The 57,671-nt window shown below is 74.3% G+C and carries 45 protein-coding genes (1 of these 45 running past the window's edge); 24 read left to right on the top strand and 21 right to left on the bottom strand.

All coding sequences use genetic code 11. The features are described 5' to 3' along the window. Positions 1–525 carry the 5' end (the start) of an arabinosyltransferase domain-containing protein gene (locus HH311_RS09830; RefSeq protein ID WP_169183474.1) on the bottom strand. Its footprint begins 3,066 nt before the window's first position, so 525 of the gene's 3,591 nt are visible here — the first part of the coding sequence; it begins with the start codon at positions 523–525; its stop codon lies beyond the left edge, outside the window. A gap of 100 nt (positions 526–625) precedes the next feature. Here HH311_RS09830 and HH311_RS09825 point away from each other — a divergent pair, with 100 nt between their 5' ends. From HH311_RS09825 to HH311_RS09800, 6 genes are all read left to right on the top strand, one after another. Beyond that, positions 626–2,449, top strand: a complete 1,824-nt coding sequence (locus HH311_RS09825) for a hypothetical protein (protein WP_169183473.1) — start codon at positions 626–628, stop codon at positions 2,447–2,449. Between the two features lie 156 nt (positions 2,450–2,605). Further along, positions 2,606–3,670, top strand: a complete 1,065-nt coding sequence (locus HH311_RS09820) for a glycosyltransferase family 4 protein (protein ID WP_312030049.1) — start codon at positions 2,606–2,608, stop codon at positions 3,668–3,670. Between the two features lie 29 nt (positions 3,671–3,699). Continuing rightward, on the top strand, positions 3,700–4,425 hold the full coding sequence (locus tag HH311_RS09815; RefSeq protein WP_169183472.1) for a bifunctional 2-polyprenyl-6-hydroxyphenol methylase/3-demethylubiquinol 3-O-methyltransferase UbiG: 726 nt from the start codon (positions 3,700–3,702) through the stop codon (positions 4,423–4,425). A gap of 78 nt (positions 4,426–4,503) precedes the next feature. Next, positions 4,504–5,115: a methyltransferase domain-containing protein gene (locus tag HH311_RS09810; protein ID WP_169183471.1), complete on the top strand. Its 612-nt coding sequence runs from the start codon at positions 4,504–4,506 to the stop codon at positions 5,113–5,115. Further along, on the top strand, positions 5,112–5,891 hold the full coding sequence (locus tag HH311_RS09805; protein WP_169183470.1) for a glycosyltransferase family 2 protein: 780 nt from the start codon (positions 5,112–5,114) through the stop codon (positions 5,889–5,891). Before HH311_RS09810 ends, HH311_RS09805 begins: the two co-directional genes overlap by 4 nt. A gap of 1 nt (position 5,892) precedes the next feature. Then, complete coding sequence (locus tag HH311_RS09800; protein WP_169183469.1) at positions 5,893–6,327, top strand: DUF2304 domain-containing protein; 435 nt, start codon at positions 5,893–5,895, stop codon at positions 6,325–6,327. Here the strand turns inward: HH311_RS09800 and HH311_RS33205 are convergent. Together HH311_RS33205 and HH311_RS33200 are read right to left on the bottom strand one after the other, a co-directional pair. Continuing rightward, complete coding sequence (locus HH311_RS33205; RefSeq protein WP_169183468.1) at positions 6,256–7,275, bottom strand: glycosyltransferase family 2 protein; 1,020 nt, start codon at positions 7,273–7,275, stop codon at positions 6,256–6,258. The genes HH311_RS09800 and HH311_RS33205 overlap by 72 nt on opposite strands. After that, positions 7,272–8,525: a hypothetical protein gene (locus HH311_RS33200; RefSeq protein ID WP_169183467.1), complete on the bottom strand. Its 1,254-nt coding sequence runs from the start codon at positions 8,523–8,525 to the stop codon at positions 7,272–7,274. The genes HH311_RS33205 and HH311_RS33200 overlap by 4 nt, the downstream gene beginning before the upstream one ends. A gap of 166 nt (positions 8,526–8,691) precedes the next feature. On the opposite strand from HH311_RS33200, the gene HH311_RS09785 reads away from it, so the two are divergent. Further along, entirely contained in the window at positions 8,692–10,713 is a 2,022-nt protein-coding gene (locus HH311_RS09785; protein WP_169183466.1) for a DUF6541 family protein, read from the top strand. Between the two features lie 67 nt (positions 10,714–10,780). Then, positions 10,781–12,688, top strand: coding sequence for an arabinofuranosyltransferase (locus tag HH311_RS09780; protein ID WP_169183465.1), 1,908 nt, complete (start codon positions 10,781–10,783; stop codon positions 12,686–12,688). 4 nt (positions 12,689–12,692) lie between these two features. Here the strand turns inward: HH311_RS09780 and HH311_RS09775 are convergent, their stop codons facing one another. Both HH311_RS09775 and HH311_RS09770 read right to left on the bottom strand, forming a co-directional pair. After that, a complete protein-coding gene (locus tag HH311_RS09775) occupies positions 12,693–14,162 on the bottom strand; it encodes a hypothetical protein (protein WP_169183464.1) in 1,470 nt (489 codons plus the stop codon). 130 nt (positions 14,163–14,292) lie between these two features. Further along, positions 14,293–16,170, bottom strand: coding sequence for a glycosyltransferase (locus HH311_RS09770; protein ID WP_312030048.1), 1,878 nt, complete (start codon positions 16,168–16,170; stop codon positions 14,293–14,295). Positions 16,171–16,339: 169 nt separating this feature from the next. Between HH311_RS09770 and HH311_RS09765 the strand changes: the two genes are divergently transcribed. Genes HH311_RS09765 through HH311_RS09745 form a run of 5 tightly spaced genes read left to right on the top strand, consistent with a single transcriptional unit; the run spans position 16,340 to position 20,568 of the window. Then, a complete protein-coding gene (locus tag HH311_RS09765; RefSeq protein WP_169183462.1) occupies positions 16,340–17,851 on the top strand; it encodes a class I SAM-dependent methyltransferase in 1,512 nt (503 codons plus the stop codon). Then, positions 17,833–18,201 carry a DUF6752 domain-containing protein gene (locus HH311_RS09760; protein ID WP_169183461.1) on the top strand — a complete coding sequence of 123 codons (369 nt, stop codon included), beginning with the start codon at positions 17,833–17,835 and terminating at the stop codon, positions 18,199–18,201. Before HH311_RS09765 ends, HH311_RS09760 begins: the two co-directional genes overlap by 19 nt. Positions 18,202–18,249: 48 nt before the next feature. Further along, the gene (locus tag HH311_RS09755; RefSeq protein WP_169183460.1) at positions 18,250–18,990 is read left to right on the top strand and encodes an NTP transferase domain-containing protein; all 741 of its coding nucleotides are present in this window, start codon (positions 18,250–18,252) and stop codon (positions 18,988–18,990) included. Then, entirely contained in the window at positions 18,978–20,042 is a 1,065-nt protein-coding gene (locus HH311_RS09750; protein WP_211190055.1) for an iron-containing alcohol dehydrogenase family protein, read from the top strand. Before HH311_RS09755 ends, HH311_RS09750 begins: the two co-directional genes overlap by 13 nt. Before the next feature lie 49 nt (positions 20,043–20,091). Further along, positions 20,092–20,568 (top strand): hypothetical protein, encoded by a 477-nt coding sequence (locus HH311_RS09745; protein WP_169183459.1) that lies wholly within the window; start codon positions 20,092–20,094, stop codon positions 20,566–20,568. Here the strand turns inward: HH311_RS09745 and HH311_RS09740 are convergent. Next, positions 20,516–21,142, bottom strand: a complete 627-nt coding sequence (locus HH311_RS09740) for a hypothetical protein (RefSeq protein ID WP_169183458.1) — start codon at positions 21,140–21,142, stop codon at positions 20,516–20,518. The two genes, HH311_RS09745 and HH311_RS09740, sit on opposite strands and share 53 nt — an antisense overlap. Positions 21,143–21,276: 134 nt before the next feature. Here HH311_RS09740 and HH311_RS09735 point away from each other — a divergent pair, with 134 nt between their 5' ends. Next, positions 21,277–22,698 (top strand): heparin lyase I family protein, encoded by a 1,422-nt coding sequence (locus HH311_RS09735; RefSeq protein ID WP_312030047.1) that lies wholly within the window; start codon positions 21,277–21,279, stop codon positions 22,696–22,698. A gap of 203 nt (positions 22,699–22,901) precedes the next feature. Here HH311_RS09735 and HH311_RS09730 read toward each other — a convergent pair whose 3' ends face one another. Next, positions 22,902–23,930 carry a peptidoglycan-binding protein gene (locus HH311_RS09730; RefSeq protein ID WP_169183457.1) on the bottom strand — a complete coding sequence of 343 codons (1,029 nt, stop codon included), beginning with the start codon at positions 23,928–23,930 and terminating at the stop codon, positions 22,902–22,904. Positions 23,931–24,208: 278 nt separating this feature from the next. On the opposite strand from HH311_RS09730, the gene HH311_RS09725 reads away from it, so the two are divergent. Further along, positions 24,209–25,183 carry a helix-turn-helix transcriptional regulator gene (locus HH311_RS09725; protein ID WP_169183456.1) on the top strand — a complete coding sequence of 325 codons (975 nt, stop codon included), beginning with the start codon at positions 24,209–24,211 and terminating at the stop codon, positions 25,181–25,183. A gap of 81 nt (positions 25,184–25,264) precedes the next feature. Here the strand turns inward: HH311_RS09725 and HH311_RS09720 are convergent, their stop codons facing one another. Next, positions 25,265–25,714: an SRPBCC family protein gene (locus HH311_RS09720; protein WP_169183455.1), complete on the bottom strand. Its 450-nt coding sequence runs from the start codon at positions 25,712–25,714 to the stop codon at positions 25,265–25,267. A gap of 43 nt (positions 25,715–25,757) precedes the next feature. On the opposite strand from HH311_RS09720, the gene glf reads away from it, so the two are divergent. Both glf and HH311_RS09710 read left to right on the top strand, forming a co-directional pair. Beyond that, entirely contained in the window at positions 25,758–26,951 is a 1,194-nt protein-coding gene (gene glf / locus HH311_RS09715) for a UDP-galactopyranose mutase (protein ID WP_169183454.1), read from the top strand. 4 nt (positions 26,952–26,955) lie between these two features. After that, positions 26,956–28,095 carry an alpha/beta hydrolase family protein gene (locus HH311_RS09710; RefSeq protein ID WP_169183453.1) on the top strand — a complete coding sequence of 380 codons (1,140 nt, stop codon included), beginning with the start codon at positions 26,956–26,958 and terminating at the stop codon, positions 28,093–28,095. 96 nt (positions 28,096–28,191) lie between these two features. On the opposite strand, the gene HH311_RS09705 is transcribed toward HH311_RS09710, so the two are convergent. Then, on the bottom strand, positions 28,192–29,676 hold the full coding sequence (locus tag HH311_RS09705) for a hypothetical protein (RefSeq protein WP_169183452.1): 1,485 nt from the start codon (positions 29,674–29,676) through the stop codon (positions 28,192–28,194). 163 nt (positions 29,677–29,839) lie between these two features. Here HH311_RS09705 and HH311_RS09700 point away from each other — a divergent pair, with 163 nt between their 5' ends. Continuing rightward, positions 29,840–31,849 (top strand): glycosyltransferase, encoded by a 2,010-nt coding sequence (locus HH311_RS09700; RefSeq protein ID WP_211190054.1) that lies wholly within the window; start codon positions 29,840–29,842, stop codon positions 31,847–31,849. A 33-nt stretch (positions 31,850–31,882) separates the two neighbouring features. Here HH311_RS09700 and HH311_RS09695 read toward each other — a convergent pair whose 3' ends face one another. Beyond that, positions 31,883–32,317 carry a hypothetical protein gene (locus HH311_RS09695; RefSeq protein WP_169183451.1) on the bottom strand — a complete coding sequence of 145 codons (435 nt, stop codon included), beginning with the start codon at positions 32,315–32,317 and terminating at the stop codon, positions 31,883–31,885. Between the two features lie 139 nt (positions 32,318–32,456). On the opposite strand from HH311_RS09695, the gene HH311_RS09690 reads away from it, so the two are divergent. Continuing rightward, the gene (locus tag HH311_RS09690; protein WP_169183450.1) at positions 32,457–33,161 is read left to right on the top strand and encodes a hypothetical protein; all 705 of its coding nucleotides are present in this window, start codon (positions 32,457–32,459) and stop codon (positions 33,159–33,161) included. Between the two features lie 78 nt (positions 33,162–33,239). Here HH311_RS09690 and HH311_RS09685 read toward each other — a convergent pair whose 3' ends face one another. Beyond that, positions 33,240–34,589 (bottom strand): MFS transporter, encoded by a 1,350-nt coding sequence (locus HH311_RS09685; protein ID WP_312030046.1) that lies wholly within the window; start codon positions 34,587–34,589, stop codon positions 33,240–33,242. Positions 34,590–34,942: 353 nt separating this feature from the next. Here HH311_RS09685 and HH311_RS09680 point away from each other — a divergent pair, with 353 nt between their 5' ends. Beyond that, positions 34,943–35,260: a hypothetical protein gene (locus HH311_RS09680; RefSeq protein ID WP_169183449.1), complete on the top strand. Its 318-nt coding sequence runs from the start codon at positions 34,943–34,945 to the stop codon at positions 35,258–35,260. 163 nt (positions 35,261–35,423) lie between these two features. Next, entirely contained in the window at positions 35,424–35,861 is a 438-nt protein-coding gene (gene mscL / locus HH311_RS09675) for a large conductance mechanosensitive channel protein MscL (RefSeq protein ID WP_169183448.1), read from the top strand. Positions 35,862–35,932: 71 nt separating this feature from the next. Here mscL and HH311_RS09670 read toward each other — a convergent pair whose 3' ends face one another. After that, positions 35,933–38,152: a hypothetical protein gene (locus HH311_RS09670; protein WP_169183447.1), complete on the bottom strand. Its 2,220-nt coding sequence runs from the start codon at positions 38,150–38,152 to the stop codon at positions 35,933–35,935. 376 nt (positions 38,153–38,528) lie between these two features. On the opposite strand from HH311_RS09670, the gene HH311_RS09665 reads away from it, so the two are divergent. After that, positions 38,529–39,953: an acyltransferase gene (locus HH311_RS09665; RefSeq protein WP_169183446.1), complete on the top strand. Its 1,425-nt coding sequence runs from the start codon at positions 38,529–38,531 to the stop codon at positions 39,951–39,953. A gap of 32 nt (positions 39,954–39,985) precedes the next feature. Here HH311_RS09665 and HH311_RS09660 read toward each other — a convergent pair whose 3' ends face one another. The 4 genes from HH311_RS09660 to HH311_RS09645 form a co-directional block, all read right to left on the bottom strand. Next, positions 39,986–40,741 carry a decaprenylphospho-beta-D-erythro-pentofuranosid-2-ulose 2-reductase gene (locus HH311_RS09660; RefSeq protein WP_169183445.1) on the bottom strand — a complete coding sequence of 252 codons (756 nt, stop codon included), beginning with the start codon at positions 40,739–40,741 and terminating at the stop codon, positions 39,986–39,988. A 62-nt stretch (positions 40,742–40,803) separates the two neighbouring features. Further along, complete coding sequence (locus HH311_RS09655) at positions 40,804–42,174, bottom strand: FAD-binding oxidoreductase (RefSeq protein WP_169183444.1); 1,371 nt, start codon at positions 42,172–42,174, stop codon at positions 40,804–40,806. Positions 42,175–42,290: 116 nt separating this feature from the next. Next, entirely contained in the window at positions 42,291–45,407 is a 3,117-nt protein-coding gene (locus HH311_RS09650) for an arabinosyltransferase domain-containing protein (RefSeq protein WP_169183443.1), read from the bottom strand. Next, positions 45,391–48,567 (bottom strand): arabinosyltransferase domain-containing protein, encoded by a 3,177-nt coding sequence (locus tag HH311_RS09645; RefSeq protein ID WP_169183442.1) that lies wholly within the window; start codon positions 48,565–48,567, stop codon positions 45,391–45,393. Before HH311_RS09645 ends, HH311_RS09650 begins: the two co-directional genes overlap by 17 nt. Positions 48,568–48,658: 91 nt before the next feature. On the opposite strand from HH311_RS09645, the gene HH311_RS09640 reads away from it, so the two are divergent. Then, positions 48,659–49,165, top strand: coding sequence for a GtrA family protein (locus HH311_RS09640; protein WP_312030045.1), 507 nt, complete (start codon positions 48,659–48,661; stop codon positions 49,163–49,165). A gap of 329 nt (positions 49,166–49,494) precedes the next feature. Here the strand turns inward: HH311_RS09640 and HH311_RS09635 are convergent, their stop codons facing one another. The 5 genes from HH311_RS09635 to HH311_RS09615 form a co-directional block, all read right to left on the bottom strand. Continuing rightward, the gene (locus HH311_RS09635) at positions 49,495–52,926 is read right to left on the bottom strand and encodes an arabinosyltransferase domain-containing protein (RefSeq protein WP_169183440.1); all 3,432 of its coding nucleotides are present in this window, start codon (positions 52,924–52,926) and stop codon (positions 49,495–49,497) included. A 73-nt stretch (positions 52,927–52,999) separates the two neighbouring features. After that, positions 53,000–53,914, bottom strand: coding sequence for a glycosyltransferase (locus tag HH311_RS09630; protein ID WP_169183439.1), 915 nt, complete (start codon positions 53,912–53,914; stop codon positions 53,000–53,002). Further along, positions 53,911–54,762 (bottom strand): ABC transporter ATP-binding protein, encoded by an 852-nt coding sequence (locus tag HH311_RS09625; protein WP_169183438.1) that lies wholly within the window; start codon positions 54,760–54,762, stop codon positions 53,911–53,913. The genes HH311_RS09630 and HH311_RS09625 overlap by 4 nt, the downstream gene beginning before the upstream one ends. 25 nt (positions 54,763–54,787) lie before the next feature. Then, positions 54,788–55,744, bottom strand: a complete 957-nt coding sequence (locus tag HH311_RS09620; RefSeq protein WP_169183437.1) for an ABC transporter permease — start codon at positions 55,742–55,744, stop codon at positions 54,788–54,790. Between the two features lie 24 nt (positions 55,745–55,768). After that, positions 55,769–56,338: a bacterial proteasome activator family protein gene (locus tag HH311_RS09615; protein ID WP_248292384.1), complete on the bottom strand. Its 570-nt coding sequence runs from the start codon at positions 56,336–56,338 to the stop codon at positions 55,769–55,771. Between the two features lie 104 nt (positions 56,339–56,442). Between HH311_RS09615 and HH311_RS09610 the strand changes: the two genes are divergently transcribed. Further along, positions 56,443–57,660, top strand: coding sequence for a cysteine desulfurase-like protein (locus HH311_RS09610; RefSeq protein WP_169183436.1), 1,218 nt, complete (start codon positions 56,443–56,445; stop codon positions 57,658–57,660). Positions 57,661–57,671 lie beyond the last annotated feature (11 nt).

Raw genomic sequence — 57,671 nt, 5'->3', positions numbered from 1 at the left:
GCTGAACCGCGCCGAGAACGACTCCGGCTGGTAGGCGGTCAGCATCAGCATCGTCGGCTGCGGCCGGGTGGCGTCCTGCGGCCACCGGATCTCCGGGTGGTTCTGCACCACCGGCGCGAACGGCAGCAGCACCCCGCACGCGACGGCGACCAGCGCGGACGCCACCGCGACCACCCGGGCGACGAGCAGGCCGTCGAGGCCCCAGTCGTCGGGGCCCCAGTGGTCCGGGACGTCGTCGTCGGGGGTGAAGACGTCCTCGGCGGGGGCCGGGGCGTGGCCGTTCCCGGCGTCCGGCCGGGCGGTCACGGGCTCGGTGCCCGCGTCGAGCCCGGTGTCGGTGCCGGTGCCGGTGTCGGCCTCGGCGTCGGTCTCGGTGGCGCTGCTCGCCCGGACGGGCACGAGGCGCCGCGGGCCCAGCCGCCCGGACCGCATCGGCACCAGGCGGCGCAGCAGCAGGCCGGCCGTGGTGGTGGCGCCGGGATCGGGGTCGGACGCGTCGACACCGTCCTCGGTGCCTCCGCCCACGCCGTTGCTCCCGTCTCGCGTCCGTGCCTGCGGGGGCGACGCTAACAACCGGGCGGCTCCGGCTCGGTGAAGCCGTGCCCGCGTCGTACATTCTCGGGCGGTGACGACCTCGACGACCTCCCGGCCGCCCGCGGTCGGTGACCCGACGCCGCCGCGCCCCCGGCGCGGCGCCCGCGTCGCGGCCGAGCTCGGGATCGTCGTCGCCTACCTCGCCGCGTCCGCGCTGCTGTACCACCGGGTCCTCGCCGACCTGGCCGGGCGCGCGACCGGCTGGGTGTCCTCGGACTCGTCGTTGTTCGCGTGGTGGCTGGGCTGGATCCCGTACGCGCTCGGCCACGGCCTGGACCCGCTGACCTCCACCTGGCAGGACGCGCCCGACGGCGTCAACGGCATGTGGAACACCGGCGTGCCGGTGCTCGGGGTGCTGCTCGCGCCGGTCACGGCGACCGCCGGACCGGTCGTCGCCGACAACGTCGCGATGATCCTCGGCCCGGTCGTCTCCGCGTACGCCGCGCACCGGGCGCTGCGCACCCTCGTCGGCCCGCGGTGGATCAGCGCGCTCTCCGGATTGGTGTACGGCTTCTCGCCGTTCGTGGTCGCCCACGCCTGGGTGGGCCACGTGAACCTCGTGTGGTCGGTGTTCCCGCCGGTGGTGCTGTGGGCGGCGGTGCGGGTGTTCGCCGGGCGGGGTCCCGACGGGGGCCGCGCGCGGCCCTGGCGCGACGGCGCGCTGCTGGGGCTGGCGGCGGCGCTGCAGGTCGGGCTCTACACCCAGACGGTCGCGCTCGGGGCGGTGGCGCTCGTCGTCGTCGCCATCGTGCTGGCGGTCTCGGCGCCGCGCGCGGCGTGGCGGCGGATGCCGGACGTGGCCCGCTCAGTGGCCGCGGCGGCCGTCGTCGTCGCCGTGCTCTGCGCCTGGCCCGCGTGGGTGCTGCTGCGCGGGCCCAGCCGGCCGCGGGGCCCGATCCGCGACGCGCTGACCATGGGTGCCGACGCCGCCAACCTCGTCGTGCCCTCGCCGCTCACCGCGATCCGGCCGGGCACCGGCGCGCTGGCCGCGCACCTGCGGGCCTACCCGGGCGAGCAGGGCTCCTACCTGGGCGTGGCGATGCTGCTGGTGTTCCTCGCCGCGGTGGTGCTCGTGCGCTCGCGGCCGGTCGTGACCGCGGCGGTCGTCACGGTCCTGCTCGGGGTGCTCTCGCTGGGTACTTCCGTCGCCGTGCTCGGGCGCGACACCGGGGTGGCGCTGCCGTGGCGGGTGCTGGTGGACCTGCCGCTGGTCGGGCAGGCCGAGGCCGGCCGACTGGCGCCGTTCGTGGCGCTCGGGGTGGTCACGGTGTGGGCGCTGGCGCTCGAGCACCTCACCCGGGGCGGGGTCGGCCGCTGGCGGTCGGTGGCGCGGGGGGTCGTCGTCGTGCTCGTCCTCGCGGCGGCGGTGACCTGGGTGCCGGTCGACGACCAGCGCACGACCGACCCCGGGGCGCCGGCCTTCTTCACCGCCGGTGCGCCGGGCCTCGGCCCGCCGGCGGCGGACGGGGGGCCGCCGATCGTCGAGATGGTGCCGCGACCGTCGCAGGCCTGGCTGGGCGGCGGCGACCCGCTGCGCTGGCAGGCCCTCGCCGGGTACTCGTTCCGGCAGACCGGCGGCTACTTCATCGGCGGCAGCCCCACCACCCCGGTGCTCTACGAAGGGGAGATCGGCGCGTTCCAGCGAGGCGTCGCCGACGGCGGGCGCGGGGACGTGGCGGCCGCGCGGGCCGACCTCGCGGCGCGGCACGTGTCGGCGATCGTGGTGGTGCCCTCGGCGGTGGCGGATCCGGACGCCGTGCTCGCCTGGGCACGGACCGTCGGTGGTGGGGCGGCCCATGAGGCGGACGGTGCGTGGATCGTGCCCTTCTGTCCGATGAACCGTTGCGGGGCGTGACTCGATCGATCCCGTCAGGCGATACCGTGGTGCCCCGGATGAGCTCGGCCGGCGACGGTCGTCCACACGACGAGCACGGGAGGCACGGCCATCGCGCGCAGGGACCCGACCGTCCGGAACGATCTGGTCATCGTCCTGACCTACTACTCGCCCTACGTGTCCGGTCTGACGAACGTCGCCCGGGACGTGGCCGAGGGGCTCGCCGCCCGGGGGTGGCGGGTGTGCGTGGTCGCGAGCAAGCACGATCCGTCGCTGCCGACCCACGACGTCGTCAACGGGGTGCGGGTCGTGCGGGCGCCGGTATTGGCGAAGGTGGGCAAGGGCACCGTCGGGGTCAACCTGACACGGATGGCGCTGCGCGAGATGCGCCGCTCCCGGGTGGCGAACCTGCACCTGCCGCTCATCGAGGCCGGCCTGCTCACCCGGCTCGCGCCGATCCCCGTCGTCTCGACCTACCACTGCGACGTGAGCCTCCCGCCCGGCGTCGTCAACGTCGCCCAGCGGGAGGCCGTCGACCGGTCCAGCCGGGCCGGCCTGCGGAGCTCGGTGGCGACCGTCGTGTCCACCGAGGACTACGCCCGCCGTAGCCGGCTCTGGCCGGTGATCGCCCCGAACATGGTCGCCATCCCGCCGCCGTGCATCCCGGTGGGCGCGGGCGAGCCGACCTACCGCCGCGGCCGCGGCTTCCACGTCGGCTTCCTGGGGCGGATCGTCGAGGAGAAGGGCGTCGAGCACCTCGTCGACGCCTTCCTGGCCCTGGACGACCCGGACGCGCGGCTGCTCATCGGCGGCGAGCACGCGTCGGTGGCGGGAGGCAGCGTGGTGGACCGGGTGCGCACCCACGCGGGCGACGACGACCGCATCGACCTGCTCGGCTTCGTGCCCGACCAGCGGCTCGCGGAGTTCTACGCCTCGATCGACGCGTTCGCGCTCCCGTCGGTGAACGCGTTCGAGGCGTTCGGGATCGTCCAGGTCGTCGGGATGCTCGCGGGGGTCCCGGCGCTGGTGAGCGATCTCCCCGGCGTCCGGCTGCCGGTCCAGCGGACGGGGTTCGGGACGGTCGTGCCGGCCGCCGACGTGACCGCGCTGCGCGACGGGCTCGCCCGCCTGCGGGACGATCCGCCCGACCCCGCCGCCGGTCGCGCCGCCGCGACCGAGGCGTTCAGTGTCGAGTCCGTGCTCGACGACTACGAGGCGGTCTTCACCAAGGCCGCCGGCTGACGGACCGCGACCCCCGGGAGAATCGCCCCGTGACGACCGAACGCGACATCGACGACGTCTCCCGCACCTGGACGAAGCTGGGCGGGGAAGACCCGATGTGGGCGGTGCTCACCGACCGCGGGAAGAGCCGCCGCCGCTGGGGCCCCGAGGAGTTCCTGGCCACCGGGGTGACCGAGATCGAGGCCGTCCTGGCGCGCCTGGCGGAGCTCGGTCTCGACGTCGGGCGCGGGCGGGCCCTCGACTTCGGCTGCGGCGCCGGCCGGCTCTCGCACGGGCTGGCCGTGGCGGGCTTCGGCGAGGTCCTCGGCTGCGACATCTCCCCGACGATGCTCGCCAAGGCCCGCGAGATCGTCCCCGACGCGGCCTGCCGGTTCGTCCAGGTCACCGGCTCCGACCTCGCCGCAATCGAGACCGGCTCGGTCGACCTCGTGTACTCGTGCCGGGTGCTGCAGCACATGCCGCCGGCGCTCGCGCACGGGTACGTCCGCGAGTTCCGGCGGGTGGCGCGGCCGGGCGGCGTCGTGGTCTTCCAGATGCCGACCCGCCCGTCCTCGACGGTGGCGGGCCGGGTGCTCGGGGGGCTGCCCGTCCCGGTGGCCCGCGTCCTGCGGCGGGGCATGGAGATGCACGGCACGCCCGAGCCCGAGGTGCGCCGGCTCGTGGAGTCCCTCGGCGCGCGCGTGGTCGCCGCCGACCCGGACACCAGCGCCGGACCCCGGTGGGACAGCAGGCTCTACGTCACGACCGGCGCCTGACCTGGGCGGACGTCCGTTCGGGTGACCCCGTCGGGGTGCCGCGTCGGCGCGCGCAACGGCTCTCACTACCCTCACAGGGTGGCCTTGGGCACAGGCGGTACCGAGAGTCGCACCTACACGGCCCGGCTGGTGCGGCTCGAACGCGCGGGCTGGAAGCGCGCGCTCGACGTGCAGGCGCCCTACCGGTGGAACCTGCGCCGACTGCTCGGTGACCGCCGCGTGCTCGACGTCGGGTGCGGGATCGGGCGCAACCTCGTCTCGCTCTCGGCGGACAGTCTCGGGGTCGACCACAACCCCACCTCCGTCGAGGCCTGCCGCGCGCGGGGCCTGCAGGCCCTCACGGTGGACGAGCTGGAGGGCCGTGCCGACGAGCTGCACGGCGCCTTCGACGGCCTGCTCGCCGCGCACCTGCTCGAGCACCTGACGCCGGGCACCGGCGCCGAGGTGCTGCGCCCGTACCTGCGCTTCCTGCGACCGGGCGCGCGCCTCGTGCTGATCTGCCCCCAACGACGCGGCTTCCGGTCGGACGCCACCCACACCGAGTTCCTCGACGACGCGGCGCTCGCCGGGGTCGTCACCGCCCTGGGCGCGCGGCTCGACGCCCAGCGCTCGTTCCCCTTCCCGCGCCCCCTGGGGCGGGTGTTCACCTACAACGAGTTCGTCACCGTCGCGACCCTGGAGGACGTATGACGGCGACCGCTCCCGCCGCTCCTCCGACCCGGCAGCCGCACGCGCCGGTGCTCGTCGTCCTCCCGGCCCTCAACGAGGCCGAGTCGATCGGGCGGGTCGTCGCCGAGGTGCGCCACCACCAGCCCGGGGCCGACCTGCTCGTCGTCGACGACGGGTCGGTCGACCGCACCGCCGACGTCGCCCGCTCCGCCGGTGCCCGCGTGATGTCGCTGCCCTTCAACCTCGGGGTGGGCGGGGCGATGCGGGCCGCCTACCGGTTCGCCTTCGAGGAGGGCTACGACTGCGTCGTCCAGGTCGACGCGGACGGCCAGCACGACCCGTCGGACATCGCCCGCCTGCGCACGGCCCTCGCCGACGCCGACATCGTCGTCGGCGCGCGGTTCGCGGGCGTCGGCGACTACGTGGTGCGGGGTCCCCGCCGGTGGGCGATGCGGCTGCTCGCCGCGACGCTCTCGCGCCTGGTGGGCACCCCGCTGACCGACCCGACGTCGGGCTTCCGCATGGTCAACGGCCGGGCGCTGTCGCTCTTCGCCTTCGACTTCCCGGAGGAGTACCTCGGCGACACGGTGGAGGCGCTCGTCCTCGCCAGCCGCGCCCGGCTGCGGATCGCCCAGGTGCCGGTGGCGATGCGCGAGCGGACCACGGGGGCACCGAGCCAGAACGCCTTCCGGTCCTCCGCGTACCTGGTGCGGGTCGTGACGGCGATCGTGCTGGCGGTCGCGCGCCGCGCCCCGATCGCCCGGCCCGGATCGACGGTCGAGGCCACGGCGACCTGAGATGGCCCGGCTCACGATCGTCACGGTCGTCGTGGCGATCCTCGCCTTCGTCCTCGTCTTCGAGCTGCTGCGACGGCGGCGCCTCCGTCAGAAGTACGCGTTCCTCTGGGTGCTCGTCGCCGGCGTGACGGTGCTCCTGTCGGTCTTCCCCGAGGCCCTCGCGCACGCCTCGGCGCTGCTCGGCATCGCGGTGCCGAGCAACCTGCTCTTCCTCGTCTCTCTCCTGATCCTCTTCGGCGTCTCGCTGCAGCTCTCGATCGAGGTCGGGGTGCTCGAGGAGCAGACGCGCCGGCTCGCCGAGGAGATCGGCGCCCTGCGGCTGCGGCTCGAGGAGGTGGAGTGGCGCAGCCGGCTCGACCCGACGTCAGACCAGGCGGCGGACGAGGCGCCAGTACCCACCGAGGACGACGTTGACGGCCCGCGCCGCTGCGGCTGACCCCACGACGTGGGGCGCGAGCTCCGGCGTCAGGACCGTCAGCCACTCCCGCTCGGGCACCGTCCGCTCGGCGGCGAGCAGGCGGCGGCGACGCCGGAGGTGGTCCCGGTGGCCCAGGACCCAGCGCCAGCCCCGGACCTTCTCCCGGCCCCAGCCCTGGACGGTCGCCAGCACCAGCAGCGCGGCCTCGAGGGCCAGGAAGAAGGGGGCGAGCAGCACCAGCGCCCGCGGGCTCCACAGCGTCGCGACCATCAGGAGCCGGTTCCGCTCGAGGAGGTACATCTTGCGGGGGTTGCGGGAGAACTCGTAGTGGTGCAGGGCGACGGCGGTCGGCACGCACCGGGCGGCCAGGCCGAGCCGCCGGCAGCGCAGGCTGAGCTCGGTGTCCTCGAGGTAGGCGAAGTACTCCTCGTCGAAGCCCTCCACCCGGTCCCACACCTCGCGGCGGAGCAGGAGGCAGGCGCCGCTGGCGGACGCGACGTCGTAGGGCGCGCGCCGCGTCTCGGGCTCCTCGATGCCCCCGGCCCAGCAGGTGCCGAGGACGTGGACCGGGTTGCCGCCGCTGTTCAGGATCCCCGGCCGGTCGGCGAACCGGATGCTCGCCATCACCGGACCGACCGCGGGGTCGCGCGCGACGGCCGCGAGCGCGGCCAGGGTCTCCGGCTCGACGAGGCAGTCCGAGTTCACCAGCGCCAGGTACTCGCCGCGGACGTGACGGGCGCCGAGGTTGCAGCCCCCGGCGAATCCGGTGTTCGTCCCCGGCCGCAGGACCTCCAGGTCGTCCCGCTTCGCCACCGGCTCGAGGTCGGCGGCCCGGCAGCCGTTGTCCACGACGACCAGGTCCACCTCCACGCCGTGCGAGGCGAGGACGGAGTCCACGCACTCGGCGAGCCAGGGCTCGTCGCCGTAGGCGAGCACGACCACCCCGAGCGTCGGTCGTGCGGTCACGGGGCGTCCCCGTGGCGTAGCGCCACGACCTGGATCCCCAGTACGACGACGGCGGCGAGGAGCTGCCCGAGCGCGGCCCCCAGGACCGCGTCGGGCAGGACGAGGGCCGGGACGACGAGCACGACGGTGCCGACCGCCCACGACGCCGCCACGAGCACCGTGCGTCCCGCGGCGAGCAGGCGGGTCTGTGTGGCCTGGGCGACGAGGCCGACCGCGACCGACAGCGCCAGCGCCGCCAGGATGCCGCGGGCCGGTGTCTCGCTCACCGCGAAGAAGACCCGGATCACCGGCGGGGCGACGAGGACGCTCCCGACGACCCACACCACGACCGCCGCCGCGCACACCGCCACCAGCCGCGTCGTCGCCCGGCCGCGGCGCGTGCCCGGCTCCGCGGCCGCGAGCCGGGGGAGGACGAGGGCCTGCACCGCGGGGAACGCCATGACCGGCGCGCGCAGCAGCACCGCGGAGGCCGCGAACGCCGCCGCCAGGACACCGTCGGCGGTGCGTCCGGTGGCGACCACGGGCCCCAGGTTCCACACGGCCTGCGAGAACAGATAGAGCGACGAGCCGGCCGCGAGCGTCGCGAGACCGACCCGCGCCACCGACCCCGTCCCCGGGTCCGGGCGCAACAGCCGACGCACCGAGGTCCGGGCGCGCCGGGTCACGACGGCCGTCAGCGCACCGGCCAGCGGCGCGGCCGCGAGCACCGCGGTCCAGGCGGGCAGAGCGTTCACGCGGGCCACGAGCAGTCCCGCGGCACCGAGCAGGTAGACCGCCGACTCCACCGCGAGGGTCGTGGCGAACAGCCCGTACCGCTGGTCCCCGGCGAGCGGCCCTCGCACGAGCGAGGACACGGCGAGCGTGAGCGCGGCGACCAGCAGCAGGACCAGCTCGAGCCAGCCGCCGACCACGTGGGCCACCCACGGGCCGGAGACGACCAGCGCGGCGCAGACGACGGCGAGCAGGACGAGTCCACCGCGCGCGACCGAGCGGACGGGGCCCGCGATGCTCTCGCCGCGCGCCCGGCTGCGGGGCACGGTGCGGGTGAGCTCCAGCTCGAGGACCGCGAACGTGCCGCGGCCGACCGTGTTGGCGAGCAGGTAGAAGGACGTGAGCGCGGCGAAGGCGGCACCGTCGAGCACGTGCCCGGAGGCCATGAGGAGCAGGTAGGCCGTGCCCGCCACGAGCACGAGGGAGACGGGGACGGCGGCCTGGGCGCCGAGGGAGCGGCGACGCACGGGGACGGTCACGTCGTTGCCCCCTCCCCGGCCGGTCCGGTCCTCGCCGGACGTGACGGCGACGATAGCGCCGGTCGCGGTCGGCTCCCTCGACGACATCCTCCGGTCGGCGGAGGTGTCCTCCGCGGCGTGGTCCCCGGTCCTCGCTAGCCTCGCAAGCCGGGGGGAGGGAGGCGCCGTGGTCCCCGAGACGCTCGCTGTGGTCGTCGCGCTGCTGGTCGTCCTGGTCCCGGGCAGCGCCGCACTGGTCGCGCTGGGGGTCGGGCGCCCCCTCTGGGTGGCGGTCCTCGCGGCGCCCTCGTCGGTCGCGGTCGCCTCCGTCACCGGGGTGGTCACCGGCGTCGTCGGTGCACGGTTCGGTGTGGTGGCGCTGGGTGTCGCCTCGTTCCTCCTGGCCGCGGTCGGGGTGCTGCGCCTGGTCCTGCGCACCCGCGGGCGCGTCCGCGAGGTCCGGCCGCGTCGCACGCGGCGGGCCGGGGCTGCCGTCCTCGGGGTCGCGACCGTCGCCGTCGCCGTCGTGGTGAGCGTCCTGACCTGGCTCGGCGGATTCGGCTGGTCCCTGCGGACCTACCCGCAGGAGCACGACATGATCTTCCACCTCGCGCTGTCCTCGTACATCGCGCGGACCGGCGTGGGAGCGCCCTGGGAGCTGGCCCCGACCGACGTGCTGACCGGCGGGGGAGTGCTGTTCTACCCGGCGGGGCTGCACCTCCTCGCCGCGGTGGTCACCCAGCTGACCGGCAGCGTCGTCGTCGCCGTCAACGCCCTCGCGCTGGTGCTCGTCGGCGTGGGCTTCCCCCTCGCCCTCGCCGTCCTGACCGCAGCCCTCGGCCGGGCCGCCGGCTACGCCCGCGACAGCGCGGCCGGTGCGGGCGGGGTCGCCGCCGTGCTCGCGGCGACGATGTACCGGCCGGGCGTCCAGCTCGCCCACGACGGCGGCATCCTCCCCAACGCCGTGGCGTTCACGCTGGCCGCGCTCGTGCTGGCCGCCCTGGTCTCGTGGCGGCGGGTACCGCGGGCGGTCCTGCTGGGGGCCGGCGTCGCCGCGGCGGGTGCCGCGGCCGTCCACCCGAGCGCGCTGGTGACGATCGGCGTCACCGCGGTCGTCTACCTGGCGGTCGACGTGCTGCGCCACGGGCGGCGGGATCTGGCCCGGTTCGTCCGGGCGTTCTGGCCGGCCGCGGTCCTCGGCGTGGTCGTCGCCCTGCCGACGCTCCTCGCGGGCTCCTCCGCGGTCGCCGCGACCACCGCCTTCGTCACCGCCACGCCCAACCGCCCCGTCGCCCTCGCCGTCGGCAAGGCGCTCACGTTCGCCTATGGGGGGTACCTCGACCCCGACAGCGCCCGGTCCCAGGTCGCGGCCGCCGCGCTGGTCCTGGGGGGCGTCCTCGTGCTCGTGGTGGCCCGGCGCTGCGGTGCGCTGCTCGTCGCCGCGGCGGTCTGGCTCCTGGTCGTCGTCTCCTACTTCGTCGGCCCCGGCAAGGGGCCCGCCGGGATCGTCACGGGGTTCTTCTACAACTCCGAGCCGCGGGTGTGGTCGCACCTGACGCTGCTCGGGGTGCCGGCGGGGGCGCTCGGGCTCGCGCTCGCCGCGCGGTGGATCGCCCGGCGGGTGCCCGGTCGCACGCCCGCCCTCGTGCCCTGGGTGACGTCCGGCCTGTTGCTGCTCCTGGTGGCCCTCTACGCGGTCGGGCCGGGCTACGGGTACGCACGGATCGACGAGAACGCCGTCGCGTCCCGGTTCACGACACCGGACTTCACCCGCGTGGACGCCGACGACGAGGCCGCGGCGGCCTGGCTCGCGGGCCAGGTCCGGCCCGGCCAGCGCATCCTCAACTCGGCCAACGACGGCTCCACGATCCTCTACACCGAGTACGGCCTGCCGATCGTGAACCTCGCGACCCTCGGGAGCGCGAGCGCGCCGTACACCTACCAGCTGCTGGGCGGGTTCCGGGACTACCCGAGGGACCCCGTCGTCCGCCGCGACCTGCGCGACCTCGACGTCGACTGGCTCTACGTCGACTCCCGGGCCCCGGCGATCGGCGTGGGCGGGGCACCGTTCGGCTGGCCGCAGGCGGACCGGCTCACCGTGCCGCGCGGCTTCGAGGACCTCGACGGACTCCCCGGGCTCACGGCCGCGTTCCGCGCCGGCACGGTCACGGTCTACCGCCTCGACCCCGCGGTCGTCGCGCGCCTCTGAGGGTGCACCGGGCGCCCCGCGCTACCCTCGGTCACCCGCGAGCGCCGAAGGAGTACCTGGTCGCCCGATGTCCACGACCGGACTGCGCAGGACCACCATCCCGGCGGCGCCCGCCGTCCAGGCCCTCCGCCGGGCTCCGGGATGGTGGACCACCGTGGGCGGGCTCCTGGTCGCCCTGGGGTGCTCCCTCGCCGCGCAGGTCGCGATCAGCCGGCTGCGGATCCCGTTCCCGACCTTCGCCGCGACGGCGATCGCGGCGACGCTCAGCGCGGTCGTCGTGGCCGCCCTGGTCGGCATCGCGGCGTCCGGCCGCCGGGCGGGAGCCGCCGCGGCCACCCTCGCCGTCCCCGGCCTGTTGGCGCTGCTGGTCACGCTGTGGCCGGGCCTGCTGCTGCAGGGCACGCACTACTACCTCGGCGGCATCTCGATCGACCAGAGCTTCCGCACGCAGGCGCTGGCCCGCTACGCGGCGACGTCGGCGCTGACGGACATGAACTACCTCGACCTGCCGTCGTACTATCCGGCCGGCTGGTTCTGGCTGGGCGGGCGCGCGGCGGCCGTGGTGGGTGTCCCAGCGTGGGAGTTCTACAAGATCTGGGCGATCCTCACCCTCGCCGTCGCCGCGTGGGCGGCCTTCGCCGCGTGGCGACTCGTCGTGTCTCCGGCCCGGGCGGTGCTCGTCGCGACGGCCACCGCCATCGTCGGCCTCGGGGTCTCGTCGGCCGAGCCGTACGCCTGGCTGCTCATCGCGCCCATGCCGGCGGTGGCGGTGATCGCCTGGGGAGCGATCCGGGCGGACGCGCACCGGCGTCGCGGCCTTGCCCTCGTCGCGACCGGTGTCTACCTCGGCGTCGCCGCGGTGACGTACTCGCTGCACGCCGGGTTCTTCGGGGTCTTCGTCGTCCTGACGGCCCTGGTCCCGACGCTCGGGCGCCCGGCGCGCCACGTGCTCCCGCGGATCGGGCGCGCCGCCGTCGTCGTCGTGATCGGCCTGCTGCTCGCGCTCGTCGTGTGGGCGCCCTTCGCCCTCGCGGCCCTCGGGCGGGGACTGCCACGCAGCGACGCGCAGCGCTACCTGCCCTACGACGGCAGCGTGTGGACCTTCCCCATGCTCCAGCCGTCGTCGATCGGCGCGATGTGCCTCGTCGGGACGCTCGGGATCGTGCTCGCCTGGCACAGCCACGCGCGCCTGTCGCGGCCGCTCGCCGTGCTCGTGCTCCTCGTCTACGCCTGGTTCGCCCTCACGCTGCCCGCGCTGCTGGTGGGACAGACGACGCTCGCGTTCCGGCTCACGCCGCTCGTGGAGCTCGTGCTGGTGGTCGCGGGAGTCCTGACGGCCGCGGAGGCCGTGCTCGTCGCCGGGGCGCGGTGGCGGGCGGTGCGCTGGCGCGCCCTCGGCGGGGTGCTGGGCGTCGTCGTGCTCGCCGCCTGCGCGCAGGGAGCGCTCTCGGCGAACGACGTCGCCGTCCAGGAGGCGTACTCCGACCCGTACCCGAGCACGGGCGCCCCGGCCGTCGGTGCGTTCGACCCCGCCCGCGTCGACTCGTGGGCGCCGCAGCTCGTGGCCGCGGTCGACCAGCTCTCGGGTCGCCCCGCGGACGCGACGGTGGTGCAGGGCGGGCCGACGCAGTTCTACGTGGAACAGCCGTTCCACGGCTTCCAGCAGTCGACGCCGCACTACGCGAACCCGCTCGCGCAGTACGAGCAGCGCAACGCCGCGTTGCGGCAGTGGGCCGGTGCGACCGACCCCGCCGACCTGCTCCGGCGCCTCGACGCCTCGCCGTGGCCGGCGCCGCGGGCGTTCCTGTTCGGGCGGGGACCCGACGGGACGTTGACGACGACGATCGTCCACGACGTGTTCCCCCGGTACCCGAACGTCGCGACCGAGACCGTGGCGTTCCCGTCCCGGTTGTTCGACTCGCCGGCCTTCGCGCGCCGGGACGTCGGGCCGTGGACGGTCGTCGTGCGCCGATGACCTCCTAGGGGACGGGCTCGACGAACACCCGGCGGGAGTCGGTCGGGTTGCGCGGGTCGGCGGGGTCGGGCCACGACCCGTCGAGACGGAAACCGGGTCCGTTCGGCCCGGGGGTGTCGAGACCGGACGTCACCCGCCACGTCGCCCGGACCGGGGCGCGGCGCTCGAGGTGCCGGTAGTTCCAGGTCAGGAGGGTGCGGGCGGGGCCCGGCACGGTCGCCAGGACGCGGTCGAGCGCGGCGGGGAGGTAGCCGCGGTCGGACAGGCCGTCGACCACCGCGCAGCGGCAGAAGTACGCGAGCGTCCCCACCTCCCCCGGGCTCTGCACCACTGCCCCCTCGGGGAGGGTCGCCGCGAGTGCGCGGTACTGGGCCTCGCTCGCCCAGTTGATCGAGACCGGGGCGCGGTCACGGACCACGCCGTGCTCGACGAGGAAGCCCGCCGACACCGCGACGACGGCGATGCTCGACGGCACCAGGAGCCACCACCGGAGCCCGCCCCCAGCGAGTGCCCGTGCGGTGGCCAGACACCCCAGCATCGCCAGCGCGCCGACCGCCGGTCCGTAGTACCAGTGGTAGATCCAGGTGCCCAGGACCGAGAGCGCCACCACGTGCAGCGTTGCGCCTCCCGCCCAGAGCCGGGCGGCCGGGTGCCGCCACCAGAACGGCAGGGCGAGGACGCCGACGAGCGCCGGGAGGAGCGAGAGCGCGATCGCGGCGGGCTCGTGGGAGTAGTGCACGAGCAGCCCCTGCGCGAACCCGGCGCCGCCGTACTTGAACACCCACGTGTCCGGGATCAGCGATCCGAGGTGCCACCAGGCGAACGCGGCCCAGGGCAGGTACGTGACGACGGCCGCGACCGCGGCACGAGGCAGTCCACGCCCGCACGACACGAGCAGGAGCAGGGCCACGACCCCGAGGTCCGGTCGGCAGAGCACCAGCAGCCCGGCGAGACACCCACAGGCCACCATCCGCCGCTCGGTCAGGGCGGTCGCGGCGAGCGCGAGGAGCGCGAGGGCCACGTAGGTCTCGAGCCCGATCGTGGAGACGAGCAGCGGTGAGGTGCCGAGGACGGCGACGGCGAGATAGGGCGCGGCCGGCGCCCCGACCGAGCGGCCGAGCCGGTGCAGACTCCAGCCGACCGCGGCCAGGGCGAGAGCGGTGAGCAGTCCGGCGGCCACCACCGCGTCGCGCACGACCGCCGTGAGGCCCGCCAGCAGCAGCACCTGCAGCGGGGACGTGGCGGTGTTCGCCGGGATCCCGGCGACCATGCCCCACTGCCCGTGGAAGGCCAGGGTCCGCGCGTAGGAGAGGGTGATGAAGGCGTCGTCCACCAGCGCGTGGTGCATGACGAACCACGCGGCACCACCCACGACCGCGCCGGCGGCGGCCGCGAGCAGCCCCCGCCCCCGTCTCAGGGCCGTGTCGGGGTCGACCGAGGTCCGCGTGAGGACCGGCAGCGCGGGACGGGTCATGATCGCCGTTGCTCCCACCCCGGCAGGATCACGAGCGCACCGGCTCGGTGACCAGCTGACTCACCGCCACCGACGGGTACAGCACGGCTGACCGGGAACGCGCTCACGGCCCGACGCCCGGACGCGGCCGTCAGCCGATCCCGAAGAGCCGGCGCCAGTTGTCCTCGCCCACCAGCCGCGGCACCGCCTCGCGCCACCGCGCGGCCGCGGCCTCGCCCTCGCGCACGAAGCGCCAGAGCACCCGGGCGCCGTCGACCCCGAGGCGCTTGAACGCCTCCGGGTCCCGGTGGCGCAGCCGCACCCCGCCCTGGCCGGCGTCGGTGACGGCGACCCGGTCGAAGAGCGACACGTGCCACCAGTGCGCCTCGCCCGCCCCGACCGCCCCGACCGGGTGGGGCACCCGGCCGAGGGCCTGCTGGACCAGCCGCTTCGCCATCACGAGGTTGGTGCGCGAGGGCTCACCGCCCGCCCGCACGATCGGCATCTCGCTCGCCCCGAACCCCGGCGCCGAGTCGACGGGGTGCATGACGGTCTCCGGGTACGCCGAGCGCTCGCCGCGGATGCGGGCGGTGGCCGCGACGCCGCCGTCGTCGAGCACCGACGGCCCGGCGAGGAAGTCCTCCACGGCCCGGATCAGGGTGGCCGCGAGCCCGTAGTTCATCGACACCAGGTAGCGCGCCAGCAGGTCGCCGAGGGTCCCGGCGAGGTGGCGCACCGGGAACCCGCTGTGCAGCGCCGAGGTGATCATGGCGTTGCGCAGGTTGAAGTAGCGGTGCCAGTCGTCCCAGTCCTTCCACGGGAAGTCGGCGTGCCACAGCCCCGCGCCCGGCAGGGTCACCGTCGGGAACCCGTGCGCGCGGCCGCGGTAGCTGTACTCGACGTCGTCCCACTGGAAGAACAGCGGCAGCGGGTAGCCCATCGACCGCGTGACCTCGACCGGGATCAGGCAGGACCACCAGCCCGTGTAGCCCGCGTCGACCCGCCGGTCCTGGACGTTCTTCGTGCCGTCGGGGAAGTAGGCGGTCACGTCCGACTCGCCGACCGCGCCGGGCGCGACGTGGCCGTTCGTCAGGTCCTCGAGGACCGCGTACTCCGCGCCCGCGAGGACCTGCGTCGGGTGGAGCAGGTTGAGCATCTGGGCGCCGACGATCGTCGGGTGCGAGGTGTACTGCGCGAACGCCGCCAGCCGCACGACGACCTCGGGCTCGCAGCGCACGTCGTCGTCCATGAACAGCGCGTCCGTGGGCACGTCGCCGGCGGCCCGCACCACCTCGTGGAGCCCGCGGGTGAACCCGCCCGACCCGCCGAGGTTGGGTTGGCGCAGGTAGCGCAGCGTCGGGCCCATCGCCTCGCGTACGTCGTCGAACGCCGCGCGCGACTCGACGGGGTCGGTCCCCTGGTCGACGACGATCACCTCGTCGACGACGCCGAGCACCTCCCGGTCGTCGGCGAGCGCGGCGAGGGTGGCGGCGCAGTCGTCCGCGCGGTTGTGGGTGCAGACGACGATGCTGGTGTGCCGCCGCACGGCCGGCGCCTCGACGGTCCAGCGCGCGTCGTGCAGCAGGAGCTCGGCGTCGTCGGTGACGATCTCGACCCACAGGCCGCCGCCGTCGAGGAAGCGGTCCAGGCGCGCCTCGAGGCGGACGTCCTCGGTCCGCGCGTCGTGCACCGCCACGGTGCGCGGCACGCCGTTCGTGTCCGAGGCGCGCAGCATCACCCGCCCGGCGCCGCTGATGCGGCCCTCGAAGCGCACCGAGCGCGCCGTCGTCCAGCGCTGCCAGTAGGACGCGGGGAAGCGCCCGAAGTAGGTGTTCGTCGACAGCCGCCCGAACGTGCCCACCCGCACGTGGCGCCGCCGCCGCTCGGCGTGCCCGGCGAGGACCTCGACGTACATCTCGTCGGGGATCTCGGCCGACGGTCCGGTGAACAGCCCGCGCTGCACCACGAGGCGCCCGGGGGGCGCGGCGGAGCCGGGGCTCGTCGTCGACACCGTCTGCACGTCCGTCACGCTCCGCACCTCTCCCCCGACCGGTGCGCTCACCGCCGGTGGGAGCGCGTCGTCCTCCTCCCCGCAGGGTAGGAGAACCCGCCGCGCCGACGAGCACCGCGTGCCCGGCGAGCCGCCGGGACGGGGGTAAACGCCGGGCCGATTCGTGGTGGGCCGTACCGTGCCCGGCATGGGTACGACGGACGCCGCGGAGCCGGTCGCGGTGGCGCGCCCCGTCGAGGCCGACCGCGAGGCGATCCACTTCGCCGCCCCGCCCGGACGGACCGAGGGCGCCGTCGACGTCCTGCTCGACGGCCGCCGCGTGTGGTCGTTCCGGCTCGAGTCCGCCGAGGCGACCGCGGACGGCGACCGGACGGTGCCCTGGCCCACCGCCATCCTCGCGGCGCTGCGCGGGTCCGCCGAGCTCGCGCTCCGCGCGGTCGCCGACGGCGAGGTCTGGGCCCGGGCCGAGATCGCCTTCACCGACGACCCGGGCCGCGTGGCGTTCACCGACGAGCACGGCCGCGACCTCGTGGTCAACAAGTGGGACCGGGCCGGGCGCGTCCTGGACGACCACGACGAGTCCATCGTCGTGCGCCTGCTCGACCACGCCGACCAGGTCCGGACGGTGCTCGAGGACGAGCTCGGGCTCGACGTGTTCGTCACGGGCGGGACCCTGCTGGGCCCGGTGCGCGACGGTCACCTCATCGGCCACGACGACGACGTCGACTTCGCCTGGGTCAGCCGCCACGTCCACCCCGTCGAGGTCGCCCGTGAGGGGTTCGCGCTCGGCCGGGCGCTGCGCCGCGCGGGCTTCGACGTCGTGCGCCACTCCCCGGGCCACCTGCAGATGCACTTCGACTACCGGGGCCTCCCGGACCACTACGTCGACGTGTTCGCGGGCTGGTTCGCCGACGGCTGGTGGCACCAGGTCTTCTGCATCCGCCACCCCGCCGACCGCGAGGACCTGCTCCCGGCGGTGCCGCTGCGGGTGGAGGACCGCGACGAGCCGGCCCCGCGGTCGCCGGAGATCCAGCTCGAGGCCAACTACGGCCCGGGTTGGCGCGTGCCCGACCCGGCGTTCCGCTTCGACACCGTCCCCGCGACCCGTCGCCGGCTGGAGAACTGGTTCCCGGGTCTCAACGGCGGCCGCGACGACTGGGACGACGTGCTGCGCGCCGAGCGCCACGACGGCCCCGGCGCCGGGTCGTCGTTCGCGGCCTGGGTCGCCGAGCGCCTCGACGCCGGGGCGCCGGTGCTCGACGTCGGCTGCGGCAACGGCGTCGACGCCCGCGGGTTCGCGACGGCGGGGCACGAGACCCTCGCGGTCGACTGGTCCCGGGAGGCGGTGGCGGCGATCCCCGCGACGCCCGGGCTCGCCACGCGGGTGCTCAACCTCTACGACCCGCGGACGACCATCGCCCTCGGCGCCGAGATCGGCGCGCGGCGCCTGCCGTGGGCGGTGGTGGTCCGCCGCGTCGTCGAGGGCCTCGGGCCCAGCGGGCGGCACCACCTGTTCCGCCTGCTCGCGATGGCGCTGCGCCGCGACGGGCGCGCCTACCTGGAGATCGCCGACGGCGCCGAGCCGGTCGAGCACCTCCTGGCCGAGGCGGAGCAGTACGGCCTGCGGCCGCTGGACACGGTCCGGGCCGATCGGGAAGCCGTGACGAGGATGGTGATGACGTGGACGCCGCGCAGGTGAGGGCGGGCCTGGCGGGCCGGGTCCGGTCCGTCGTGACGCGCGGGCCGGTGATGCGCGCCCGGCGGCTCGCCGGCCGGGCGGTCACGCCCGAGGTCGCGCTGCTCCGCGAGGAGCTGACCGCGCTGCGGACCGTGGTGTCGCGGCTCGACGACGAGGTCGCGCGCCTCGTGGCCGAGCGCGACCGGCTGGCCCAGCGGGTCGAGGTCCTCGACGCCGACCTCGACGAGTCCCGCCGGCTCAACGTCCGGCTCGCCGAGCTCACCGACCTCGTCACCGAGGTCGTGCTCCCGCTGCACGACCGCGAGATCGACATCGACCGGCTGCGCCCGCACGACGTCGAGCCCCAGTGATCGGGGCGGGTGCAGTGACTGGGCGGGTGCAGTGACCGGGCAGGCGCCGTGATCGGGCTGGTCCTGGCGGCGGGCGCGGGCCGGCGCCTGCGGCCCTACACCGACGCCGTCCCGAAGACGCTCGTCCCCGTCGACGGGACCACGACGATCCTCGACGTCTGCCTGCGCAACCTCGCGGCGGTCGGGCTGCGCCAGGTCGTCGTCGTGGTCGGCTACGCCCGCCAGGCCGTCGAGGTGCTGCGCCCCGAGCTCGAGAGGCGCCACGGCGTCGACCTCGAGCTCGTCGTGAACCCCCACGCCGAGGACCGCAACAACGCCTACTCGCTGTGGACCGCGCGGGACCACCTCCGCGAGGGGGTGCTGCTGGTCAACGGCGACACCGTCCACCCGCCGAGCGTCGAGGAGACGCTGCTCGCCCACCGCGACCCCGACGGCCCGGGCGTGCTCCTCGCGCTCGACACCGACAAGTCCCTCGCCGACGAGGAGATGAAGGTCCGCGTCGACGCGCGGGGCCACCTCGCCCGGATCACCAAGACGATGGCGCCGTCGGAGGCCGCCGGGGAGTACATCGGCGTCTCGCTGATCGAGCCCGCGGCCGCGGAGCCGCTGACCGAGGCGCTGCGGGCGACCTGGGAACGCGACCACGGGCTGTACTACGAGGACGGCTACCAGGAGTACGCCGACCGGGGCCGGCTCGTCCGGCCCGTCCCGCTCGGGCCGACGACGTGGGTGGAGGTCGACGACCACGCCGACCTCGCCCGGGCGCGGGACGTCGCGTGCCGCTGCTGAGCCGGATGCTGCTCGGCCCCCTCGAGGTCGACATCCGGGCCGGCGCCGTCGACGGCCTCGCGCGCCTGCTCGCCGACCAGCGCATCAGCGGCGGGGGCCAGGTCGCCGTGGCCGTCGGCCCGGGGCTCGGCGAGGAGATCGCCGCCCGGCTCGGCGGCACCCTCGCCACCGCGTCGGTGTTCCGGGTCGACGGCGGCTCGGTGGACGAGGCGGTCCGCCTCCAGGACGCGGTGCGGGCCAGCGGGCGGGGCTTCGACGCGCTCGTCGGCATCGGCGGGGGCCGCACGCTCGACGTCGCGAAGTACGCCGCCACCCGCCTGGGCCTGCCGATGGTCTCGGTCGCCACCAACCTGGCGCACGACGGCGTGTGCTCGCCGGTCTCGTCGCTGGACACCGAGGTCGGGAAGGAGTCCTTCGGGGTCTCCATGCCGATCGCGGCCGTCGTCGACCTCGACTACGTCGGCCGCGCCCCCGTCGAGATGGTGCGCTCGGGCATCGGCGACGTGGTCAGCAACCTCTCGGCGATCGCCGACTGGGAGCTGGCCGGGCGCGAGCGGGGCGAGCGGGTGGACGGGCTGGCCGTCTCGTTCGCGCGCCTCGCGGCCGAGTCGGTGCTCCACCACCGGGGCCACGTCGACGACCCGGCGTTCCTCGTGGTCCTCGCCGAGGCACTCGTGCTCTCCGGGATCGCGATGACCGCCGCGGGCTCGAGCCGGCCCTGCAGCGGCGGCGACCACGAGATCCTCCACGCGATCGACCGGCTGTTCCCCGGCCGCGGGCAGCACGGCGAGCTCGCCGGCCTGGGCGCCCTGTTCGCCGCCTCGCTGCGCGACGACGGCGAGCGCGCGTTCGCCGAGCTCGACGAGTGCCTGGCCCGCCACCGGCTCCCGCGCCGGCCCGGGGACGTCGGGCTGAGCGCCGAGGAGTTCGCGACCGCCGTCCGGGCCGCTCCCGCCACCCGGCCCGACCGCTTCACCGTCCTGGAGCACCGCGCGCTCGACGACGACGCGGTCGACCGGGCCGTCAAGGAGTTCGTCGAGCGCGTCTCCTGACGCCACCGGTCGCCTTGAGGCCGCGCGCGCCGCCTGGTTCGATCCGGACATGCTGGAGGCGCACCGGGTCTCGTCGTTCCGGCCCCGCTGGGAGGTCCGGGAGGACGGCGCGCCGCTGCTGGTGCTCGAGAAGAAGGGGTGGCGCTCCGGGGTCGAGTACACCCTCGACGGCACGGCCTACGAGGTCCGCTCCACCTGGACCGGCAGCCACTACGCGCTCAGCCGTGGGGACACCGAGATCGCCCACGCCGACCGGATCGGGCGCAAGCACTGGTCGGTGACCACGCCGGAGGGCGAGTACCACTTCCGCCGCCGCTCGGTGTGGAAGTCCGACCAGGAGTGGGTCCCCGACCCCGACGCGTCGACCGCCCTCGGCGGCATCCGGCGCACCGGCACCTGGCGCGGGGACGCCGAGGCGCAGCTGCCCGGCATACCCACCCCGCTCGCGGTGTTCGTGCTCGCCGTCGTCCTGCTCATGTGGGAGCAGGCTGCCGCCGCCGCGACGGCCGGGGCGGCGTCGAGCTGACGGCCGGGGGGACGGCCGCCGCGAGCGTCGTCCACCCGAGCGCGAGCACCAGCATCGTCGCGACCCCGACCGGCGGGTAGATGTGGCTGGTCAGGAACGACCACGCGCCCCCGACGACCAGGACCGTCCCGACGACGGCGGCGGTGCGCGCCACCGCGCCCCGGCTCACGACGACGGCCGTCGCCCCGCCGAGCACCGCGCTCGCCAGGTAGGCGTACACCCCCGGGAGCGCGAGCCGGTCGGCCATCCCGAACAGCGCCGGCACCCACGGCCCCGGCCCCACCACCACGGTCTCCTGTCCGGCGCCGATGCCGGCGAGGACGTCGAGCGCGGTATAGCAGCATGCGAAGACGAAGCCGAGCACGACGACGACGGCCTCGACCAGCCGGCCGCGACCACGGACCACGACCCAGGGGCTGAGGGCGAGCAGCGGGAAGAGCAGCAGCCCGATCACGTGCAGGTCACGCCACCAGGGCGCGGACTCCGGCGTGAGCATCAGCGGATGGGTCGTGCCCAGGCCCGCGAGCAGCAGCGGAGGGAGCGCGGCGGCGACCAGCGCGACCGGGCGGCGCATGGCGATGTCCTCTCTCGGGTCGTCACGTCACCGTGACGCGCCGGTGATCACCTGGTCGTGTACGGATTCTGCGCTAACTCACTGCTCTGTACGGGCGAACCCCGAGTGACAGGTCGAACGACCGAGGGGGCGTCGTGAGGGGCAGCAGGATCATGGACGGTCGGGGGCTCCGCCATCGTCGCAGAGCGGCCGCGGCGTCGGCGCTGGCGGCGATCGCCCTCGTCGTCGGCGTGCTCGCCACCGGGATCGGCCCCGGGCGGGCCGACGCCGCCGTCGTCACCGGGCGGATCAGCAACGCCGGCGGCGGGTGCCTGGAGAACGCGAACAACGCGACGACGGCGAACAACCCGCTGCAGCTCAACAGCTGCGGCACCGGCGTTGGCCAGCAGTGGTCGCGGTACTCCGACGGCACGCTGCGCGTCCAGGGCCGCTGCGCGGACCTCCTGAACGGGGCGACCGCCGCGAACACCCGCGTCGTCCTCGCCGCCTGCTCCACGACGTCGACCTCGCAGCGCTGGACGCTCTACGCCGCGGGCTACGTGCAGAACCAGCGCTCGGGGACCTGCCTCGCGCCGCTGGGCAACCAGATCTACGCCAGGGTCGCCGTCGTCGTCGCCACCTGTGCGAACGTGGCGGCCCAGCACTGGACGCTGCCGGCCGTCTCCACGACGACGGGCCCGACCACGACGACGCCGGCCCCGACGACCACCACGAAGCCCCCGACGACCACCACGAAGCCGCCGACGACCACGCCGAAGCCCACGACCACGACCACGACCACGACCACGACCACGACGCCGACCACCACGACGCCGAAGCCGACCACCACGACGCCGACCACCACGGTCCCGACCACCACGACGAGCATGCCGACGCAGACCGCGCAGACCTGGAGCTCCGACTTCACCGGCTCGGGGTTCGGGAAGTTCGACGACGCGCCCTGGAACTACGTGGGCGCCGACGGGCCGTCGATCATCTCCTCGCCCGTGACCGCGGGCGCCGAGGCGGCGCTGTTCACCATGCCGGGCGGAGGCACCCGCACCGAGGTCGTGCCGACCACGGCGGAGTTCACCGAGGGCCAGGACCGCTGGTTCCGGTTCTCGTTCTACCTGCCGGCCTCGTTCCCGACGCAGGTGACGTCCTGGCAGGTGATCACCCAGTGGAAGAACGAGGGCGACGGCTCGCCGCCGCTGGAGGTCACCGTCGGGAAGGGCACGGTGAACCTCGAGGGCGGCTACGGCCACCCGGCCGGCCCGAGGACGTTCAGCCAGGTCATCGGACCCGCCACGACCGGCCAGCGGACCGACCTGGTCATCCACGTGCTCTTCTCGCGGGATCCCGCCCAGGGGGTCGTCGACGTCTGGCGCAACGGGACCGCCGTGATCTCCGGGTACCGGCCCGCCGGCGGGACGCTCTACCCGACCACCGTCGCGTCGACCGATTCGCTGGCGTCGTACTGGAAGATGGGGATCTACCGGGACTCGGCGATCACCCAGCAGGCCCAGTACACGATCGAGAGCGCCAAGATCGGGAACACCCGGGCCCAGGTCTCCTGACCGTCGAGTCCCGACGGCCTGAGGCTGGAGCGGCTGCGGCGGACACCGACGATCGCCGACCACCTACCTCGAGATCTGATCGACCTCATCCCGGCGGGGCCGAAGGGGGCGGCGAGCCCACGCGCTCGACTCGCCGCCCGCCCTGCCTCGCTTGCCCCGGCCGGGACGACGCGCGCCTTTCCGGGAGCGGGCGGCCGACCGGCCTACTTCGGAGCCGGGACCGCACTGAGGACGACGTACTCGGTGCCGTGAGGCTTGTCGGCCGCCAACTTGGCCCCGGCCTTGCCGTCGTCGGTCATGTTCGCCTGCACACGATCGCTCGGCGAGACCGAGATCATCGGCGAGAAGTACACGGCAGCCGGGACCGAGCTGCCGGGAGCGCGGGGGCGAGTCGGCTGGCTCTTCGGGTGATGCCCGTCGGTGATTGCGACGGCGCTGAGTGCCGTCGTCTCCTCCGTGCTGGCCCGAGCCCACACCACGCCGCAGGAGGGGCTGTAACGGACCTCGAGCGTGCCGGCGTCGACCTCGACCGTCGCGAGCTGCTTGCTCTGGCTGTCGTCGGTTCCGATCCCGACACTCTTCTTCTTGCCCAGGTCGACGCCGATGTTCGTGCTGCTGCTCTGCTGCTCGGCGGTGGTGCGCTGACGTTCGACGATGATCGGCGTGGACTGCACTGTGTAGGCGTCGTCGCCGCAGTGCGCTGCCGTCGCCTCCTTGCTCTTCGGGTTCTTTCCGTTGAGGTTGCGCGGCGGGTTCGGCTTCTGCGCAGGGTCCGCCGCCGGCGGGTTCGCGGGCGGCTCCGAGCGTGGATCACCGGTACCGCCAGGAGTCGGTGGCTCCGACTTATTGGTGACCTGGTCGTACTGAGACTGGAGCTCCTTCGCCGTTGCCGGGCCGAAGCGGCCGTCGGCCCCCAGATAGGGCTGCGTTCGATGGTTCCGGCCCTGGAAGTCGAGGAGCGCGATGCGGGTGTTCTTCCCGAAAATCCCATCGACTTCCAAGTGGTAGGGGTGGACGGCGTTGAGTTCGGTCTGGAGCTTCTCCACGCACGGTCCCCGATCGCCCTCGTTGAGCTGCGGGCATCCCGCGAAGCTGCTGCCGGTCTGTGCGGACGCGACACCGCTCCCGTACAGGGAAAGTCCCAGGAGTACGAAGAAGCCGATGACGGCGGTCGTGAGGAATCGACGCAGAGTTCCTGCGATGTTGCTACGTCGAGCTGGAGTGCGCTTCATGGGATGTCTCCTCGCCAGGTGGTTCGCCGGGTTGTGGTCCCGGGCTGCTGAGGAGAAATGTGGCCACAGTGCCGCGCGGTAATTCCAGTGCTTTCTTGCCTCAATTTCGATTACTGGTCCGGCCCCGCCGCCGGGCCAGGTGCCTCCCCGTCGATACCCGATCTGAGCTGCGAGTTTACCTAGTGGGGTAACGGGACCAGGGTCGTGGCGATACCTGTACCGGGGCCGGGTGGCCAGGGTTGAGACGGAAGGACGAGACGGTGCCAGGGGGAGACACGGTGGTCAACGAGGAGGCTTCCGACCCGGTAAACGATCCTCATGTCACCGCTGGAGGGGCGGGCCGCGAAGAAGTCCATGCTGCACTGGCGGCCGCCGTCCGTGGAGGTATGGCCCGTACCGGGATGAAACAGCGCGAGCTGGCACACAGCATGAACCTCAGTCAGGGTCGCGTCAGCCAGTACCTGAACGACCCCAAGAAGATGCCGGCTCGCTGGGAACGAATCGAAGAACTGCTGCTCTGCGCCGGTGCCGATGCCGCCGACTTCAAGGATCGTCACGGTCATTTCTGGGACGCCGCTACAGTAGACTCGGCCGTGCCGGTGGCTGCTCCGACTGGTCCCGAGGTCGACCCAGCGGACATCGAGCCCGACCGCGTATCCGAATCGGAATCGAAGTCGGAGACCGAGACGGAGCCCGAGCCGACCTTCACCGTCACCGAGGCCGGATTCAGACCGTACTCGTCCTGTGCGCTCGGCGACGACGATGGCCATGCGCGAGACGAGGCCCCCACCGGCCCGATCCAGCTTCCGCCCACTGAGAGTACGACGTGGCTCGGACGCCACCGCCATCTCGCCATCTCGTTGGCGATAGCAGGCGTGCTCGCAGTGATCCTCTGGGCGTTCTGGGCCTTCCGAGCCGTCCCGCCTCCGCCTCCGCCGGTGGTCGAGTCGGGCCTGCCCGCAGTAGTCGAGGGAGCCGGACCGAACGGACTCACAGAACGGAATTCGCCCTCGAAGGGTCCCCTGACGGGAACAGGGCGCATCGTGCCGGACGGAACGCCGGTACTGGTGGACTGCGCCGAAGGCGGTGACGCAGTTGCTCCCGTCGCGATGTCCCGCGGCTACACCCGGACCTGGCTTCGCCTGCACGACGGCTACTACGTGACCTCGGTCTACGTCCGTCTCCGCGAGAGCGCAGTGCCCAGCTGCCAGCCAGGAGCCGACCCCCTACCCCTGGCGCTGATTCCGGGCTGAGGCGTCGGCGCCACGGCCCGGGTGGGTGCCACTCCGCCCCAGACGATCAAGCTCGAGGGACCTTCATCATGCCGAGCCCGCTCAGGAGCGCTCGGCCACCTTCTGCAGGGCGTCGTGCAGCGAGCGCTCGGCGTCGTCGGCCAGCCCGCCGAGGGCGGGCACGAGCAGCGGCGTCGCGAGCTTCGCGACGCCGTGGAAGGTGAACGTGGCCGTGTAGCTCACCTGCGTCCCGCCGCCGTCGGCGCCGGTCAAGGTCATCTCGTCCTCGCTGGTCACCGTCTTGTTCCGCCCGACGATCCGCAGCCGGGTGGGTTCGTCGGCCTCGAGGGTGTAGGTGAGCGTCGTCTCCCGGCCGCGGAACTCCGAGACGTTGGTCCACTGCTTGCCGACCCCGACCGGCGTCGTGGGGTCGACCGGCTCGCAGGAGATCGTCCCCGCGTCCCACTCGGTCGCGTTCGCGAAGTCGCGCAGGTAGTCCCGGACGACGTCGAGCGGCGCGGGGGTGGTGACGGTACGGGTCACGGTCGGCATGCCCCCGGCGTACCCGCGTACGTCGCGGGCTACCGTCGTCGCCATGAGCCAGCCGGATCTGGTCGTCGTCGGCTCGGGCTTCTTCGGCCTGACGATCGCCGAACGCGCCGCGACGCAGCTGGACAAGCGCGTCCTCGTCGTCGAACGCCGCGCGCACCTCGGCGGCAACGCGTACTCCGAGCCCGACCCCGAGACGGGCATCGAGGTGCACCGCTACGGCGCGCACCTGTTCCACACCTCGAACGAGCGGGTGTGGGAGTACGTCAACCGGTTCACCGACTTCACCGGCTACCAGCACCGCGTCTTCACGATCTTCCGCGGCCGCGTGTACCCGCTGCCCGTGAACCTCGCGACGATCTGCGAGTTCGCCGGGAAGGCGATGTCCCCGGACGAGGCCCGCGCGTGGGTCGCCGAGCACGCCGCCGAGATCGACGTGGACGACGCGCAGAACTTCGAGGAGAAGGGCGTCGCGCTCGTCGGCCGGCCGCTCTACGAGGCGTTCTTCGAGGGCTACACGGCCAAGCAGTGGCAGACCGACCCGAAGAACCTCCCGGCGTCGATCGTCAGCCGCCTCCCGGTGCGCTACACCTTCGACAACCGGTACTTCAACGACACCTACGAGGGCCTGCCGGTCGACGGCTACACCGCCTGGCTCGAGCGGATGGCCGACCACCCGAACATCGAGGTGCGGCTCGACACCGACTGGTTCGACATCCGGGACTCCCTCGGTGACGACGTCCCGACGGTCTACACCGGCCCGCTCGACCGCTACTTCGACTTCTGCGAGGGCGAGCTCGGCTGGCGGACCCTGGACTTCGAGCCCGAGGTCGTCACCACGACCGGCGACTTCCAGGGCACCCCGGTGATGAACTACGCCGACCGCGACGTGCCGTTCACCCGCATCCACGAGTTCCGGCACTTCCACCCCGAGCGCAAGACGTACCCGACCGACAGGACGGTCATCGTCCGGGAGTACTCCCGCTTCGCCGAGTCCGGCGACGAGCCGTACTACCCGATCAACACCCCCTCCGACCGCGCGAAGCTCGAGCGCTACCGGGAGCTCGCCCGCAAGGAGGCGACGAACCGGAAGGTGCTCTTCGGCGGCCGGCTCGGGACGTACAAGTACCTCGACATGCACATGGCCATCGGGTCCGCGCTGACGATGTTCGACAACCGCATCGCCCCGTGGTTCACCGAGGGCACGGACTTCGACGGGGCCGACCCGCTCGAGGGCTGAGGCGGTGCCGGGGTTCGCCGGGCTGCCCGGTCTCCCGCGGCGCGTCGCCGACCTCCCGATCACCGAGTGGTCGTTCCTCACCGGCCTCGGGGTGGCCGGCCTGGCGGCGCTGGCGCTGCTGGTCCTCGCGATCCGCCGTCGGGGCTGGCCGACCCGGCTGGTGACGGGCCTCGTCGCGCTCGTCCTGGTGCTGCTCAACCTCGCCGCGGGGATCAACACCTACGTCGACTTCGACCGGACACTCGGCCAGGCGCTCGGGCGGATCCCACCCGACGAGGTGCCGCTGGCCACCCTGGTACGCCGCACCGCGATGCCCGCGGCCGGCGTCGTCGCGCCCCTGGTCGTCCCCATGACGGTGTCGGGCTTCGTCGCCCGGCCCGCCCTGGTCTACGTCCCGCCCGCGTGGTTCCGGCGTCCCCGGCCGCGGCTGCCCGTCGTCGTGCTGCTGCACGGCACACCGGGCGGGCCGGACGTCTGGTTCGGCGCCGGACAGGCCACCGCCACCGCGGACGCGTGGGCGGCCGCCCACCGGGGGGTCGCGCCGATCCTGGTCGCGCCCGACGTCAACGGCTCGCTCGAGGCGGACTCGGAGTGCGTCGACTCGCCGGTCGGCCGGGTCGAGACGGCGCTGACGGTGGACGTCCCGCGCTTCGTCGTGGACACGTTCCGGACGGTGCCCCCGGGCCCGGGCTGGGCGGTGGCGGGCTTCTCCGAGGGCGGCTCGTGCGCGCTGATGCTGGCGCTGCGCCACCCGACGCTCTTCGGGACGGTCGGCGACTACGGCGGCCTCGCCGGCCCCCGCCTCGGTGACACCAACGCCGACACCGCGTCGACGATCGCCGGCCTCTTCGGCGGGTCGACCGCGCAGTTCGCGGCCCACGAGCCGGCCGACCTGCTGGCCCGGGAGCGCTTCCCCCGGCTCGGGAGCTGGTTCGAGGTCGGCGACGCGGACCCGGAGCCGGCCGCCGCCCAGGCGGCACTGGTCCCGGCGGCGCGGCGGGCCGGGATCGCGACGTGCTCGCGGGTCATCCCCGGCGGCGCGCACACGTTCGACGTGTTCTCGGCCGGCTTCGCCGACTCGCTGCCCTGGATCGCCGCCCGCCTCGGCATCGGACCGCCCGGGGCGCCCTGCCCGCAGCAGTGATCACCGAGGACCCGGGCGGGTACTCGCCGCCGTGCCGCCGTCGGGTCTCCTGCGCGAGGGGAACCCTCGTACCACTAGAGCGAGCGGATCCTCCCCTCACGATCGCGGCACGCAGGTCCGCCCCGCCCACGTGTTCACCCCGATGGCGGCCAGCGCCGCCAGCGTGACCGGGGTGTTGGTGCGCCCCGCGAGCCCGGCGAGCGCCGTGGTCAGGGCGATCGGCGCGCCCACGGCCGACCCGGCCAGGGCCAGCGCCGCGGCACGCCACGCCGCCGCCCGCGCCCCGGCGACCGCGGCCAGCACCGCCCGCGCCTGGTCGGGGTCGGCGCAGCGCAGGGCGGCGCTCCACGGCACCGCGGACCCGATCCCGATCCCGACGTCCGCCGCCGCCAGCCCCTCGGCGTCGTCAGCCGAGACCAGCGCGACCCCGTGCCCGTCGGCCTGCAGCCGTGTCACCGCATCGGCCGTCGCCCCGTCCTCGACGACGACCACCCGGCCGACGGCGCCGGCCGCGTCCTCGAGCGGCCCGGCCAGCTCCTCGCCGAGCACCACCACGTCGACCCTGTCGGCGCGGCGGAGCGCGCTCGGGTCGATGCTGACGACCCCGAGGTCCGCCACCGCCCGGTGCGCGGCCGCCGCGTAGGCCTCCCGCCCCCACCGGGCGGCCTTGGGTACGCCGGCGAGCAGCGCCGCCGCGGCCCGCTCGGGCACGAGCGACGCCGCGGCACCGAACGCGGTGACGGCGGCGGCGCCGGAGAGGTCGCCGACGTGGTCGACCGGGCCGCGCGGCAGCGTGCCCGGCCGGTCCCGCGTGCCGACGGGCTCCGCGGCGTGCGCCGCGAGCGGCGACCCGGTGTCCCACGCGGTCCACGCCGAGGTCCGGGCGGCGGCCTCGTCGGCCCGGGCCGCCCGGTAGCAGGCGTCGGTCACCAGGCCGACCGGACCGCGCCCGAGCGCCTGCAGCGTCGAGCTGCCGAGCGAGAACCACGACTCGGTGGCCGCGCCGCCCGCCGTCTGCTCCGCCGCGCCGCGGGTGGACGGGACGGCGTCGAGCAGCGAGAGGGTGCCGGTGAGCAGGGGCGGGATCGCCCGGGTCAGCGGCACCAGCCCGAGCACGCGCTCGACGCCGGCGAGCCCGAGCCCCGCCAGGTCCACGCCCAGGGCGAGGACCTGCCGCGACCACGGCGTGACGTCGGCGGGGTGGCTGCCGTGGGTGTCGGGCGCGGCCCGCTCGAGCCCGCGGCGGCGCTCGACCTCCTCGATCACCGCGACGATGCGGGCGAGCTCGACCTCGGCGGTGTGGTCGACGACGACCCGACCCAGGACCGCGTTCACCACCGCCCCGTCGACGCCCGGCAGGGCGAGCAGCTCCTCGACGAGCTCCTTGCGGGCCGCCGCCCCGTCGGGGCCGTCGACCCCGCGCACCTCCACGTGGGTGCGTCCGGCCCGGCCGCTGCTGCGCCGGCCCGGGGCGATGCCCAGCGCCCGGACGGCGGGCCCGACGAGGTCCCCGACCAGACCGGTCGTCGGGCCGGTGAGGCGGGTCCACCAGGACGGGGCGGGAGCGGGCGGTGGCGTCATCGGTGCCTCACGTCCTCGGGGAGAGCCGGTCGGGAGTCCTGATCTTCCCGAAACCGGATCCGGAGGAAACGGACATTCCACACGAGGGTGGCGGGTTGCGCCGTCCGGCCGAGCCCGGCGGGGTCGGCCGGGTGCGCGGGGCGACGGGCGCTACCGTCGGTCCATGACGAGCACGCGGGAGGGCCGGTCGACGGTGGAGCTGACGGTGCGCGACGCCGAGTCCGCCCTCCTCCAGCGGATCATCCTGCCCCGGCCCGCCGACCCGGCGACGGTGCGTGCGCTCTACCTCGACGAGGGCACCGCGACGTCGCTGCGCTCGGCCGCGCCCACCGCCGAGCGCCCGGGCACGGTGAACACCGAGGCCGACGACTTCGTGCTGCACCTCGCGTCCTCCGGCGGCCGGCACGCCGAGGTGCTCTCCCGCACCGCCGTGCGGATCCCGCCGGGCACCGAGACGTCGTTCGCGGCCTACTTCAACGCCTTCCCGGCCTCGTACTGGCGGCGCTGGTCGATCCTCGACGCCGTCCACCTGCGGCTGCACCTGACCGGCGCCGGCCGCGTCGACGTCTACCGCTCCACCGCGCGCGGGGTGCCGGTCCACGTGCACGGCGAGGTCGTCGCCGGCGAGACCTCGCTCGACGTGCCCGTCGCGCTGCGCCCCTTCGAGGACGGCGGGTGGATCTGGTTCGACCTCACCAGCGAGAGCGAGCACCTCGACCTGGTCTCCGGCGGCTGGTACGCCGACCGCTCCGCGCCCGGGCGGGCCGCGGTCACCGTCGGGATGCCGACGTTCAACCGGCCCACCGACTGCGTCGCCACCCTGCGCGCCCTCGGCGAGGACCCGCTGGTGCGCGACGTGCTCACCGCCGTCGTCATCCCCGACCAGGGCACCTCGAAGGTCCGCGACCAGGAGGGGTACGACGAGGCCGCGGCGCTGCTCGGCGACCGGCTCCGGATCGTCGACCAGCCCAACCTCGGCGGCTCCGGCGGCTACAGCCGGATCATGTACGAGGCGCTCGAGCACACCGACTGCGAGCACATCCTGTTCATGGACGACGACGTCGTCCTCGAGCCGGACTCGGTGCTGCGGGCGCTCGCGTTCGCCCGCTTCGCCCGCGCCCCGATGCTGGTCGGCGGGCAGATGCTGTCCCTGCAGGCCCGGTCGCACCTGCACGCCATGGGCGAGGTGGTCGACCGGAACACCTTCTTCTGGCAGATCGCGCCGCACACCGAGGACGACCACGACTTCGCCGTCGACTCCCTGCGCGAGACGCTCTGGATGCACCGGCGCACCGACGTCGACTACAACGCCTGGTGGATGTGCCTGATCCCGCGCGTCGTCGCCGAGCAGGTCGGCCAGCCGCTGCCGCTGTTCATCAAGTGGGACGACTGCGAGTACGGCCTGCGGGCCGGCGCGGCGGGCTTCCCGACGGCGACCGTGCCCGGCGTCGCGATCTGGCACATGAGCTTCGTCGAGAAGGACGACAGCTCGGACTGGCAGGCCTACTTCCACGCGCGCAACCGGCTCGTCGTCGCCGCCCTGCACGGCCCCGACGACCCGAAGCCGATGCTGCTCGACTCGCTCAAGCGCACCCTGCGGCACCTCTTCCTGCTCGAGTACTCGGCGATCGCGCTGCACCAGATGGCGATGCGCGACTTCCTCTCGGGCCCGAAGGCGCTCTTCGGGGCCCTGCCGACCACGCTCGGCAGCGTCCGCGCCACCCGCGCGCGCTACCCCGACGGCACCGTCCACCCCAGCGCCCGCGACCTCCCCGAGCCGCCGATCGGCGCGCTCGCCGCCCAGCTGTGGCCGGAGCCGCCGCTCGGAAAGGTCGCGCAGGTCAAGGCGCTGGCCGGGGCCCTGGCCCACCAACTGCGCCCCGCCGACCGGGCGGCCTGGGACCGGCCGCAGCGCAACGTCCCGGCCGAGCACGGCACCTGGTTCCTGCTCTCCCGCCTCGACGGCGCCACCGTCTCCACCTCCGACGGCACCGGCGTGACGTACCGCAAGCGCGACCGTCGGCAGTTCTGGGAGCTGCTGCGGGTCTCGCTCGCGCTGCACCAGCAGGTCCTGCGGGCCTGGCCGGCGCTGCGTCGCCGCTACCGCGAGGGCATGCCGGAGCTGGTCAGCCGGGAGGCGTGGGACGAGCAGGTCTTCGAGCGCTTCCGGTAGGTGCGCTCCCGCGCTCGTGAGCAGAAAGTGTCGTCATAGCGGCAGTTTCTGCTCACGAGCCCGGAGGGCACCGAGGAGGGCCTCGCGCAGGAGCACGTCGGCGGCGTCGAAGCCGGTCGCGCGGACCCGGGCGGCGTCGATGCCCAGCGCCTCCCCGAGCACCTCCGCGCCGGCCGCCCGGAGGACCTCCCGGGCGTCCTCGATCGCGTGGCGGCCGCGGGTGCAGCCGCCGTAGCCGACGACGGCGACGACGGTGCCGGTCCAGTCGCGGGCGGCGAGGTCGGCGAGGACGCGGGGGGCGCCCGCGTGGAGGTACTCCGGGACGAGGACGACGGCCGCGCCGACGGGCGACGCGCCGTCGCCGCGCGCGGCGAGGCCCTCCTCCAGCCACGCGGCCAGCGCGTCGGCGAACTCGGCGCGGGGCAGGCGGGGGCGCACCACGGTGGGGGTGTGCTCGGCGGCGTCCACGGGGGCCTCCTCCTCGTCCGTTGCGCACCTCACGGCCGCCCCACGGTGGCGGACCCGCCGGGCCGGGTTCAACGCATTTCCCGACCGGCGAACGCGCCCGCCGTCGGGTGACGGCGCACGGCGGTGCATCATTCGGCGCATGGCGGAGCAGGGAACCGAGGAGAAGACGGCGTCGGCCGGCGGCGAGAGCGCCGCCCAGGACGCCGCGTCCGGCGAGAGCACGGGGCGGCACGCCGCGAACGACGAGGCGACCGGGAACGCGGCTGCCGAGGCGCAGGCGCCCTCCGAGGACCCCACCGAGAAGCACGAGCAGCCGGCGGAGCAGAAGACCGAGAAGTCGGCCGCCCCCAGCGAGCAGAAGACCGAGAAGCACGAGCAGCCGGCGGAGCAGAAGACCGAGAAGACGGCCGCCCCCGCCGAGCAGAAGACCGAGCGGATCGCCGACGACGGGTCGGCGGCGCAGCGGGGCCGGGGGGACACGTCCTGGGCCGAGCCGGAGCGGCCGTCGGGCTCCCAGCGGCACCGGTCGATCGACGTCGGTGAGCTCGCCTGGCGCACCGGCAACGTGCTGGCCACGGTGGTGCGCACGCTGGCGCTGCTGTTCGCCCTGGTGCTCGTGGTGAACGTCGTGCTGGTCCTGGTCGGGGTCAACCCGGCCAACGGCGTCGCGCAGTTCGTCGGTGCCGTCGCGGACATCGTCATCCTGGGGTTCCGCGACCTGTTCGTCCCCGCGAACCCGACCGTCATGCTGATCGTGAACTCGCTGATCGCCGCCGTGTTCTGGGCGTTCGTCGGCGAGCTGGCGTCCCGGCTGATTCGCTTCCTCGCGGCCCGTCTCGGCTGATCAGGAGCACGTGGGGCAGCTCTGGCGCCCCGCGGGCCTGCCTGCGGTGCCCTCGCGGGCGCGGCCGGCCGGCGCTACTCAGCCGGCGTCCGCCGACGGCGCCGCCTCGACGGACGCCGCGCCGGCCCCCACCCGCCCCGGCACCGGCCGCACCGGCAGCAGCGCGCCGAGCCCCACGAGCAGCACGATCCCGATCCCCGCGATCCCCCAGCGCTGCTCGCCGAACAGCGTGATGAACAGGCTGAACAGGGCGGGAGCGAGGAAGCTGACGGCCCGGCCCGTCGTCGCGTACAGACCGAAGATCTCTCCCTCGCGCCCCGGGGGGACGAGCCGGGCGAGGTAGCTGCGGGAGCACGCCTGGGCCGGGCCGACGAACAGCGAGAGCACCAGGCCGCCCGTCCAGAAGGCCGCCTTCCCCGACGCGGGGAGCAGCGCCGCGGCCACGATCACGAGCGCGATCAGCGAGACGACCACGACCCGCTTCGGCCCGATGCGGTCGTCGAACAGGCCTCCGACCACGGCCCCGACCGCCGAGACCACGTTGGCGGCGATCGCGAAGAAGATGACCTCGGTCTGGCTGAGCCCGAAGGTGCCCGCCGCCAGGACGCCCCCGAAGGTGAACACCGCGGTCAGCCCGTCGCGGTAGACCGCGCTCGCGACGAGGAACCCGAGCAGGTTGCGGTCGCTGTGCCCGAGCGCGACGAGCCGGCGCACCAGCAGCGCGTAGGAACCGAACCACCCGACGCGCGCGGCCTCGGCGTCGCCGGGAGGCGCCGGGTACGGGAAGCGCATCAGCAGCACCGGGATCGCGAAGACCGCGAACCACGCGGCGCACACGAGGGCGATCACCCGCGGCCCGAGGTCGGGCGAGGGGAACGTGATGACCCCGATCGGCGCGATGAACAGCACGAGGCAGACGATCAGCAGCACGATCCCGCCGAGGTAGCCCGCCGACCAGCCGACGCCGGACACCCACCCGGTGCGTCCGGGCGGCGCCAGCCGGTAGATCATCGCGTTGTACTCCACCTGCGCGAGCTCGTAGGCGAAGGTCCCGATCCCGAGGAGGACCAGCCCGAGCAGCAGGTAGGACGGCGAGCCCTGCACGAAGAACATCAGGGCGGTCGCGACGACGATCACCGCGGTGAGCGCGCCGAGGCGCCGCTGCCGGCCGTGCTCGGCTCCCGACGCGTCGCTGCGCTGCCCGTAGACCGGCGCGGTGAGCGCCACGAGCACTCCCGCGATGGCGATCGTGTTCGCCAGCGCGGACGACCCCGAGGCCTCGTCGGCGGCGACGCCGGAGGTCAGGTAGACGGTGAAGACGAAGGTCGTGATGACCGCGTTGAAGGCGGCCGATCCCCAGTCCCAGGCAGCCCAGGAGACCAGCGGACCGAGGGTGCGCGGCGGCGCGGCGGCCGACTCGGTGGACACGCGGCGGACGCTATCGGGTCGTCGGGGGCGCTTCCCGGCTCGCGACACGGCCGGCGCCACTGGGCGCGCCTCGTCCCCCTCTCGGCGCAGCAGGTGACGGTGTCGCGAAAACCCTGCGACGCGGAGCGTGACAGGTCCCGCTCCTCGCCCGGGTGATCATCGTGTGTGGTGTCGGGATGACGTGACGGAAAGGTCATCCGGGTACGGAACGTCGCGACGTAGCGCGGTCCCCAACGGGTGAGGGCCGGCCCCACCGCCCACTCGGCCCCATGTCGGACACGGTGCGTCGCGTTCTGATTACGTGGCGCCACGCGATCACCAGGTCGCCCCCGAAGACCAAAGATCGAGAGGACATGATCGTGGGAGCTTTCCGCAAGGCCGTGCTGGCGACGTCGCTGATCGGCGCCGGACTCACCAGCATGACGGGTGCTGCGTTCGCGCACGACGGCGACAGCGGCGCGACCGTGCAGAAGGGCCTGATCAACTCCAGCGACTTCGCGCCGAACACCTCGCTCGACGCCTGCAACAACGACGTCCCGGTCAACGCGCTCGGCGTCCAGGTCCCGGTCCAGGACCTCGCGGGTGACATCCCGCTGCTCTCGAAGGCGGAGAAGGGCAACTCGGCCACCAACGCCAAGTCCTGCCACAACCCGATCGCCGCCTCCAACTAGAGGCCCCGGGTCCTGCACGACCCGGCCCCGCCGACGCGCCCGTCACGCCAGCTCCCCCCTCGGCGTGGCGGGCGCGTCGTCGTCGGTGGGGGCCCTACGGTGCAGCCGGGATCGGCTGGTGAATCCGCCGACGTCTTGAGCTACCTGGTGCGAGGGGACCGCGGTGCTGAAGGGCTTCAAGGACTTCCTGCTCCGGGGGAACGTCGTCGACCTCGCCGTCGCCGTGGTCGTCGGCGCCGCGTTCACCGCGGTGGTCACCGCCACCACCAACGCCTTCCTCAAGCCGCTGATCCAGCTCCTCTCCGGCGGCGGCGAGTTCGCGGGCTCGTTCGTGGTCAACGGCGTGGTCTTCGACTACGCCTCGTTCATCAACGCCGTGATCACCTTCGTCCTCACGGCCGCGGTGATCTACTTCCTCGTCGTCTACCCGCTCAAGGTCATCTCCGACCGCCGCAAGCGCGGGGAGGAGGCCGGGCCGGCCGAGCCGACGGACGTCGAGCTCCTCACCGAGATCCGCGATCTGCTGCGCCAGCAGGCGCAGCCCCGCCGCGGCCCCGACGACGGCGGCACGGCAGGACGGATCCCGCACCAGGACCGCTGAGGTGGCCTCCGGCCTCGTGAGCAGAAAGTGTCGCTATAGCGACATTTTCTGCTCACGAGCGCGCAGCGCACCTACTGGGACGCCCAGTAGCCGAACGAGTGGTAGTCGGGGTAGGGCGCCAGGTAGGGCTGACGGGGGCCGAGGGTGACCTCGAGCGTGCCGGACCTGACGTCCGGACCGGGGATCGTCACCGACGACTGCGCCCACGACCCGGGGCCCGTGGCGAACGCCCAGTCGCCGACCCGGTGGCCGTCCGCGCCCACGGCGACGACGCCGGCCTCGGTGTTGCGGTCCGCCACCGGCTCGCGGGCGTCGACCCGCGCCGTCAGGGTCACCGGCCGCCCGGGGGTGAGCCCGCGCAGCACGAAGTGCTCCCCGCCGACGACGTGGCGCCCGCTGTCGACGACCACCCGCCCGCCGGGGTCGGCCTGGGAGCGCACCTCGGTGGAGTCGCCGAGCCCGACGAGGGCGCGGTCGACGCCGTAGCCGTGGGCGGCCTCGTCGGCGAGGTCGCCGACGTTGAGGTGGTCGACGACGCGGCCGGGCACCGGGGCGTCGGGGGCGTCGCCGCTGCCGACGTGCGACCAGTCCGCGCGCCACACGCTGATCACCCGGCAGTCGCCGGTCGTCTGGCAGATGCCGCCGAAGGGACCGGGGTCGCGGTCGGGGCTCTTCGCGTCGAACGAGACCAGCGGCCGATCGCCGAAGATCCGCGCTGCCTGGAGCTCGCCGACCGGGAGCAGCTCGGTGTGGTCGAACACCGAGAAGTACGTCGGCCGCCGGTCCACCGGCAGGTGGGCCAGCGCCTCGTACATCGCGCCCGAGCCCTCGAGGGCGGGGCGGGCCAGGCCCGGCGTCGTCAGGCCGACGAGGTCGACCACGCGCCGCCCGGAGAACCAGGCGACGGCCCCGGCGTCGTTGACCCCGACCACCGCGGTCGGCGGGGTGTGGCCGTGCAGCCACTGCGACACCGACACCGCGGACTCGCGGATGCCCGACGCCTGCTGACCCCCGCGCAGCGCCCAGGTCGGGGCCGAGACGAGGCCGAACGCGAGCAGCACCGCGACGATGCCCGCAGTGAGCACGCGGCCCCGGCGCGCGTCGGCGGCGGCCCGCCCGACGGCCCGGGTCCCCAGGACGGCGAGCAGCACCACGACCGGCAGGAAGGGCTGCAGGTAGCGCCCGTCCTGCCAGAGCGCGGTCTGCAGCGTGGCGACCGCGAGGAGCACCCCGGCCAGCCCGAGGCCGAGCACGCCCGCGACGATCCGGCGCGGCGGGCGGCCCAGCGCGAGCGCGGCCAGCCCCAGCGCCACGAGCACGGCGACACCGGGGCCCGCGACCTCCGTCGTCGCGACCCCGCCGACGAGCTGCAGGGCGGTCTGCACTGTCGCGACGACGCGGTCGAGGACCTCGAGCGGTGACCCCAGCGACCGGGAGAACCACGACTTCGCGGTGATCCCGCTGTTCTCCGCCGACCCGGTGAGCAACCGGTACAGCAGGAACTGCCCGAGCGCCGCGGCCAGCGGCACCAGGCAGCGCGTCGCGACCGGGACGAGCCGGCCGGCGGGGTCGAGGCCGCGCCGGTGCCGCGCGACCAGGGTCGCCGCCACCCCGAGCAGGACCGCGACGACGAGGACGAGCCCCTCGGGCCGCGTCAGGACCAGCAGGGTGGCGAGCCACGGGAGCACCCGGAAGCGGCCCTCGTGCTGCTCGCGGACGAACGCCAGGAGCGTCGCCGTCGCGAGCAGCGCGACGAGGCCGACCTCCATCCCGCTCGTGGCGCCCCACAGCAGCGGCCCGCACAGCGCGGTGAGGACGGCCGCGACGGTGCCCGCGCGCCGCGAGGCCAGTGCCCGGCCGAGCAGGGCGACCAGCACGACGGTGCCCGCGAAGCACACCACCCCGAGGGCCAGCGCGGCGTGGAGCAGCAGGCCCGACGGCACGACGACCGCCACGACGCCGAGCAGCAGGACGTAGAGCAGGCTGCTCGCGCCCGTGGTGGGCGGCGCACCCGGCTGGTAGCGCAGGAACTCGCCGAGCCCGAGCTGGCGGGCGTACTGGAGGTGGATGTAGACGTCGTCGAGCGGGGGGACGACGTGGCCCTGGTTGTAGGCCGCGTTCACCGCGAGCGTCGCGACCGCGGTGACCACGGCGAAACCACCGACCGCGAGGAGCGAGACGTCGGGGTGCCTCGAGTGGGGGTCGACCCCGTGTGGGTGATCCCCGGCCGGTTCCGGGCGCGCCGACTCGGGCCCCAGGCCCGGGTCGGCCATGGTCTGGCCCCTGGTCACGACAACGTTCCTCCTCGGCCGCCTCCCCCTCCGGCGGCAACCCGGTCACGGTAGGCGGGCACACGTCCGGTCCCGTGGCCGGGTCCGGGAGTCACGGGCCGTGACCGGGGTCGTGACGACGCGGCCGGGGCGGCTCGGCACTCCATCGGGGAGGAGGACGGACCGCCCCGTCGAGGGGGTCCAGGAGCGTGGGCGGGTCGGATCGGTCACCCACCGTGCCGGGCGTGACCCGAGGTACTGACGGCTATCCGGGGCCCGCTCCGTCGATCCACTGAACGGAGTATCAGGAATGGGCCGCGCGGCGCCGTTCCCTTCATCGAGCGGCGCGGTCACACCGACCGGGTCGCCCAGTCCACGACCGTCGGGGAGGCAGCACGTGGGGACGCTGACCGCGCTCACGACACGGACCGGTCGCCGCGGACCGGACGGCGCGCTGGGCGCCGCCGGCCTCACGCGGCTGCCGACGACGCCGCTGGCGGCCGTCCCCGCCGCGGCGCCGTCGGGTGCCACCGTGACCGCGCTGTCCTCGGCGCCCTCCGTGCTGCCGCTGCCCCGCACGCGCGGGACCGCGCCGACCCCGGCGGTCGCCGCGCCCACCCGGGAGCCGCGGCCGGGCACACCCGCCGTCGGGACCTCGCGGGGCGACATCCCGCAGCTCACCGGGCTGCGCTGCGTCGCCGCGGTGTGGGTGCTGCTCCTGCACGCCTCCTACGTGCCCGGCGACGTGTTCGCGCGCTGGACCGCGCCGATCGCGCCGCTGGTCGCCGCGGGGCCGCTCGGCGTGGACCTGTTCTTCGTGCTCTCGGGCCTCGTGCTCACCCGGGCCTACCTGGCGCGCCTGGGCGAGCGCCCGACGCCGGCCGGCGTCTGGGCGTTCCTGCGGGCGCGCGTCGCCCGGGTCTGGCCGCTCTACGCCGTGGTCACGGTCGCCTTCGGGGTCTGGTGCGCCGCCCGCCTGGCGTTCGGGCACGACGGGGTGGTGACGTGGCAGTCCCCGCAGCCCGACCTCGGACCGTGGGGCTGGTTGCGCCAGCTGACGATGACCCAGCTGTGGGACTCGCGGGGCATCGAGGGGATCTCGTTCGTGCTGCCCGCGTGGTCGGTCAGCGCCGAGTGGCTGGCCTACCTGTGCTTCCCGCTGCTCGTGCTCGGCGCGTGGCGCATCCGGAACTGGCCGCTGCCGGTGCTGGGCGCGCTCGCCGTCGTGGCCGCCTCACCGATCGCGCTGGTGTCGCTGGGCTCGGCGGAGTCCGGCGAGACGGGGGCCTGGGCGTGGGCGCTGCGCATCGGCGGCGGGTTCACCGCGGGGATGCTGACGTGGCTGGTCGTGGCGCGGATCGAGCGCACCCCGCGGGTGGAGCTCTGGGCGCAGCGGATCGTGCTCGGCGTGGTGGCCGAGACCGTGCTGGTGGCCTACTGGGCGGCCTCCGCCCCGGCCTCGGCGGCGATCCCGGCGGCGGACCGGCTGTGGTTCGCGGTGCCGATGTTCCCGCTGCTGCTCGGGGCGCTGTGCCTCGCGCGGGGCGGGGTGGTGCGGTTCCTGTCGCACCCGAGGCTGCAGCACGGCGGGCGGATCTCCTACGCGATCTACCTCGTGCACTTCCCGCTCATCGAGATCACCGTGGTGGCGATGACGCGGTTCCCGGCGCTGGCGCCGAACAGCTCGCTCGCGGCGCTGGCGGTGCCGCACGTGCTCGTCGGGTCCGTGCTGGTGGCCCACCTCGCGTACCGGTGGGTCGAGGAGCCCTGCCGCCGCGCGCTGGGTGGCCTGCGGCCTCGTGAGCACAAAGTGCTGCTATAGCGACACTTTCTGCTCACGAGCGCGGAGCGCACCTATACGGGCAGGCGCCGGAAGATCGGGCGCGGGATGTGGCGCAGCACGGACATGACGGCGCGGAGCGGGGCCGGCGCCCACACCAGCTCGTGGCCCTTGGTGACGGCGTCCACCGCGATCTCGGCGACCTTCTCCGGCGTCGTCGAGAGCGGTGCGGCGTCCATGCCCGTCGTCATCTTCGTGTGCACGAAGCCGGGGCGGACGATCGTGACGCCGATGCCGTCGGGCCGAAGCGCCTCGGTGAGGCCGGTGTAGAAGGCGTCCATCCCGGCCTTCGTCGAGCCGTAGACGAAGTTCGAGCGCCGGGCGCGCTCCCCGGCCACGCTCGAGAGCGCCAGGATCCGTCCGTGGCCCTGGCGGCGGAACTCCGTCGCGAGCGCCACGCCCACCGACACCGCCGCCACGTAGTTGACCTCGGCGAGCTCCACCGCGACGTCGATGTCCTGCCACGCCGTCTCCTGGTCGCCGAGCAGACCGAAGGCGACCACGGCGACGTCGATGTCCCCGCCGGCGAACGCCTTGCGGACCGCCTCGGTGTGCACCGCGGCGTCCTTGGCGTCGAACTCGACGGTCTCGACGTGGCCCCCAGCGCGGGACAGTCGGGCGGCGGCGTCGGCGAGGCGGGTCGACTGGCGGCCGGCGAGCACGATCCGCAGCGGGCCGCCCTCGAGGTAGCGCTCGGCGATGGCCAGGCCGATCTCGGAGGTGCCCCCGAGGAGCAGCAGGGACGACGGGTGGCCGACGGCGTCGATCATGGGGTGTTCCTGTCAGTCGGTGTCAGGCTCTGGGTGGAGTCCCAGGTCAGGAGGCCGCGAGCTCAGGACGTCAGGGCGAGGCGGCGACCCATGTCGGAGGCGAACACGCCGTCCGGGTCCACCGTGTCGCGGACCTTGCGCCACTCGTCGAGCCGCGGGTACATCGCCGCGAACGTCGCGGCGTCGGTGCGGGAGTCCTTCGCGGTGTAGAGCCGCCCGCCCATGGCGAGGACGCGCTCGTCGAGCTCGCGGCAGAACCGGCCGAGCCCGTCGACGATGGGGAAGTCGACGCAGATGTTCCAGCCCGGCATCGGGAACGACAGCGGCGCGCGGTTCCCCTCGCCGAACTTCTTGAAGACGTTGAGGAACGAGACGTGCCCCGACGCGGCGATGTCGGCGATGATCGCCCGGAACTCGGCCTCGGCGGCCAGCGGCACGATGAACTGGTACTGCAGGAAGCCCTGCGAGCCGTAGGCCCGGTTCCAGTCCCCGAACAGGTCCAGCGGGTGGTAGAAGGCCGTGAGGTTCTGGATCTGGCCCCGCTTGTTCTTCGTCTTGCGGTAGTACAGCTCGCCGATCGCCGAGAAGGTCAGCTTGTTGGCCAGGCCGTTGGGGAAGACGTCGGGCAGCGTCGCGAGCTGCGGGGCGTCGAACTTGAGCGGGTCGCGGCGCAGCTTCTCGGGCAGCTCGTCGAGGCGGGCGAGCGAGCCGCGGCCCAGCGCCGCGCGGCCGAGCTTGGGGCCGGTCGAGATGGAGTCGAACCAGGCCGAGGAGTAGTCGTAGGCCTCGTCGGACCCGTCGGAGAAGCGCTCGATGGTCTCGTCGAGGTTCGCCGTGCGCTCGGTGTCGGCGACGAAGTAGGCGGTCTCGGTCTTCGTCATGCGGATCGTGGCCCGCAGGATGATGCCGGTCAGGCCGATGCCGCCCACCGTCGCCCAGAACAGCTCCGACTCCGGGCCGTCCGGCTCGAGCCGGCGGACGTCCCCGGACGCGGTGAGCAGGTCCATCGAGGCCACGTGGTCGCCGAAGCTGCCCGCGCTGTGGTGGTTCTTGCCGTGGATGTCGTTGGCGATGGCGCCGCCGATGGTGACCTGGCGGGTCCCGGGCAGCACCGGCACCCACAGCCCGAACGGCAGCGCGATGCGCATCAGGCGGTCGAGCGAGACGCCGGCGTCGAGGTCGACCAGGCCGGTCTCGGCGTCGATCGCGTGCACGCGGTCCCGCGCGGTCATGTCGACGACGAGGCCGCCGGCGTTCTGGGCGGTGTCGCCGTAGGAGCGCCCGAGGCCGCGGGCGATCACGCCGCGGGCGCCCGCGGACGTGAGCGTCTCGGCGAGTCTCTCGTCCGAGGTCACCTCGTCGCCGGACAGCACGGTCGCGCGGCTCGGGGCGGTCCGCGCCCAGCCGACCAGGGTCTCCACGGAACGAGGCATCGGATCGAGGCTAGCGCGCGACGTCGCGCGCCCTGCCGCGGCCTGGGTGCGCTCCGCGCTCGTGAGCACTGACTGCCGCTATAGCGACACTTTGTGCTCACGGGCGCGGAGCGCACCTACGAGTCCCCGATCGACAGCGGGCCAGGCGTCGTGAGCCCGGACTGCCCGACGTCGTGGCGGGTCACCGTCGGCGGGACCAGCGGCTCCGTCGGGACCCACCGCTCCAGGCTCGCGATGTCGGTCAGCGGCAGCCCCGGCAGGTAGACCGGGTAGCGGACCTGGCGGACGAGCGCGCGTGCCGTCGTCCACGGCCCGCCCTGGGAGGCGGTGTAGCTGATGTAGCCCGACTGGGCCTCGCTGCGGGCGTCGGTGGAGACGCGCCAGCCGGGGAGGGCCGCGATCCCGTCGCGCAGCGGCGGGAACGGCGTGCAGGGGAAGAGGAAGGCACCCGGCCAGTCGTCCGCGGCGGGCGTGCCCGGGGGCAGGACGGTGTTCCACGGGACGGTCACCGGGAGGCGCGGGACCGTGAAGCCCCGGCCGGCGGGGGTGTCGGCGCTGCTGACGAGCCGGATCGCGGCGTGCGTCGTCGCGAGCGCCGGGTCGAGCCGCAGGTCCCGGGAGCGGGGCGCGTCGACCGAGGCCGACACCGAGAACTGCGTCGCGTCCTCGTCGAGCGGGACGCGGGTGACGTCGGTGACGGTGCCGTCGGGGCCCCGGGTGCCGAGCTCGGCGACGACGTCGCCGTGGGCGACCGGGCCGGTGAGCGTCACGACGATCGGGGTGTCCTTCTGCGGGGACCGCGGCAGGGAGTACCAGCCCGTCGTGACGCCGGGACCGTGCCAGCCGGGGAGCGCGGCGCCGGACATGGATGCGGTCGGCACGGGTACGGGCCCGGGACCGTCGGCCGGGAGGAGCCCCGCGGTGGGGTCGGCCTCGACGCGGAGCCGGTCGGCGATCCCGCACGAGCGCCCGCGCAGGGACGCGACCGAGTCCGAGGCGAGCGTGTAGGAGTCCCGGCGCTGCACCGCGGTCCGGGCGAACGAGAGCACCTCGATGGCGACGACGAGCACGACGACGGCGAGGGCGAGGGCCGGGGCGAGCCCGAGGAGCCTGGTGTCAGCGGTGTCGCATCGCTGACGTTCAGTGTCCGTATCTGCACATTCACGACGCAGCGTCCGGCGCACCGCGACGACCGCGCACCCCACCGCGAGCACGACCCCGAGCACCAGCACCGCGTCGGCGAACCGGATCCCGCCCAGCTGCGGCGAGATCGTCGACCACGTGATCGCGTAGCTGGAGATCCAGTGCCACTGGTTGAAGCCCGCCAGCGTGAGCCCCGACGCCCCGGCCGCCAGCGCCACCGCCCACGCCGCCCGCCGCGGCGCCTGCTCGGCGTCGGCGGGCGCCCGCAGCCACGCGTCGAGGGCCAGCAGCGTCGTCGCGGTCCCCAGCACGGCGAACGCGCCGAAGTGGTGGGTCCACTTGGTCGGGGTGAACGCCAGCGCCACCAGCGAGAGCAGGGTGGTGACGACGACCCGGTGCGCCGCGGGCGGTCGCGGCACGTTCCGGACGAACGCGAGCGCGCCGAGCGCGAGGGCCAGCAGCAGGACCGGTGCGCGGCGGCCGAGGTTGCCCTCGGCGTCGCCGACCGTCAGCAGCGACGTGTAGCGCACGTACTCGTCGGTCCAGGGCCGGTCGCCGCCGATGAGCGTGCGGATGCCGACGGAGTCGAGCACCGAGGCCCACGTCTGGTCGGCGTAGACGAGGACGAGCGTGAGCCCGAGCGCCGCGATCCCGACGACGACGAACGTGGCCACCCCCAGCGGGTCGGCACGGACCAGCTTGATCAGCGGGACGACCGCGGCCACCAGCGGCGCGAACGCCATGAGCCCGGTCGGCGTGACGGCGAGCGTGATGCCGGCGACCAGCAGCGCGACGACGAGCGGGGTCACCGACCGGCGCTCGACCGCCCGCTCGGCGAGCACGAACACCGCCGTCGACCCGACCAGCACCCACGGCTCCGGGCGGACACCGAGGTCGTAGGGCAGCCACCAGGCGAGGTAGACGATCCCGGTGAGCCAGGGGACCAGCCGGGGCAGGCGCTCCAGGCCGAGCCGCGGCAGGACGGCGCGGGAGAGCAGGAACCACCCGACGATCGCGAGCACCGTCGCCGGGAGCCGCAGCCAGAAGGGGGCGGGGTCGACGCGGGCGATGAGCGCGAGGACGTCGTAGAACCAGCCGAACGGCGTCTCGGGGGAGTTCAGCCAGCGGAAGACGGTGCCGACCTGCCCGTTCTGACCGCGGGACCGCACGATGCCCGCGATGTAGCCGTCGTCGACGGTCAGCGGGCCGATGACCTGCCACAGCAGCAGCCCGAGGACGACCCCGACGTCGACGAGCCGGTGCGGCCGCGGACGTGAGGAAGCCTCCGTCCCGACGTCAGGTGTTGAAGCAGGGGAGCACGCCGATAGGGGACCATCGCTGACTCCCGCGCCGGTCGACGACGGGGCTTTTCTGCCACTGGATGCAAGCAACGACGCTTCGCTGGCGTCTCGCGAGCGACCCTGACGCCGCCGCGCCAGCACCACCACCGCACCCAGCGCCACCGCGAACGCGACCACCGACAGCACGCCGAGTGCGATCTTCGACCCGCTCGCCGAGGTCTGGAACCGGGTGTCGGCCACCACCGACAGCGACACCCCGGCCGCCGTCGGCGCCCCCGTGAACGCCCCCGCGACGGCCGGCCGGGTGTCGCCGTCGAGCCGGGCCACCGTCACGGACTCCGACGCGGGCGCGACCAGGGTGACCGTCGTCGCCTCGATGCCGCTGACCAGGCGGATCGTGCACGGGCCGCCCGGCAGCGCCACCGGCGGGAGGTCGTGCCCCCCGACCGACACCGACAGCGACCTCGACCCGGGGGGACCCGCGGTGATCGTCAGCCCGTGCAGCGGTTCCGCCAACGGGTCGGGGTGCGGGGGCGTCGTGGCGAGCAGGACGGTGCCCGGGGCGACGCCGCGGGCCGCGTCGCAGGTGACCGACGCCGTCGTCGTCACCGGCTGGTAGGGCAGCATCGGGATCGCCGCGGGCGCCGGCGACGACGAGCCCGGCGCCGGCCACGAGTACGTGACGTCGGGCCGGGCCACCGGGGCGAACGGGAACGCCAGGGCCGCGAGCACCGAGACGAGCCCGGCGACCAGGGCGGTCAGCCGCAACGGCCTATCCGAGGTACTCACGCCCCGAGTAGGCCTCTGTCGCGAGCGTCGGGAAGCGGGTCAGCCCCCCGCGCTCGACCCGGTTCACCGTCAGGTCATAGCCGTCGACCGGGTGGTCGTAGACGATCCGGTCGACGTTGCCCCACTGCAGGGTCGGCGGCCCGCCCGGCGACACCCCGGAGAACACCCGCACGGTCGCCCAGGTCCGCTCGGACTGGACCATCGTGCCGCCCCACGACTCGTAGGTCGGGTTGGTCAGGATGAAGTCCGGCGTGTTCTCGGCGGCGGAGAGCCGCACCTGCGGGGTCGGCGCGATCCCGTGCCGCACCGCGACTTGGTCGACGCACGGCCACAGCACCGCCGAGAGCTGGTCGGCGAACACCGGCACCGTCGACGTCGAGTCCGGCCCGACCAGCGTCTGCACCGGCTGCATCGCCGCGAGGTGGGGCGGGGCGACCGCGAGGGCGGTGTCCGGGCCCCCGACCCGGTCCTCGGCGACCACCCGCACCGAGCTCGGCCGGTCGGCCGGCAGCAGGACCGGCACCTCCTGCCACTGGCGGGAGGTCAGCCCGGAGGCGGGGTTGACGGTCGTCGCGACGGTGCGGGTCGGCGCGGCCGCCGGCCCGTAGCCGAACTCGAGGACGACCCGCTGCTTGTCCGGGTCGTTGCCCGCGACGGGCACGACGACGTTGGTGGCCGGGGTGGGATCGCCGGCGACGGCGGGCGGCACCGGGTACCAGCCGGTGGTGAGCGTCCCGAGGCCGGTGCCGCCGGTGGTCGCGGGGTCGGTGTTGCCGGAGGTGGCCGGGTCGGTGACCGCGTCGTGCCACATCGTCGGGCCCACGCCGGAGGGCGCCGGGCCGGGCGGAGGGACCGGGGCCGGGTCGAGCGGCCCGTTGCCGGGCGCGGTCAGCGCGAAGTCCCCGGTGCGGGTCTCGGGGGTCAGCGGGGCGCCGAGGTCGCGCGGTGTGTCGGCCATGACGGTGACCGAGTTCTCCAGCTGGCACGGCTTCCCGGCGATCGCCTGCAGCTGGGAGCCGGCCACCGACCAGCCCGGCGCCTGCACGATCGGCGCGTAGGCCATGACGGCGACCATCAGCAGCCCCAGCACCACCACCGACGGCACGAGCACCGCGCGGTCCGGGGTGATCCCGAACGACGGCCGGTGGTGCCGGCGCCGCCACCACACGAAGAGCCCGGCCAGCACGGCGAGCCCCACCCACCACCAGAACTGGCGCAGGTAGAGCGAGTCGGTGATGTGCGGGGCGAGCTGTTCCAGGTCGAGCATGGAGAGGTCCGGGTCGAGGTGCTTGCCGAACGGCTGGCCCCGGTCCGAGTAGGGCTTCCAGGTGTTCGGGCCCGCGAAGCCGAGCACGGTCGCGCCGGTCAGCAGTGCCACGCTCGCCGCGGTGATCAGCGCCCCGGGCCTGCGGGGCAGCGGCGTCTGCAGCATCGCCAGCGTCAGCAGCACCGTCCCGGGCGCGGCGATCGCGCCGAAGTGGTTCACCCACTTCGTCGGGCCCAGCGCGAGCAGGCCGAGCGCCACCGCCGTCGTGACCGCGATGGACAGGGTGTACGCCCGCACCGGGCCGCCGATCGGTCCCCGGCGCCCGGAGCCGATCGACACCACGACGAGCAGCACGACGGTGAGCAGCACCGGCAGCCGCCGGCCCCACGTCCCGGTCTCGATGAGGGTCTTGTAGTGCTCCCACTCCTCGTACCAGGGGAAGGTCACGTAGTACCAGGAGTGGACGTCGGTGGCCTCGAGGACGTCGCCGAGGGTGGCGTCGCCGAACCCGACCGGGATCGCGATCGTGCCCGCCGCGATCACCGCGCCGACGACGCCGAGCCGGGTCCGCCAGCTCGCCGTCCGCAGCCACCGGTAGAGCCACGGCAGGAGGACGACGACGGGTGCCGCGGCGACCAGACCCGACGGCGAGACCGTCACCGAGAGCGCCGCGACCGCCGTCGCCGGGATCAGCGGGCCGATGACCTCCCGACGGCGGGCCACCTCGCAGAGCAGCAGCACCGCGGCGAACAGCGGCACGATGAACACCTCGGGGCGCAGCGCCATGCCGTAGGGCAGGAACCAGGCGAGGTGCGCGCCGAGCAGCGTCCAGGGCACCCACGCCCGGCGCTCGATGCGGCCGAGCGCGGTCGCGAGCAGGGCCCGCAGCAGGAACCACGTGAGCAGGCCCAGCAGGAGCGGGAGGATACGCATCCAGAGCAGGCCGAACCCGGGCATGCCGAGGGCGTCGCCGAGGTGCCCCCAGACCGCCATGAGGTACTGGCTGCCGACGAAGGGGTTCTCCGTCGTGTCGAACATGTAGATCTGGTTGCCGATGTAGCCCGTGGGAGAGGCGTTGCGGGCCATCAGCAGGTACCACGAGTCGTCGTTCTGCAGCGGCGAGAGCACCACCCAGACGAGGCTGACGACGGTCACCGCCACGTCCGCCGTCGTGAATCGTGGTCGGGTGAACCCGAGCCGCCCGGGGCCGCCCCACCAGCGCCGCCAGGCGAGCACGATGGTCGCCGCGAGCGCGATGACGTGCAGGATCAGCAGCGTCAGCTTGAGGGTGCCGGGCACCGAGGAGTAGCGGTCGTCGGGGTGGATCGTGGCGGACAGACCCGCGGTGCCGGGGGCGTCCGTGGCGAGCTCGGCGACCTGTGGGGCCTGGCCGGGCTGGGAGTAGAGGACCTGGCCGTCGCGGGAGAGCGTCGTCGTGGTGCCGTCGGCGACGACCCGGTAGGTGCACGACGTCAGCGGCAGGACCTCGTCGACGAGGGTCGCGCCGTCGCTGGTGACCGTGACCCGACCGCCCGAGCTCGACACCGTCAGGCCGCGCCCGGGGGTGCCCGCCGAGACCGGCTCGGTGCGCAGCGCGTCGCCCCCGCCGCGCAGGGCCTGGCAGGGGACGTCGGCGGTCATCGCGAGCGGGCGGTACGGCACCAGGGGGACGGCGGTCGACGTCGCCGGCTCGCCGGCCTTCGGCCAGCTGACGACGGGGTCGTCCGCCGACACCGGGGCGAACGGGATCGCGACGCCGAGCAGCACGGTGAGCGCCGCGAGGGCGGCGAGGAACCAGCCGGACCGGACGCGCCAGCGGCTGGGCGTGTCCGGCTCGTCCGGTTTCCCGGGACCCTCCGCCACGCGGGCGGGGGTGTCCTCGACGACGGCCATGGTCGGGAACGGTAGCGACGCTCCGGTCTCGGTCCGGTGGGGGCCTGGCCGGGTGGGGACGCCGCGGTCCGGGCTCGTACCCTCGTTGGGCGTGAGCGTCGAGGAGAGCACGCCGGAGTCCGGCCCCGAGGTCGAGGGGGTCGACGGGGCCACGGCCGCGTCGGCGAGCCCGGCCGGTCCGGCCACCGCGCCCGGGCCCCTGGGGCTCAAGGCCCAGCTCGTGCGGTTCGTGGCGATCGGCGTGGTCGCGGCCGCCGTGGACCTCGGCGTCTACCAGCTGCTGCTCCACCTCGGGGTGTGGGCGCCCGCGGCCAAGGGGATCTCGTTCATCCTCGGCACGACGACCGCCTACCTGCTCAACCGCCGGTACACCTTCGCGTCGTCGAAGGGCGGGAGCGGGCGCTTCCTGGGCTTCGTGCTGCTCTACGGCTCGACGTTCGTGGCCAATGTCGCGGTCGCGTCGTTGGTGCTGCACCTGATGGGGGCACCGAGCGTCGGGACGCCGCCGCTGCCCGGGGTGGTGTCCTGGTTCGTGGCGCAGGCGGTCGCCACGTCGATCAACTTCGTCGTGATGCGGACGGTCATCTTCAAGGACTGAGCACGTCGCGGGTCCGGGTCCCGACGTCGAGGGGCACGTGGGGCAGGTCCGCCGGCCCGGGCGCGCCGAGTGGACCTCCACGGCTGCCGCGCCAACCGTGTGGGCCCACTCGGCCTCGCTCGTGGCCACCCAGTTCCGCCGAGTGGGCGCCCACGGCTGCCCGCCCAGCCCTGGGGGTCCACTCGGCCTCGCTCGTGGCCACCCACGGCTGCCCGCCCAGCCCTGGAGGTCCACTCGGCCGGGCCCGCCCCACGACGAACGAAGGGCCCCTCCGGTCGATCTAGGCGACCGAAGGGGCCCCTCGCTCAGAACCTGCGCACCGGCCCCGATCAGCGCTCCGGCGACGGGATACCGGGCGGCGGGTCGCCGATCTCCCCGTCGCCGTGCAGGCCCCACACCGTCTTCGTGCCCCGCACGACGTCGGGCGCGGCCGTGTTCGGCGCGTACGGCTCGAGCTTCTCGATCCGGCCCCAGTCGAGGGTCGACTCGCCCTGCAGGTACGACGGCACGTCCTGCTGCTTCTCCAGCACCTCGATCCAGCCCATCGGCCCGCCCGCCGACGGCTGCGACCAGGTCTCGCCGCCGATCCGGAACTGCGAGGCGTCGGCGATGAGCCGGTAGGTCGGGACCTCGGCGATGCCGTCCCGCACGTCGAACGGCTTGAGGCACGGCGAGGCGAACTGCACCGGCCACTCGAGGTAGCCCGGCTGCTGGCCCACGGCCTGGGTGAACGGCACGAGCTTCGGCCCGCGCATCGGGGCCAGCGCCATCCACCCGTCCACGCCGAGGGCGCGGTCCTGGGCGACGAGCCGGATCTCGTCGGCCTGCGCCCCCTTGCCCGACGCGAGGTTGACCTTGATCTCGCGCCACGGCGGCTCGCCGCCGGCGCCGTCGTCGATCGGGTCCTGGCCGGTGATCTGGATGCGGCCGTCGGGCAGGTGCTTGGCGTACTGCAGGTAGAGGCTGTTCCCACCGTTGAGCCGCCCGGCGACGCTGATGACCAGCGGGGTCTGCCCGGAGCGCAGCGAGTCGTCCACCGACTGCCACCGGGTGCGGAGGATCCCGGTGCCGCGCCCCTCCTTGTCGAACGTGCCCAGCGTCTGGCCGGCCAGGTCGTTGCGCAGCGTGTACTCGTACCCGGAGACGCCGGTGCCGCCACCGGTCGGCGGGGTGGCGTCCTGGGCGTGGAAGCCCTGGTTCAGCGGGTTCGGGTCGACGAGCTGCGCGAGCGGGCTCGAGGCCTGCACGGTGTCCGGCGGGAGCGGCGCGGGCTGCTGGCCGGGCGCGACCGGGGTCTGCGGCGCGATGGTCGGCAGCACGCCCTTCGCCGAGGGCGCCACCCCGGTGAACGGCGGCGCCGGCGGCAGGATCCCGGCGGCGGGGCTGCCCTCGACGCGCACCTGGTCGGCCAGCCCGCACGAGGTCGAGAACGGGTGCTTCACGACGTCGCCACCGAGGGAGAAGCTGTTCCACTGCTTGTCGATGCCCTTGCCCATCGACGCCATCTCGAAGAGCACCAGCAGCCCGCACACCACGGCGATGGGGGCGGAACCGACCCGCAGCGCCCGGGCGCGGCGCTCGACGGCGCTGGCCGAGCGCGAGCCGCGCACCCGCTTCGCGCGGCTGAGCACGGGTGCGACGAGACGTCCCAGCCGCCCGGCGGGCTGCCAGGCCCCCGACGACGGCGGGCGTTGCTCCTGGATGCCGCGCATGTGCTCGATGGCCGCGACGACCAGGAAGATCCCGGCGACGGCGAGCAGGAGCGTCGAGGCCTGGTGGTGGTGGTAGGAGGGCGACTTGTCGTTCCAGGGCACGCCCCAGTTGTTCGTGTACCACCACGTGTTCGGGCCGGTGAACGCGAGCGCGAGCGTCGCGAACACCGCGGCGAGGAACAGCGACCGGTTGCGCCGGGAGCGCAGCACGTCCGACGACGTGGCCAGCGCGGTCAGGGCGGCCATGCCCGACCCCAGTGCGGCGAACGCCCCGAAGTGGTGGGTCCACTTGGTGGGGGTGAGGGCGAGCACGACGAAGCCCAGCAGCGTCGTGCCGATGAGTCGCTGGGACGGGCCGAGCGCCGCGCCGCGGATGCGGTCGCGCCGCAGCAGCACGACGAGGCACACCACGAGCCCGAGGATCAGCAGCAGCACCGGCGCCCGGCGCTCCAGCGAGCCGTCGGCGGAGACCGAGAACAGCGACTCGTACCGGACGACCTCCTGGTACCAGGTGTAGTTCGGCCCGATCAGGAACCGGACCCGGTTGGCCTCCATGACCGCGGCGAACGTCTGGTCGGCGAAGATCGCGGTGAGCACCACGACGCCGGACGCGAGGATCGGCGCCAGCACCGGCAGCCACCCGAGCCGGCGCACCCGCTCCTGCACGAGGCGGAACAGCGGACGGGCCGCGGCGAGGAAGGGCGCCACCGCCATGAGGCCGGTCGGGGTGGCGGCCAGCGCGAAGGCCGCCGCCACCAGGCCGAGCGCGACGGGGGCGAGCCGGCGGGTGGCGACCGCCCGCTCGACCGCGCAGAACGCCAGGAGCGCGGAGATGACGGCCACCGGCTCCGGGCGCAGCCCGTTGTTGAACGGCAGCCAGAACATCAGGAAGACCATCGCGGCGGCCCAGCCGGCGGCCTTCGAGCGGCGCACCGCGACACCGAGACGCGGCAGCATCTCCCGCGAGATCAGCAGCCAGGACACGATGCCCATGAACACCGAGGGCAGCCGCATCCAGAGGATGTTGTCGCTGACCTGGACCCAGACCGAGTAGACCTCGTAGAACCAGCCGAACGGCGCCTCGGGGACGTTGAACCACCGGTAGTAGTTGCCGATGTAGCCGGCGCTCTCGCGGGCGCGGGCGATGCCGAGGATGTAGCCGTCGTCGGAGGTCTGGGAGCCGATCACCGCCCAGACCGCCAGGCCGAGGAGGACGACGGCGTCGCGGGCCGTGGGCCGCCACCACCGCCGGGGGGCGAGGCGGGGCGCCCGGCGCCCGGCCCGGGTGTCGAGCGCGTGCAGCGCCCACACCGCCCCGAGGAAGCACAGGATCGCCAGGATCCCGGCCGTCACCTTGAGGGCGGTCGCGGTCGTCTGGAAGCGGGTGTCCGGCACGACCTGGACGCTCGTGCCCGCCGTCGGGTCCTTCGCGGCGTCGAGGTCGGAGTAGATGCCGACGACCTGCGGGCGGAAGTCCCCGCCCATGACGACGTCCGCGCCGGCGCCGAGGTTGATGACCGTCTGCGCCCCGTCGGAGGTGATCGTGACGTTGCAGGGCCCGGCCGGCACCGGCTCCTGCGCGGACTGCTGGCCGCGGTCGGTGAGGGTGAGCTGGCCGTTGTCGACGTAGAGCTGCAGCCCGACCTGCAGGCCGCTCGGCGACAGCGGCGGGGTCGTGGAGAGCACCGTCGCGCGCTGCGGGGCGCGGGCGTCGAGGCTGCGCACCGCGGCGCAGGGGATCGAGGCCGACATCGTCTGCGGCCGGAACGCGACCAGCGGGGCGTCGACCGAGCGGGTGCCGGTCGTCGGGCTCGGCCACTGGATCGTCGCGGTGTCCTGCACGACGGGCAGGAACGGGAAGAGCAGCGCCAGGATCGTGCCCAGCCCCCCGAGCAGGACGGCGAGCCAGCGCAGGCGGCGCAGGGCGCGGCGCTCCTCGGCGGGCGACGGGTCCGTCGGCAGACCGGGGCCGTGCACGCCGTTGTTCTGCGGCGGGGCCTGCGGGTCCGCGGTGGCGGTGTCCGTCGTCGCGTGGCCGGGCGTCAGCACGTGGTGCGTCCTGACATGGGGGGTATGACCTCCGAAGTCGCCGGGGAGAGCCTGCCGGGCGGGTGCACCTGCCTCACGGGCGCCGGAACCGCTCGCGCCGGCCCATCCGCACCAACCGCAGCCACTCGCGCAGCGCCGGGACGTCCCGTCGTTCGACGAGGAAGTACCACCCGAAGCGCAGGTGCTCGATGGCGCCGAGCTTGCGCAGGCCGGGCTGAGCCAGCAGGTAGCCGCGGTTGCGGTAGGTGAAGAACCTCTTGGTCGCGTCGCCCGGGTCCTGGGCGTGCAGCCGGCCGCCGAGCATCGGTTTGAACTCGTCGGAACCGTCGGGGTGGACGTAGGCCGTGGTCAGGCACGTCCCGTAGGGAAGCCCGGAGCGCATGAGGCGCCGGTGCAGCTCCACCTCGTCGCCGCGGACGAACAGGCGCAGGTCCGGCACGCCGACCACGTCCAGCGTCGACGCCCGGAAGAGCGCCCCGTTGAACAGGTGCGCGATCCCGGGCATCAGCTCGCCGTCCCCGAACCCGTCAAGGTCGCGGCGCCACCGCTTCCACGTGAGTCCCCGCCGCAGCGGGAAGGCGAGCTTCTCGGGGTCCGCCGCGTTCGCGATGACCGGCGAGACCTCGGCGAGGTCCCGCCGCCGGGCCACGTCGAGCAGCGTCGCCAGCACGTGCTCGTCGGCGGGGCGGCCGTCGTCGTCGGCCATCCAGAGCCAGTCCGCGCCGCCGGCGAGCGCGGTCAGCATGCCCAGCGCGTAGCCGCCGGCGCCGCCGAGGTTGTGCCGCGAGGGCAGGTAGGTCGCGGGCAGCCCGCAGGCCGCCACGACCTCGCGGGTCGCCTCGTCCGGGCCGTTGTCGACGACGACGAGGTGGTCCGGACGGCGGGTCTGCTTGGCCAGGACGGCGAGCCCGTCGGCGAGCAGCTCGGCCCGGTGGCGGGTGACGACGACGGCCCAGACGGCCTCGTCGTCGGGACCCCCGGGCGTCACGCGGAGCCCACCGTCTCGTCGCTCGGCTCCGCCGTGGCCGGGGCCTTCTCGGGCGGGGTCTCGTGTCCCAGGTCGAGGCGGCGCAGCGTCTCCGGGCTCAGCGACTCGAACAGGTCCCGGCCCTTGTAGTGGCTCACCACCTCGCGCAGCGGCCCCTGCTCCCGGATCACGCCGGTGTCCATCCAGATCGCGGTGTCGCAGAGCTCGACGAGGAACTCGTCGGAGTGCGAGGCGAACACGAGCATCCCGGAGCGCCTGACGAGGTCGCGCAGGCGGTCGCGGGCCTTCTCGAGGAACGCCGCGTCGACCGCGCCGATGCCCTCGTCGAGGATGAGGATCTCGGGGTCGATCGAGGTCACGACGCCGAGGGCGAGCCGCACCCGCATGCCCGTCGAGTAGGTGCGCAGCGGCATCGAGAGGTAGTCGCCGAGCTCGGTGAAGTCGGCGATCTCGTCGACCCGGCGCTCCATCTCCTTGCGGGTCATCCCGAGGAACAGCCCGCGGATGAGGATGTTCTCCAGCCCGGAGATCTCCGGGTCCATCCCGACGGCGAGGTCGAACACCGGCGCCACGCGGCCCTCGATCCGCGTGCGGCCGCGGGTGGGCTCGTAGATGCCGGCGAGGAGGCGCAGCAGCGTCGACTTGCCGGCACCGTTGTGCCCGACGAGGCCGACCCGGTCGCCCTGGCGCAGGCTCAGGTCGATGTCGCGCAGGGCCTCCACGACGGGGACCTTCGCGTCGGTGATGTGCCCACCGGCCCGTCCGAGGACCGACTTCTTCAGCGACCGGTTCTTGGCGTCGAAGATCGGGAAGTCGACGGAGGCGTTCTGGACGTCGATCGAGACCATTACATCTCTTCCATGGCTAGCCGGCTCACACCCAATAGGCGACGCGGGAGCGGTAGTTGCGCAGCGCGACCAGCGCCAGGGTCCACCCGATGACCGTGATCGCGCCGCAGACGGCCCAGTGCGTCCAGCTCTGCACCTGACCCACCAGCGGCGCCCGGAAGATCTCGATGAAGTGGTAGAAGGGGTTGAGCTTCGCCAGCCACTCGACCAGGGCCTTCGTGCTGCCCGGGGCCCCGCCGCGCAGCAGGTCCGTGGTCCAGATGATCGGTGTCATCGTGAAGAAGAGCTGCATGAAGCTCGAGACCACCGGCGGGATGTCCCGGAAGCGGGTCGCGATGATGCCGAACAGCAGCGTCACCCACAGCCCGTTGACCACGATGAGCAGGAACGCGGGGATGGCGAGCAGTGCGCTCCAGCTCAGGCCCGGATGCACGACGCCGTTGGGGTGCACCATCTGGTACGGCCGGGTGAGCTCGGGGAAGAAGATCGCCAGCACGATGACGTAGACGACCAGGTTGTGCGCGAAGAACAGCACCTGGCGCCACACCGTGCGGAAGACGTAGATCATCAGCGGGGCCGGCAGGAAGCGGATGAGGCCCTCGTTGGCGATGAAGGTCTCGGTCCCCTCCAGCACGCAGGCGCTGATGAAGTACCAGATCATGAAGCCGACGGTCACGTACGGCATGAAGGTGCCGATCGGCTGACCGAACAGCTGCGAGTACAGCCCGCCGAGCGCCGCCGCGGTCACCGCCATGCTGATGGTGATCCACAGCGGGCCGATGGTGGAGCGCCGGTAGCGCTGCTTGACGTCCTGCCAGCCGAGGTGGCCCCAGAGCTCGCGCTGCGCGATGGCCTGCCTGATGTCGCCGAAGGCGCGACGCCACGATCGGGGTGACGGCGCGTGCAGGTCAGGGGCCCCTGCGGCGTCGTCGGGCCCCGACGGATCGTCGGCGCCACGTCGCGCAAGTGCTGGGACGGCCACGGCGGGTGAGCGTACCCGGGGGGCTCAGAGGTACTGGCCGGTCGTCCCCCCGCCGCCGGCCTCGGTACCGCCTCGTCCGGAACGTCCCCCGGTGCCCGCCGGGAGCCCGCGGCGCATCTGCTCGAGCTGCATCCGGGCCGCCATCTGCTGGGCGACCAGCGCGGTCTGGATGCCGTGGAAGAGGCCTTCCAGCCAGCCGACCAGCTGGGCCTGGGCGATGCGCAGCTCGCCGTCGGACGGCGTGGCCTCCGCGTCGAACGGGGCGATGATCCGGGCCAGCTCCTCGCGCAGCTCCGGGGAGAGCGCCTCCTCGAGCTCCCGCAACGAGGCCGCGTGGATCTCCTTGAGCCGGCGGCGGCTCGCGTCGTCGAGCTCGGTGGAGCGGACCTCCTCGAGCAGCTGCTTGATCATGGTGCCGATCCGCATGACCTTCGCCGGCTCCTCGACCGCCGACGACGGGTCCTCGGCGGCGGCCTCGCCCTCCTCGACGGGCGAGGACTCGCCGCTCGGGACGCGCACCGTGCCGACCGGGGTGCCGTCCGGTCCGACGATCATGACCTGGTCGCCCGACTGTCCCTCGGGCTGCTCGCTCATCCCGCCATCCTGACGGATCCGGACCTGCTCCGTCCGGGCCCACGAGCGGTGGAGTCGCGGACCGCCCTCGGCTACGCGGCGGAGCCGACGTACCGTACTGGAGCATGACGGTGGACGTCGCTCGGGTCCGGGGTCAGGTCCCCGCGCTCGGTGACGGCTGGGTCCACCTCGACGCCCCCGCCGGGATGCAGGTCCCCGAGCAGGTCGCGACGGCCGTGTCCTCCGCGCTGCGCGCCCCGGTCGCCCCGCCGGGCGGGGTCTTCCCCGCCTCCCAGCGCGGCGGGGCGATCGTCGACGCGGCCCGCCGCGCGGTGGCCGACCTGGTGGGCGCCGAGCCGAAGGGGGTCGTCCTCGGCCCCTCGGTGCCGGCGCTGCTCGAGCGGCTGGCCGACGTGCTCTCCACCACCTGGGCGCTCGGCGACGAGGTCGTCGTCTCCCGCCTGGACGACCGCGCCAACGTCGCCCCATGGGCCCGGGCCGCGGGCCGGGCGGGCGGGGCGGTGCGCACCGCCGAGGTGGACATCGAGACCTGCGAGCTGCCGAGCTGGCAGTACGACGACCTCCTCGGCGCCCGCACCCGGGTCGTCACCGTGACCGCCGCCTGCAGCCACCTGGGCACCCGCACCGAGATCGCGGCGATCGCCCGCAAGGTGCACGCGCTGCCCGCGCCGGCGTCGGGCATCGAGCCGCTGATGGTCGTCGACGCCTCCGCCGCGGCGCCTTACCTGCCGCTGGACATGGAGACGATGGGCGCCGACGTCATCGTGCTCTCCGCGGCGGCCTGGGGCGGGCCCGCCGTCGGCGCGCTGGTCTTCCGCACCCCGGAGCTGCTCGACCGGCTCCCGGCCGTCTCGTTCGACGGTGCGGCCCGCGGGCCCGAGCGGCTCGAGGTCGGCGACGTCTCCTACGCGCTGCTCGCCGGCCTGGTCGCCTCGGTGGACCACCTCGCCGACCTCGACGACCGCGCCTCCGGCTCGCGCCGCGACCGCATCCTCACCTCGATGTCCTCGCTGCGCAGCCACCACGACGAGCTCACCGAGTACCTCGTCTCCGAGCTGCGCTTCGTGCCGGGCGTGACGGTGCTCGGCGAGCCGGCCCGCCGGATCCCGACCGTGGCGTTCCTCGTCGCCGGCCGCACCGCCCAGGAGGTGGCCGAGCGGGTCGCCGACCAGGGCGTGTGCGTGCTCATCGACCCGGGCGACCAGGGCGCGCTCGAGGTGATCGGCGGGGCGGAGATCGGCGGGGTGGTGAAGGTCGGGCTGGCGCACTACACGTCGCGGGCCGACGTGGACGCGCTGGTGGGTGCGCTGGCGCGCTCGTGAGCAGAAAGTGT

The organism is Actinomycetospora sp. TBRC 11914 (genome assembly GCF_012933465.1).
GTDB lineage: Bacteria > Actinomycetota > Actinomycetes > Mycobacteriales > Pseudonocardiaceae > Actinomycetospora.
This window is presented reverse-complemented; position numbering and strand designations above follow the sequence as displayed.

Excerpts from the sequence above, each read along its gene's own strand:
- HH311_RS09645 (WP_169183442.1), bottom strand. The coding sequence starts at position 48,567 with ATGGCCGTCGTCGAGGACACCCCCGCCCGCGTGGCGGAGGGTCCCGGG.
- HH311_RS09720 (WP_169183455.1), bottom strand. The coding sequence starts at position 25,714 with ATGCCGACCGTGACCCGTACCGTCACCACCCCCGCGCCGCTCGACGTC.
- HH311_RS09700 (WP_211190054.1), top strand. The coding sequence starts at position 29,840 with ATGACGAGCACGCGGGAGGGCCGGTCGACGGTGGAGCTGACGGTGCGC.
- HH311_RS09625 (WP_169183438.1), bottom strand. The coding sequence starts at position 54,762 with ATGGTCTCGATCGACGTCCAGAACGCCTCCGTCGACTTCCCGATCTTC.
- HH311_RS09780 (WP_169183465.1), top strand. The coding sequence starts at position 10,781 with ATGTCCACGACCGGACTGCGCAGGACCACCATCCCGGCGGCGCCCGCC.
- HH311_RS09660 (WP_169183445.1), bottom strand. The coding sequence starts at position 40,741 with ATGATCGACGCCGTCGGCCACCCGTCGTCCCTGCTGCTCCTCGGGGGC.
- glf (WP_169183454.1), top strand. The coding sequence starts at position 25,758 with ATGAGCCAGCCGGATCTGGTCGTCGTCGGCTCGGGCTTCTTCGGCCTG.
- HH311_RS09615 (WP_248292384.1), bottom strand. The coding sequence starts at position 56,338 with ATGAGCGAGCAGCCCGAGGGACAGTCGGGCGACCAGGTCATGATCGTC.
- HH311_RS09705 (WP_169183452.1), bottom strand. The coding sequence starts at position 29,676 with ATGACGCCACCGCCCGCTCCCGCCCCGTCCTGGTGGACCCGCCTCACC.
- HH311_RS09740 (WP_169183458.1), bottom strand. The coding sequence starts at position 21,142 with ATGCGCCGCCCGGTCGCGCTGGTCGCCGCCGCGCTCCCTCCGCTGCTG.
- HH311_RS09610 (WP_169183436.1), top strand. The coding sequence starts at position 56,443 with ATGACGGTGGACGTCGCTCGGGTCCGGGGTCAGGTCCCCGCGCTCGGT.
- HH311_RS09655 (WP_169183444.1), bottom strand. The coding sequence starts at position 42,174 with ATGCCTCGTTCCGTGGAGACCCTGGTCGGCTGGGCGCGGACCGCCCCG.
- HH311_RS09800 (WP_169183469.1), top strand. The coding sequence starts at position 5,893 with ATGGCCCGGCTCACGATCGTCACGGTCGTCGTGGCGATCCTCGCCTTC.
- HH311_RS09765 (WP_169183462.1), top strand. The coding sequence starts at position 16,340 with ATGGGTACGACGGACGCCGCGGAGCCGGTCGCGGTGGCGCGCCCCGTC.
- HH311_RS09690 (WP_169183450.1), top strand. The coding sequence starts at position 32,457 with ATGGCGGAGCAGGGAACCGAGGAGAAGACGGCGTCGGCCGGCGGCGAG.
- HH311_RS09745 (WP_169183459.1), top strand. The coding sequence starts at position 20,092 with ATGCTGGAGGCGCACCGGGTCTCGTCGTTCCGGCCCCGCTGGGAGGTC.
- HH311_RS09775 (WP_169183464.1), bottom strand. The coding sequence starts at position 14,162 with ATGACCCGTCCCGCGCTGCCGGTCCTCACGCGGACCTCGGTCGACCCC.
- HH311_RS09805 (WP_169183470.1), top strand. The coding sequence starts at position 5,112 with ATGACGGCGACCGCTCCCGCCGCTCCTCCGACCCGGCAGCCGCACGCG.
- HH311_RS09680 (WP_169183449.1), top strand. The coding sequence starts at position 34,943 with ATGATCGTGGGAGCTTTCCGCAAGGCCGTGCTGGCGACGTCGCTGATC.
- HH311_RS09730 (WP_169183457.1), bottom strand. The coding sequence starts at position 23,930 with ATGAAGCGCACTCCAGCTCGACGTAGCAACATCGCAGGAACTCTGCGT.